A 56,586-nucleotide genomic window follows, 5' to 3' on the forward strand; every position below is an offset into this window, starting at 1 on the left:
CATCACCGCCGACGAAGGCCTGCGGGGCGGCAAGCGCACGGCGCTCAAGGCCAACGTCGACCTGGCGCTGACCAATCCCGAAACCAGCAGCGTGCAGAAGATCATCGTGTGCAAGCGCACCGGCGGCGACATTGCCTGGCATCAGCACCGCGACATCTGGTACGAAGACCTGATGAAGGTCGCCTCCAGCCACTGCGCCCCGAAGGAAATGGGGGCTGAAGAAGCGCTGTTCATCCTCTACACCTCCGGCTCCACCGGCAAGCCCAAGGGCGTGCAGCACACCACGGGCGGTTACCTGGTGTATGCCGCACTGACCCATGAGCGAGTGTTCGACTACCGCCCGGGCGAGGTCTACTGGTGCACCGCCGACGTCGGCTGGGTCACCGGCCACAGCTACATCGTCTATGGCCCGCTGGCCAACGGCGCCACCACCGTGTTGTTCGAAGGTGTGCCGAACTATCCGGACATCACTCGCCTGTCGAAGATCATCGACAAGCACAAGGTCAACATTCTCTACACCGCGCCGACCGCCATCCGCGCCATGATGGCCGAAGGCCAGGCTGCTGTTGAAGGAGCCGATGGCTCGAGTCTGCGCCTGCTGGGCTCGGTCGGCGAGCCGATCAACCCGGAAGCCTGGAACTGGTACTACAAAACGGTCGGCAAAGAGCGCTGCCCGATCGTTGACACCTGGTGGCAGACCGAGACCGGTGGCGTGCTGATCAGCCCGCTGCCTGGCGCAACGGCCCTCAAGCCTGGCTCTGCAACCCGTCCGTTCTTTGGCGTGGTGCCGGCGCTGGTGGACAATCTGGGCAACCTGATCGAAGGCGCCGCCGAGGGCAATCTGGTGATCCTCGATTCGTGGCCGGGCCAGGCGCGGACGTTGTACGGCGACCACGACCGTTTCGTTGACACCTACTTCAAGACCTTCCGTGGCATGTACTTCACCGGTGACGGTGCGCGTCGCGACGAAGACGGCTACTACTGGATCACCGGACGGGTCGATGACGTGCTCAACGTGTCCGGCCACCGCATGGGCACGGCCGAAATCGAAAGCGCCATGGTCGCGCACCCCAAGGTCGCCGAAGCGGCGGTGGTGGGCGTGCCGCACGACATCAAGGGGCAGGGCATTTATGTCTACGTCACCCTCAATGGCGGCGAGGAGACCAACGAGGCCTTGCGTATCGAGCTGAAAAACTGGGTGCGCAAGGAGATCGGCCCGATCGCTTCGCCAGACGTGATTCAGTGGGCACCCGGCTTGCCGAAAACCCGTTCGGGGAAAATCATGCGGCGTATCCTGCGCAAGATCGCCACCGGTGAGTACGACGCCCTCGGTGATATTTCCACCCTGGCCGACCCGAGCGTGGTCCAGCACCTGATTGACACGCACAAAACCATGAAAGTCGCCTGATTCGGCGGCAGGTCAGACAAAACCCCGCCCGGCAGCTCGCCGGGCGGGGTTTTTTCGTTTGGGCTCAATGGTTTGCAAGGCCGGGACAAATCGGGATTGAATCGTTGCCGAGCGCTGTTACCCAGGAAGCATCGCGTAACGGTTTTTGTAACTCCTTTGCCCTCAACCGGGGCAAACCGAAACGCGCAGGTGCTAAAACGGTGCTATTTTAGCGCCCGCCAAAAAAGGCAGGTCGCCAAACTTGCCGTATTTCAAGGCTTTGCCAATAATAGGCGCGGTATTTGCTTTATCTACAGGTTTACCTGTCTTTTGCTTTTGCATAATCCGCGAAAGCTGTCAATGTCCTTGGCCGCTATTTCCAGCGCTTCTGTAACTAGTTGTCGCATTGAAGAAATATCGACTTTCAGGCTGTCGTTAGAATGCCGACCACTGGCCAGAGCTTTTCCGATGCCTGTATCCGGTGGCGACGGCATTGCATTCTCCGTTGTAACTCATTCGCATATTGGGCACGTTGCTCACTCTGCCTTGTATCGCCCTTTACCGATGGAGTCCTTCAATGAAAAAACTCGTGCTGCTAGGCGCTCTCGCACTGTCCATGTTTTCGCTGACGTCGATCGCCGATGAGAAGCCGCTGAAAATTGGCATCGAGGCGGCGTACCCTCCGTTCGCCTCCAAGGCACCGGACGGCAATATCGTCGGTTTCGACTACGACATCGGCAACGCCCTGTGTGAAGAAATGAAGGTCAAGTGCACTTGGGTCGAGCAAGAGTTCGACGGCCTGATCCCGGCACTGAAAGTGCGCAAGATCGACGCGATCCTGTCGTCGATGTCGATCACCGAAGATCGCAAGAAGTCGGTCGACTTCACCAACCGCTACTACCTGACCCCGGCGCGCCTGGTGATGAAGGAAGGCATCCAGGTCAGCGAAGGTCTGACTGAGCTTAAAGGCAAGAAGATCGGTGTGCAGCGCGGTTCGATCCATGATCGCTTTGCCAAGGAAGTGCTGGCCCCCAAAGGCGCCACCATCGTCCCTTACGGTACGCAAAACGAAATCTACCTGGACGTGCAGGCAGGCCGTCTGGATGGCACCGTGGCCGATGCTACGCTGTTGGAAGACGGTTTCCTGAAAACTGACGCAGGCAAGGGTTACGCCTTTACCGGCCCGTCGTTCACCGATCCGAAATACTTTGGTGACGGCGTCGGCATTGCCGTGCGCAAGGGCGACAAGGAAAACCTGGATCGCATCAACGCGGCAATCGCGGCGATCCGTGCCAACGGCAAGTACAAGACCATCCAGGACAAGTACTTCAACTTCGACATCTACGGCCAGTAAGTCGTCGAAGCAACACCTGTGTAATGGTGCAAGCAGCAGGAAGCCTGAGGTTTGCACCATTTTTCATTCCTAAGGTCGAGGACCTCATCATGTTGAAAGGCTACGGGGCAGTCATCCTCGATGGAGCATGGCTGACGCTACAGCTCGCCTTGTCGTCCATGGCCCTGGCCATCGTTCTCGGCTTGATCGGCGTGGCACTGCGTTTGTCGCCCGTGCGCTGGCTGGCGGCACTGGGCGATTTGTACGCCACGGTCATTCGCGGCATTCCCGATCTGGTACTGATCCTGCTGATCTTCTATGGCGGCCAGGACTTGCTCAACCGTGTGGCGCCGTTGCTGGGTTTCAATGACTACATCGACCTGAACCCATTGATGGCGGGTATCGGTACACTGGGTTTCATCTTCGGCGCTTACCTGTCGGAAACCTTTCGCGGCGCCTTCATGGCCATCCCCAAGGGCCAGGCCGAAGCCGGCATGGCGTATGGCATGAGCAACCTGCAGATTTTCTTTCGGGTGCTGGTGCCGCAAATGGTGCGCCTGGCGATTCCGGGCTTCACCAACAACTGGCTGGTACTGACCAAGGCCACCGCGCTGATTTCCGTGGTCGGTCTGCAAGACATGATGTTCAAGGCCAAGCAGGCGGCCGACGCCACCCGCGAGCCGTTCACCTTTTTCCTGGCAGTGGCGGCGATGTACCTGGTCATCACCAGTGTTTCGCTGATCGCCCTGCGGCACCTCGAGAAGCGCTACTCGGTAGGCGTAAAGGCGGCTGACCTATGATCTTCGATTACAACGTCATCTTCGACAGCCTGCCGCTGTACTTCAGTGGCCTGTTGACCACGCTGAAGCTGTTGGTCCTGTCGCTGCTGTTCGGCCTGTTGGCGGCGGTGCCGCTGGGCCTGATGCGGGTGTCCAGGCGGCCGCTGGTGAACATGAGCGCCTGGCTCTACACCTACGTGATTCGCGGCACGCCCATGCTGGTCCAGCTGTTTCTGATCTACTACGGCCTGGCGCAATTTGAAGCCGTGCGTGAAAGCTTCCTCTGGCCCTGGCTGTCGAGCGCGACCTTCTGTGCGTGCCTGGCGTTTGCCATCAACACCAGCGCCTACACCGCCGAAATCATTGCCGGTAGCCTCAAGGCCACCCCGCACGGCGAGATCGAAGCGGCCAAGGCTGTGGGCATGTCGCGCGTCAAGATGTACCGCCGCATCCTGCTGCCATCGGCCCTGCGCCGGGCGCTACCGCAGTACAGCAACGAAGTGATCATGATGCTGCAAACCACCAGCCTGGCATCGATCGTGACCCTGATCGACATCACCGGTGCGGCGCGCACCGTCAACGCCCAGTATTACCTGCCGTTCGAAGCCTACATCACCGCTGGCGCGTTCTACCTGTGCATGACCTTCATCCTGGTACGCCTGTTCAAGATGGCCGAGCGCCGCTGGCTGGGCTACCTGGCGCCACGCAAGGGTTGATGCAGATGCAACGTATCGATCATCGGCTGCCCTGGAGCACCCTGGGCAGCGAACGGACCTTGAGCGTGTTCCGCTTTGGCAGTGGCGAGCGCAAGGCCTATATCCAGGCCAGCTTGCACGCCGACGAATTGCCAGGCATGCGCACCGCCTGGGAGCTGAAAAAACGCTTGCTGGCGCTGGAAGCCGAGGGTGCGCTCAAGGGCGTCATCGAGCTGGTGCCGGTGGCCAACCCGCTGGGCCTCGGGCAGTTGCTGCAAGGCGCCCATCAGGGACGTTTCGAGTTTGCCAGCGGCAAGAACTTCAACCGTGACTTTGTCGAGCTGAGCGCGCCGGTCGCCGAGCGCCTGCAAGGCCGGCTGGGTGATGATCCGCACGGCAATATTCTGGCGATTCGCGAGGCGATGGCCGAGGTGCTGGCGCAGTTGCCGGCGCCGGCCAGCCAGCTGCAAGGCTTGCAGCGTGCACTGCTCAGCCACGCCTGTGATGCGGACGTGGTGCTCGACCTGCACTGTGATTGCGACGCGGCGCTGCACATGTATGCGCTGCCGCAACACTGGCCCCACTGGCGTTCGCTGGCGGCGCATCTGGGCATGCGAGTGGGTTTGCTGGCCGAAGATTCAGGTGGCAGTTCATTCGATGAAGCCTGTTCGCTGCCGTGGCTGCGCCTGGCACAGCAGTTTCCTGATGCGTCGATTCCGCTGGCCTGCCTGGCGACCACGCTGGAACTGGGCGGGCAGGCCGATACCGGCAAGCCTGAAGCCGAGGCCCACGCCGAGGCTATCCTGGCCTTCCTTGCAGAGCAGGGCCTGATCGCCGGCCAATGGCCGCCAGCCCGGCACGAGCCGTGCGAGGGCATGCCCTTTGAAGGCACCGAATTGCTGTTTGCGCCGCACCCGGGTGTGGTGACCTTTCTGCGCCCCGCCGGGGCCTGGGTCGAGAAGGGTGAGGCGCTGTTTGAAGTGATCGACCCCTTGTCTGATCAAGTCAGCACAATCTGTGCCGGCACCTCAGGGGTGCTGTTTGCCCTTGAACGACTACGCTACGCCCAACCCGGCTTCTGGCTGGCGAAAGTGGCGGGGCGTGAACCGCTGCGCCGCGGGCGCTTGCTCAATGACTGACTGCTTTTTGCGAGAACCGATAGCATGTACAAACTAGAAGTCCAAGACCTGCATAAACGCTACGGCAGTCACGAAGTGCTCAAGGGTGTGTCGCTGGCCGCCAAGGCCGGCGACGTGATCAGCATCATCGGCTCCAGCGGCTCGGGCAAAAGTACTTTCCTGCGTTGCATCAACCTGCTCGAGCAGCCGCACGCTGGCAGGATTCTGCTCAACAACGAAGAGTTGAAACTGGTGGCGAACAAGGACGGTGCCTTGAAGGCGGCCGATCCCAAGCAGTTGCAGCGCATGCGTTCGCGCCTGTCGATGGTGTTTCAGCACTTCAACCTGTGGTCGCACATGACGGCGCTGGAAAACATTATCGAAGCGCCGGTGCATGTGCTCGGCATGTCGAAAAAAGAGGCGCTGGAGAAGGCCGAGCATTACCTGGCCAAGGTCGGCGTCTCGCACCGCAAGGACGCGTATCCCGGGCACATGTCCGGTGGTGAGCAGCAGCGCGTGGCCATTGCTCGGGCGCTGGCGATGGAGCCGGAAGTGATGCTCTTCGATGAGCCTACCTCGGCCCTCGACCCGGAGCTGGTGGGTGATGTGCTCAAGGTCATGCAGTCGCTGGCCCAGGAAGGCCGGACCATGGTCGTGGTCACCCACGAAATGGGCTTTGCCCGTGAAGTCTCGAACCAGCTGGTGTTCCTTCACAAGGGTCTAGTGGAAGAGGCCGGCAACCCGCGTGAAGTGCTGGTCAACCCACAGTCAGAGCGGTTGCAGCAGTTCCTCTCGGGCAGTTTGAAGTAAAGTATCACCCTTGATGCACCAAAACAGGTCATGCTGTGCCGCTGGCAGCAGCCTGACCAGGCTTACTTGCCGCAGCTGTCTGCTGCGGCCTTTTTAAAGGTTTCGGACCGCACGTCATGACAGCCCAACGAATCGGATTTCTCATCTGGCCCAGCACCAAAGCCCTGACCCTGGCGCTGGCGGAAGAGGCGTTGCGTGTTGCCCAAAAGGTCCATCCCGAAGTTGTCTATGACCTTCAGTTCCTGCAGGCTGAGCCGCCGCTGGAAGGTGCCTGGCGTTTGCCGGGCGAGCCGTGGAACGGCCGTCTGGAAGGGTGCCAGAAGCTGTTTCTGCTGGCCGACGAGCCGCCGTTGGTGGTCAACCCGGCGCTGGGCAGTGCGCTCAAGCACCTGGTGCGTGCCGGCTGCGTGATTGGCGGCCTGTCGGCCGGTGTCTATCCGCTGGCGCAACTGGGTCTGCTCGATGGATACCGTGCCGCGGTGCACTGGCGCTGGCAAGATGACTTTACCGAGCGTTTTCCGAAAGTCATCGCCACCAGCCATCTGTTCGACTGGGATCGTGATCGCCTGACCGCCTGTGGCGGCATGGCGGTGATGGACCTGCTGCTGGCAGTGCTGGCTCGTGACCATGGTGCCGAATTGGCCGGGGCGGTGTCGGAAGAGCTGGTGGTCGAGCGCATCCGTGAGGGGGGCGAGCGTCAGCGTATTCCACTGCAAAACCGCCTGGGTTCCAGCCATCCGAAGCTGACCCAGGCCGTGTTGTTGATGGAGGCCAATATTGAAGAGCCGCTGACCACTGATGAAATCGCCCAGCATGTCTGCGTGTCTCGCCGTCAGCTGGAGCGAATTTTCAAGCAGTACCTCAATCGCGTGCCGAGCCAGTATTACCTGGAACTGCGCCTGAACAAGGCCCGGCAGATGCTGATGCAAACCAGCAAGTCGATCATTCAGATCGGCCTGTCATGCGGCTTCTCTTCTGGCCCGCATTTCTCCAGCGCCTACCGCAACTTCTTCGGCGCCACCCCGCGCGAAGACCGCAATCAGCGCCGCAGCAGCAATCCTTTCGAGCTTTCGTCCGTTCCTGCCGAGCGCGGCTGAACCCACCCTGTGGGAGCGGATTTACCGAACCGCCGGACCGCCGCGAATAATTTCACCTCGGTCTGTCAGGCGAGCTGCGGTGCAGCTATTCGCGGCGGTCCGGCGATCCGGTAAATCCGCTCCCACAAGGGTTTGACGGTTACCAGCAGGGTTCTGTGCGGTGTTCGAACCGCCGGTAATCTCCCAGTCCCCTAAACACCCGCCACCGTTTAAACTGCGCCTTTGCGACCCTATTTGTCGCATTGCCGAAAGCCTTGGAAAAACAGGGTTTGGCGCTATAAGAAGTTGTCGCTTGGCGGCAAGGCCGGGCGCGAATCTGTCCTTACAATCCCCCCATCGCTCGCCAGTTCCAGGCGAGCGTTCCTCTTCAGGAGACTCCGATGTCCGTTGAGCAAGATCAGGTCCAACGTGCCGATTTCGACCAGGTAATGGTCCCCAACTATGCGCCTGCAGGCTTTATTCCTGTGCGCGGCGCAGGTTCCCGAGTCTGGGATCAGACGGGTCGAGAGCTGATCGATTTTGCCGGCGGCATTGCCGTTAACGTGCTCGGTCATGCCCACCCGGCGCTGGTCGGTGCGCTGACCGAGCAAGCCAACAAGCTCTGGCATGTCTCCAACGTGTTCACCAACGAGCCGGCCCTGCGCCTGGCCAAGAAACTGGTCGACGCCACCTTTGCCGAGCGCGTGTTTTTCTGCAACTCCGGCGCCGAAGCCAACGAGGCCAGCTTCAAGCTGGCCCGTCGGGTCGCCCACGACCGTTTCGGCCCCGAGAAGTATGAAATCATCGCGACATTGAACAGCTTCCACGGTCGTACCCTGTTCACCGTCAACGTCGGTGGCCAGTCGAAGTACTCCGATGGTTTCGGTCCGAAAATCAGCGGCATTACCCATGTCCCTTATAACGATCTGGAAGCGCTGAAAGCGGCGATCTCGGACAAGACCTGTGCCGTGGTCATCGAGCCGATCCAGGGCGAAGGCGGCGTGCTGCCGGCCGAGCTGGCTTACCTGCAAGGTGCCCGCGAGCTGTGCGACGCCCACAATGCCCTGCTGGTTTTCGACGAAGTGCAAACCGGCATGGGCCGCAGCGGCGAGCTGTTCGCCTACATGCACTACGGCGTTGTCCCGGACATCCTCTCCAGCGCCAAGAGCCTGGGCGGCGGCTTCCCGATCGGCGCCATGCTGACCACCGAAGCCCTGGCCAAGCACCTGGTCGTCGGCACCCACGGCACCACCTACGGCGGTAACCCGCTGGCGTGCGCGGTGGGCGAGGCGGTCATCGACGTGATCAACACCCCCAAGGTGCTGGCCGGCGTCAAGGCCAAGCACGATCGCTTCAAGGCCCGCCTGGAACAAATCGGCCAGCAATATGGCCTGTATTCCGAAGTGCGTGGCCTGGGCCTGCTGATCGGTTGCGTGCTCAACGACAACTGGAAAGGCAAGGCCAAGGACATCTTCAACGCCGCCGAGCAAGAAGGCCTGATGATTCTGCAAGCCGGTCCCGACGTGGTGCGCTTCGCGCCAAGCCTGGTGATCGAGGATGCCGATATCGACGCTGGCCTTGACCGCTTCGAGCGCGCTGTCGCCAAGCTGGCCCAAGCCTGACCCGTCGGCGGCCGGCTCCCCGGCCGCCGAACCCTGTTCCTGTGACGAGCGCGTTTTTTCGCGCCCGTCACCCCTTTCCTCCGTGTCGGCGGATGCCGACCTGATAATCCGAAAAGGAGTGACACCATGCTGGTGATGCGCCCCGCGCAAATGGCCGATCTGGGTGAAGTACAGCGGTTGGCCGCAGACAGCCCCATCGGTGTAACGTCCCTGCCGGATGATGCTGGTCGTCTGAGTGACAAGATTGCGGCTTCCGAGGCGTCCTTTGCCGCCGAAGTCAGTTTCAATGGCGAGGAAAGCTACTTTTTCGTGCTCGAAGACAGCCAGACCGCGAAGTTGGTCGGTTGCTCGGCCATCGTGGCGTCGGCCGGTTACTCCGAGCCGTTCTACAGCTTTCGCAACGAGACCTTCGTGCATGCGTCCCGCGAGCTGAAGATCCACAACAAGATTCATGTGCTGTCCCAGTGCCATGACCTGACCGGCAACAGCCTGCTGACCAGCTTCTATGTGTTGCCGGAACTGGTGAATAGCGCCTGGGCCGAGCTCAACTCCCGTGGCCGCCTGATGTTCATGGCCAACCACCCGGAGCGTTTTGCCGATTCGGTGGTGACCGAGATCGTCGGCTACAGCGACGAAAACGGCGATTCACCCTTCTGGGATGCCATCGGGCGCAACTTCTTCGACCTCAACTATGCCGAGGCCGAGCGTCTATGCGGCCTCAAGAGCCGGACCTTCCTGGCCGAGCTGATGCCGCATTATCCGATCTACGTGCCGCTGCTGCCGGATGCCGCCCAAGAGGCAATGGGCCAGGTGCACCCGCGTGCGCAGATCACCTTCGACATCCTCATGCGCGAAGGTTTCGAGACTGACCATTACATCGACATCTTCGACGGTGGCCCGACGCTGCATGCGCGGGTGTCGGGGATCCGCTCGATCGCCCAGAGCCGGGTCGTGCCGGTGAAGCTCGACGACAACCCGATCAAGGGCGGGCGCCAGTACCTGGTCGCCAATGGCCAGTTGCAAGACTACCGCGCCGTGCTGCTGGAGCTGGACTGGGTACCGGGCAAGCCGGTCAACCTGAGTCTGGAAGCGGCCGAGGCACTGGGTGTCGGCGAGGGCGCCAGCGTGCGCCTGGTCGCGGTTTGATTGGCGGCAATTACCGGTTGAGTTGCGCAGGTGTCCAGCGACGCTTGCCTTAGGAGATAGCATGATCGTTCGTCCCGTACGCAGCAGCGATTTACCCGCGCTGATCGAGTTGGCGCGCAGCACTGGCGCCGGCCTGACCACCTTGCCGGCCAACGAAAAGCGCCTGGCGCATCGGGTGGGCTGGGCCGAGAAGACCTTCCGAGGCGAAGCCGAACGCGGCGACGCAGACTACCTGTTCGTCCTTGAAAACGACGCGGGCGAAGTGGTCGGCATTTCCGCCATCGCCGGTGCCGTCGGCTTGCGCGAGCCTTGGTACAACTATCGCGTTGGCCTGACTGTCAGCGCCTCGCAAGAACTGAACATCTATCGGGAAATCCCGACCCTGTTCCTGGCCAATGACCTGACCGGCAACTCCGAGCTGTGCTCGCTGTTCCTGCGCGCCGACTACCGCACTGGCCTCAACGGCCGTTTGCTGGCCAAGGCGCGTTTGCTGTTTATCGCCGAGTTCTCGCAGCTGTTCGGCAACAAGATCATCGCCGAGATGCGCGGCATGTCCGATGAAGCCGGCCGCTCGCCGTTCTGGGAAAGCCTGGGGCGGCATTTCTTCAAGATGGAATTCAGCCAGGCCGATTACCTGACCGGTGTGGGCAACAAGGCGTTTATCGCCGAGCTGATGCCCAAGTTCCCGCTCTACACCTGCTTCCTGTCCGAGGCGGCGCGCAGCGTCATTGGTCGCGTGCACACCGCCACAGAACCTGCCTTGAGCATGCTCAAGAGCGAAGGCTTCAGCTATCAGGGCTATGTCGACATCTTCGACGCGGGCCCGGCCGTGGAGTGCGAGACGGCCAAGATTCGCGCCGTGCACGATAGCCAGGCGCTGGTGCTGGCCGTGGGCACGCCGGGCGATGACGCCACACCGTTCATCATTCACAACCGCAAGCGCGAGGAGTGCCGCATCACCGCAGCGCCTGCGCGGTTGGCAGCCGGCACCCTGGTGGTCGACCCGCAGACCGCCAAGCGCCTGCGCCTGAGCGCCGGAGATCAGGTTCGCGCGGTTCCCTTGTCTGCCTCTCGGGAGAGCAAGTAATGACCACGTTGTATATCGCCGGCAACTGGCAAGCAGGCCAGGGCGAGCCGCTGCAATCGCTGAACCCGGTGACCCAGGCCGTTATCTGGAGCGGGCAGGGCGCCACGGCGGAACAAGTCGACGCCGCCGTCAGCGCAGCTCGCGCAGCCTTCCCGGCCTGGGCCCGTCGCCCGCTGGAAGAGCGCATTACCGTCCTTGAAGCCTTTGCCGCCACCCTCAAGGCCCAGGCCGACGCATTGGCCCGTTGCATCGGTGAAGAAACCGGCAAGCCCCTGTGGGAAGCCAGCACCGAAGTCACCAGCATGGTCAACAAGGTCGCCATCTCGGTGCAGAGCTACCGCGAGCGCACCGGCGAGAAAAGCGGTCCGCTGGCCGATGCCACTGCCGTGCTGCGGCACAAGCCCCACGGTGTGGTGGCGGTGTTCGGGCCGTACAACTTCCCGGGCCACCTGCCGAACGGGCATATCGTTCCGGCACTGCTGGCCGGTAACGCCGTGGTGTTCAAGCCCAGTGAGCTGACCCCCAAGGTCGCCGAGCTGACGGTCAAATGCTGGATTGAGGCGGGCTTGCCTGCCGGCGTTCTGAACCTGGTGCAAGGCGCCCGTGAAACCGGTATTGCCCTGGCCGCGCACAGCGGTATCGATGGCCTGTTCTTCACCGGCTCCAGCCGCACCGGCAACCTGCTGCACAAGCAGTTCTCCGGCCGCCCGGACAAGATCCTGGCGCTGGAAATGGGTGGCAACAACCCCTTGGTGGTCGATGAGGTCGCTGACCTCGATGCCGCCGTCTACACCATCATTCAATCGGCATTCATCTCCGCTGGCCAGCGCTGCACCTGTGCCCGGCGCCTGCTGGTGCCGCAAGGTGCCTGGGGGGACCGCCTGCTGGCGCGCCTGGTGGAGGTCAGCAAGACCCTCAGCGTTGGCGCGTTCGATCAGCAGCCTGCGCCGTTCATGGGGTCGGTGGTGTCCCTTGCGGCTGCCAAGGCCTTGATGGATGCCCAGGCCCAGTTGATTCGTGGTGGCGCCACGGCACTGCTGGAAATGACCCAGCCGCAGGCCAACGCCGCGCTGTTGACCCCGGGCATTGTTGATGTGACGACCGTGGATGGTCGCCCGGACGAAGAGCTGTTCGGGCCCCTGCTGCAGGTGATTCGCTACGCCGATTTCGACGGCGCGATCGCCGAGGCCAACAACACCCAGTACGGCCTGGCCGCGGGTTTATTGTCAGATTCGCAGGCGCGTTACGAGCAGTTCTGGCTGGAAAGTCGGGCCGGTATCGTCAACTGGAACAAGCAACTGACCGGTGCGGCCAGCAGTGCACCGTTCGGCGGTGTCGGTGCCAGCGGCAACCATCGCGCCAGCGCCTATTACGCTGCCGATTACTGCGCCTACCCGGTCGCTTCGCTGGAAGCGGCCAGTGTCAGCCTGCCAGCCACCCTGACCCCGGGCGTAAGGCTTTGAGCCTTCTTATAACAACAGGTCCACGGAGCCGTGCCGATGAAATCGTATGAAGTGAATTTTGATGGGCTGGTAGGCCCGACGCACAACTACGGCGGTTTGTCGTATGGCAACGTCGCCTCCCAGAGCAATAGCCAGCAGACTTCGAACCCGCGTGAAGCGGCGCGCCAGGGCCTGGCGAAAATGAAAGCGCTGATGGAAATGGGCTTTGTCCAGGGCGTGCTGGCACCGCAGGAGCGCCCGGATGTGGCGGCCTTGCGTCGGCTCGGCTTCGCCGGCAGCGATGCGCAAGTCATCGAGCAGGCCGCCAGACAGGCGATGCCTTTGCTGGTTGCCAGCTGCTCGGCGTCCAGCATGTGGGTGGCCAACGCCGCTACCATCAGCCCCAGCGCCGACACCGCCGATGGCCGCGTGCACTTCACCGCCGCCAACCTGAACTGCAAGTACCACCGCAGCATCGAGCACCCGACCACCAGCCGCGTGCTGGGCGCCATGTTCGCCGACGACAAGCACTTCGCTCACCACGCCGCGCTGCCGGCCGTGGCGCAATTCGGGGATGAAGGCGCCGCCAACCACACGCGCTTTTGCCGTGAGTATGGCGAGGCGGGTGTGGAGTTCTTTGTGTACGGTCGCAGTGCCTTTGACAACCGCTACCCGGCGCCGCAAAAGTACCCGGCGCGCCAGACCCTGGAGGCTTCCCAGGCGGTTGCCCGCCTGCACGGGCTGAGCGAGGAGGGCGTGGTCTATGCTCAGCAGAACCCGGCGGTAATCGATCAGGGCGTTTTCCACAACGATGTGATCGCAGTCGGCAACGGCGAGTTGCTGTTCTATCACGAGGACGCCTTTCTCGACACCGACGCGATGCTGGCGCAGCTGCAGGCGAAGTTGGCCCGGCGTGGCGGCAACTTCCAGTCGATCTGCGTGCCGCGTGCCGAGGTCGGGGTCGAAGACGCCGTGCGTTCGTACCTGTTCAACAGCCAGCTGCTGTCGCGTGCGGACGGTTCCATGCTGCTGGTGGTGCCGGAAGAATGCCGGGCCAACCAGCGGGTCTGGAGCTACCTGCAAGGCCTGACCGCCCAGGGCGGCCCGATTGCCGAGGTCAAGGTGTTCGACCTCAAGCAGAGCATGCAGAACGGTGGTGGCCCGGCGTGTCTGCGCTTGCGCGTGGCGCTGAACGAAACGGAGCTGGCGGCGGTGAATCCAGGGGTTATCATGACGGCGCCGTTGTACGACACCCTGACCCAGTGGGTGGACAAGCACTATCGCGATCGCCTGGGCGAAAGCGACCTGGCGGATCCACAGTTGCTGGTCGAGTGCCGTGCGGCATTGGATGAACTGACCCAAATCCTTAAACTGGGGTCGGTTTATCCGTTCCAACTTCAACCTTGATAGAGAATTCGACCATGTCCGACGCCCTGCAGCTGATCCTTGAAGACACCGATGGCACTCAGCTGGAAACCTCCTGCACGCGCTTTGCCGTGGTCTGGCAAGGCAAGGAAGTGTGGATCCAGCAAGACGGCCGTGGCCAGTTGCTGATTGGCGTCGACGTCGAAGAAGACGACGCCGAGTATGCCAACCTGCTGCTGCGACCATTGGCGACTAATCTGGTAAGTCTACAACTCGAGATGGAGCCGGCCGACCCGGGTGACGACGACGAACACGTCCATGGTCCCGACTGCGGTCATCATCATTAAGCATTAAGGAAGCACGCCCATGCTCGCCCTCGGCAAACTGCTCGAACTCACCCTCGCCGACAAAGAACCGGCAGAGAAGACGCAGATGACGGTCAAGGGCGTGCGTTTGCGCTGGCTTGATAAGGGCGCCCTGGAAGTGCGCCCGCCGGAGGCCACTGACAATGGCCTGGACCTGCTGCTGTCAGCGGGGATCCATGGCAACGAAACGGCCCCGATAGAGCTGCTGGATGAGCTTTTGCATGGCATTGCGCGCGGCGAGATCATCCCGCGTGCACGCATTCTGTTTCTGTTCGGCAACCCCGATGCGATCCGTCGCGGTGAGCGTTACATCGAGCAGGACGTCAATCGGCTGTTCAATGGTCGGCATGAGCTGACCAGCGGTTCGGAAGCCCTGCGTGCCAATGAGCTTGAGCGGCTGGCCACCAGTTTCTTCAGCAAGCCTGCGCGCAAGCGCCTGCACTACGATCTGCACACCGCTATCCGCGGCTCGAAAATCGAGCAGTTCGCCCTCTACCCCTATAAAGAAGGCCGCCAGCATTCGCGCGCCGAACTGGCTCGCCTGCGTGCGGCGGGGATGGAAGCGGTGCTGTTGCAGAGCAAGGCGTCGATTACCTTCACCGCCTTTACCTACGAAACCCTTGATGCCGAGGCGTTTACTCTGGAGCTGGGCAAGGCTCGACCGTTCGGGCAGAACCAGGACATCAAGTTGAATCGTCTGGAAGCCCGGCTCAAGCAAATCATCGAAGGCAATGAGCCCGAAGACGACATCAATAATCTCGATGGTCTTCAGCTGTTCAGCGTTGCGCGGGAAATCATCAAGCACAGCGAATCGTTCCACCTGCACTTGCCGGCGGATATCGAAAACTTCTCTGAATTGTCCAAGGGTTATCTGCTGGCCGAAGATCTGGCCGAAACCCGCTGGATTGTGGAGGAGGAGGGTGCTCGGATCATCTTCCCGAACCCGAAGGTCAAGAACGGCTTGCGGGCGGGGATTTTGATCGTGCCGACGACGCCGGAGCAGCTGGCGTAGTGGGAGCAGGGCTTGCCCGCGATGAACGATGACGCGTAAACCCTGAAAATCCGCGGCACCTCATCGCAGGCAAGCCTTGCTCCTACAGGGGATCAGCTGGCGAGCTTGCGGGCGGTGTCCAGGTGGCGCAAGGCGTGCACCTTCTTCAGTGTATCCGCGCAAGTGCGCGCTGCTTCCTGGCCCTTGTGCACGAAGTGATCAAAGAAGAACTTCTGGTGCTCTTCGCCTGCATGGAAGTGATGCGGGGTCAGGACCACCGAGAATACCGGCACCTGGGTTTCCAGCTGAACCTGCATCAGGCCGCTGATCACCGATTGAGCGACGAACTCGTGGCGGTAGATCCCGCCGTCTACTACAAGGCCAGCGGCAACGATGCCGGCATAACGGCCGCTTTGGGCGAGCAGTTTGGCGTGCAGGGGGATTTCGAAGGCGCCGCCGACTTCAAAGAAATCGATATCGCTTTGCTGATAGCCCAGCTTGATCATTTCATCGACAAAACCCTGGCGGCTTTGGTCAACAATATCCTTGTGCCAGCACGCTTGAACAAAGGCGATGCGGCCATGAGGCTGGTGTTTGCTATCGATTGCGGTGGGTTGCATCTTGAATTGACTCCTGTTTGGTTAAAAACAGGGCATTCGGATCGAATGGGATTCAAGGGTACGGCCTGGTCTGCGCCAACCTTGGCGCGGTCCAGGGCTCGGCCCTTGGGCGTTATCCCGCTCTCTCTTCATCCGGACTTTAACCGTCGGCCCCGGAATCACACCGGGTCTGCTGACCTCCTGCGGCAGGCCGCTGGAGCGCTCGCGGGCTATGCGCATTGGCGCGCAATTACCGCCGGTGGGGAATCGCACCCCGCCCTGAGAACGTCGCCACCCTTGCAGGTGGCGAACAGTTTGTAACATACCTTTTGCACCGGTGCATAGGTGGCTTGCTATCGAAATGACCCGATCATGGCAATTTCATCGGACAATCCCTTCACGATCGTATAAACACACTGTACCCAGGCCGCAGGCCCGATATAATGCGGCCCTTTGCCGTCGCAACGTCGATTGACGTCATGCACATGCCTCAGGCCGCAGTCTCCGTGGAAGAACCTATGAAAAGCGCAGAAATCCGTGAAGCCTTCCTTCGCTTCTTCGAAGAGCAAGGCCACACCCGTGTCGCCTCCAGCTCTTTGATTCCGGGCAACGACCCGACCCTGCTGTTCACCAACGCCGGTATGAACCAGTTCAAGGACTGCTTCCTCGGCCAGGAAAAGCGCGCCTACACCCGCGCCGTCAGCAGCCAGAAATGCGTGCGTGCCGGTGGCAAGCACAACGACCTGGAAAACGTCGGCTACACGGCGCGCCATCACACCTTCTTCGAAATGCTGGGCAACTTCAGCTTCGGCGACTATTTCAAGCGTGATGCGATCATCTTCGCCTGGACCTTCCTGACCTCCGACCAGTGGCTGAACCTGCCCAAGGAAAAGCTCTGGGTCACGGTCTACGCCACCGATGACGAAGCCTACGACATCTGGACCAAGGAAGTCGGCGTGCCGGCCGAGCGCATGGTTCGGATCGGCGACAACAAAGGCGCCCCGTACGCCTCCGACAACTTCTGGACCATGGGCGACACCGGCCCGTGCGGCCCCTGCACCGAGATCTTCTACGACCACGGCGCCGACATCTGGGGTGGCCCGCCCGGCTCGCCAGAAGAAGACGGCGACCGCTACATCGAGATCTGGAACAACGTATTCATGCAGTTCAACCGCACCGCCGATGGCGTGCTGCACCCGCTGCCTGCGCCGTCGGTAGACACCGGCATGGGCCTGGAGCGGATCAGCGCGGTGCTGCAGCACGTGCATTCGAACTATGAAATCGACTTGTTCCAATGCCTGCTCGAGTCGTCGGCCAAGGCCATCGGTTGCACCAACGATGCCCAGCCATCGCTCAAAGTGGTTGCCGACCACATCCGTTCCTGCGGCTTCCTGATCGCCGACGGCGTGCTGCCGTCCAACGAAGGTCGTGGCTATGTGCTGCGTCGCATCATTCGTCGCGCCTGCCGTCACGGCAACAAGCTGGGCGCCAAGGGCAGCTTCTTCTACCAGATCGTCGCCGCGCTGGCGGCCGAGATGGGCGAAGCCTTCCCTGAGCTGAAAACCCAGCAGGCGCATATCGAACGCGTCCTCAAGGCCGAAGAAGAGCAATTCGCCAAGACCCTGGAGCAGGGCCTGAAAATCCTCGAGCAGGACCTGGCTTCGCTGCAAGGCAGCGTGGTGCCGGGTGACGTGGTGTTCAAACTCTATGACACCTATGGCTTCCCGATGGACCTCACCGGTGATATCGCTCGTGAGCGCAGCCTGACCCTGGATGAAGCCGGCTTCGAGCGCGAGATGGAAGCCCAGCGCGAGCGCGCCCGCTCCGCCAGCGCTTTCGGCCTGGACTACAACAGCCTGGTCAAGGTTGACGAGCCGACCCGCTTCACCGGTTATGAAGCTACCCACGGCAGCGCCAAGGTCATTGCCCTTTATAAGGACGGCCAGGCCGTCGAGCAGTTGGGCGAAGGCGAGGAGGGCATGGTGATTCTTGACCAGACGCCGTTCTACGCTGAATCCGGTGGCCAGATTGGCGACAGCGGTTACCTGCAGGTCGGCGCTGTACGTTTCGACGTGCGTGACACCACCAAGACGGGCGGTGCGTTCCTGCACCACGGCGTGGTGGCCAGCGGCAGCCTGACCGTGGGTGCCCAGGTCGAGGCTCGAGTCGATGCCGACGTCCAGCAAGCCACCTCCTTGAACCACTCCGCGACGCATTTGCTGCACGCCGCCCTGCGCCAGGTGCTGGGCGATCACGTTCAGCAGAAAGGCTCGCTGGTTGACAGCCAACGCCTGCGTTTCGACTTCAGCCACTTCGAAGCGATCAAGCCGGAGCAACTGCGCCAACTGGAAGACATCGTCAACGCCCAGGTTCGTCAGAACTCCGAGGTCGAGACGGAAGAAACCGATATCGAAACCGCCAAGCAGAAAGGCGCCACGGCGCTGTTCGGCGAGAAGTACGGCGACAGCGTGCGCGTGCTGAGCATGGGCGGCGACTTCTCGGTTGAGCTGTGCGGCGGTATTCACGCCAGGCGCACCGGCGACATCGGCCTGCTCAAGATTGTCAGCGAAGGCGGCGTTGCCTCCGGCGTGCGCCGAATCGAAGCGGTCACCGGTGCGGCAGCACTGGATTACCTGAACGCAGCTGAAGAGCAGCTCAAGGAAGCCGCGCAGTTGGTCAAGGGCAGCCGCGACAACCTGATCGACAAGCTCTCGGCCGTGCTTGAGCGCAACCGCCAGCTGGAGAAACAGCTGGAGCAGCTGCAGGCCAAGGCCGCCAGCGCGGCCGGCGATGACCTGTCGTCCCAGGCGGTCGACATCAACGGTGTGAAAGTGCTTGCCGCCCGCCTTGACGGTGTCGATGGCAAAGGCTTGCTGGCACTCGTCGACCAACTGAAAAACAAGCTGGGGCAGGGCGTTATCCTGCTGGGCGGCGTACATGAAGAGAAGGTTGTGCTGGTAGCCGGTGTGACCAAGGATCTGAGCGCCAGGTTCAAGGCTGGCGATCTGATGAAGCAGGCAGCTGCGGCTGTCGGCGGTAAAGGCGGCGGTCGTCCGGACATGGCTCAGGGTGGGGGCGTCGACGCCTCGGCACTGGATGCTGCGCTGGCGCTGGCCGTACCGTTCGTCGAACAAGGTAACTGATTCACCCGCGCCTTGGCCTGTGGTCTAGTAACAGGCTTTGGCGCGGTAGCGTTTGATTGTTTAATGGGCGCCCTTCCCGGGCTGAGGCGGCATTGAAATGGCTTTGATCGTACAGAAATTTGGAGGTACCTCAGTCGGCACTGTCGAGCGAATCGAGCAGGTAGCCGACAAGGTAAAAAAATTCCGCGAAGCCGGCGACGACCTGGTGGTTGTGCTGTCTGCCATGAGTGGCGAAACCAACCGCCTGATTGATCTGGCCAAGCAGATCACCGGTCAGCCGGAGCCTCGCGAACTCGATGTGATCGTGTCCACCGGCGAGCAGGTGACAATTGCCCTGCTGGCCATGGCGCTGATCAAGCGTGGCGTGCCCGCGGTGTCGTACACCGGCAACCAGGTCCGTATCCTCACCGACAGCGCGCACAACAAGGCGCGCATCCTGCAGATCGACGATCAGAAGATCCGTGGTGATCTGAAGGCCGGTCGTGTGGTGGTCGTGGCCGGTTTCCAGGGGGTCGACGAGCAGGGCAACATCACCACGCTGGGTCGCGGCGGTTCCGACACCACGGGTGTAGCCTTGGCCGCAGCGCTCAAGGCCGATGAGTGCCAGATCTACACCGACGTCGATGGTGTCTACACCACTGACCCGCGCGTGGTGTCCCAGGCGCAGCGCCTGGACAAGATCACCTTCGAGGAGATGCTGGAAATGGCCAGCCTCGGTTCCAAGGTGCTGCAGATCCGCGCAGTCGAATTCGCCGGTAAATACAACGTCCCGCTGCGCGTACTGCACAGCTTCAAGGAGGGTCCGGGCACCCTCATTACTATTGATGAAGAGGAAACCATGGAACAGCCGATCATTTCCGGCATCGCTTTCAATCGCGATGAAGCCAAGCTGACCATCCGTGGCGTGCCAGACACCCCTGGCGTTGCCTTCAAGATTCTCGGGCCTATCAGTGGCGCGAACATTGAAGTCGACATGATCGTGCAGAACGTTTCGCACGATAACACCACCGACTTCACCTTCACCGTGCACCGCAACGACTACGTCAAGGCCGAACAGGTCCTGAAGAACACCGCCAAAGAGATCGGTGCCCGTGAAGTGATCGGCGACACCAAGATCGCCAAGGTCTCCATCGTCGGTGTTGGCATGCGTTCCCACGCAGGCGTTGCCAGCCGCATGTTTGAAGCCCTGGCCAAGGAGAGCATCAATATCCAGATGATCTCCACCTCCGAGATCAAGGTATCGGTCGTGATCGAAGAGAAGTACCTGGAACTGGCAGTGCGTGCACTGCACACCGCTTTCGAGCTGGACGCAGCTGCCCCTCAGGGCGAGTAATGCGTTGATCCCAAGGGCGCGGTCTGACCGCGCCCTTCGTTTTTTTGGGCAGTGTGTGCTTTTGCGTACCCTGGTCAATACTTAGGCGTAGGCCTATTGCCATCGCGGCTGTAGGTCTAAGCCCTTTTTTTGCAGACTGTTTATCCCTGAACTCATTCCGGAAGGAGATAGGTAATGCTGATACTGACTCGTCGGTGCGCAGAAAGCCTGATCATTGGTGATGGAGAAATCACCGTGACCGTGCTCGGCGTCAAAGGCAATCAAGTGCGAATTGGTGTGAACGCCCCCAAAGAAGTGGCCGTGCACCGTGAGGAAATCTACCTGCGCATCAAGAAAGAGAAGGACCAGGAGCCAAGTAACTAATTTTTCTCGAATTATTTTCAAATTTTAGTTTGCAAACGGGGAAAAGGCTGGTTATTATACGCCCCGTGTTGCGGAGAGGTGGCCGAGTGGCCGAAGGCGCTCCCCTGCTAAGGGAGTATACCTCACAAGGGTATCGGGGGTTCGAATCCCCCCTTCTCCGCCATTATTCATGTAGGGCGTTGTTTGAATCGCTGGTTCGCTAAGTTGTTGAAACTAAACGAAAAAGTGGTTGTAAAACAAAAACAACGAACTATAATGCGCGGCAACAAATGCACTCGTAGCTCAGCTGGATAGAGTACTCGGCTACGAACCGAGCGGTCACAGGTTCGAATCCTGTCGAGTGCACCATATAAGAGGTTGTTTTCTACTGGAAAATAACCTCCGCTTCAACCAGGGTAAGCTGGTTTATCAAATACCACCTTGCACTCGTAGCTCAGCTGGATAGAGTACTCGGCTACGAACCGAGCGGTCACAGGTTCGAATCCTGTCGAGTGCACCATTCAAGAGATTGTTTTCTTCTGGAATATAATCTCTGCTTCAACCAGAGGTAAGCTGGTTTATCAAGTACCACCTTGCACTCGTAGCTCAGCTGGATAGAGTACTCGGCTACGAACCGAGCGGTCACAGGTTCGAATCCTGTCGAGTGCACCATATAGTAAGAAGCCCGCCTAATAGGCGGGCTTTTTGCTTTCTGCGATTTATATTTCCCGCCTCCCGTGTCATCGCCATGAAAAAACTGTCATAGAGCTAACTGCCTTCGGCTGTAGGCTTTACGGGAAAGGTCGACCTGTAATTTTTTGAAATCTGTGTTTTTTGCCTGGCGGCGTGCGTCGCACAGCTGCACTCGGACAACGATGAGCTTTGTGTCGCAAGCGATTGTTCTTGCCAAGATTTTAAGCGCCCAAAGCGGTCAAGCGGTGTATCATTGCGCCCGTCAGCCCCGCCGGGGCTTGTGGAATACCTCCATGGACTTACCCAGTAGTTACTCAATAGCTTGTTTCAACAATCACGAATCGACTGATTGATCCTCCCGGCGTGCTCCGCTGCTGGGAGTGGAGTTCGCCTATGACTGAAATCGAAGTAAAAAAATCTCAAGACAGCCTGCAGGATCGTCTTGCGCAGGTCGTTGAGCTGTTGCAGCGCCAACGTGTTGTCGAAGACCTGACCCATCGTCAGGAAGGTCATCACCAAGACCTGGTCGAAAACCTGGTTCACCGCCAGAACCTCGTCGAGCTGCAGCGCAAGCTCGATGATCTGCACTCCGCCGACGTTGCCTATATTCTCGAAGCCCTTCCGCTGGAAGACCGCCTGACGGTCTGGCAGCTGGTCAAGGCCGAGCGTGATGGTGACATCCTGCTCGAAGTGTCCGACTCCGTACGAGAAACCCTGATCGCCGACATGGACGATCACGAAATTCTCGCTGCCGCCAAGGAAATGGACGCCGACGAACTGGCCGACCTTGCGCCAGAGCTGCCGCGCGATGTCGTCCACGAGTTGATGGAAACCCTCGACGCCCAGCAACGCGAACGCGTGCGCTCGGCCTTGAGCTACGACGAAGACCAGGTCGGCGCGCTGATGGACTTCGAGATGGTCACCATCCGCGAAGACGTCAGCCTCGAGGTGGTCCTGCGTTACCTGCGCCGCCTCAAGGAGCTGCCGGGGCATACCGACAAGCTGTTCGTGGTCGACTACGACGGTATCCTCAAGGGCGTGCTGCCGATCAAGCGCTTGCTGGTCAACGATCCTGAAAAGCAAGTGGCTGAAGTCATGGCCAGCGACCCGGTCAGTTTTCATCCGGAGGAAGACGCCTACGATGCCGCTCAGGCCTTCGAGCGTTACGACTTGATCTCGGCCCCCGTGGTCGACAAGAACGACCGCCTGATAGGTCGTCTGACCATCGACGAAATGGTCGACCTGATCCGTGAAGAGAGCGAAAGCGAAGTGCTGAGCATGGCCGGTCTGCGCGAGGAAGAAGACATCTTCGCCTCGGTCTGGCGTTCGCTGCGCAACCGTTGGGCATGGCTTGCGGTCAACCTGATCACCGCCTTTGTGGCGTCGCGGGTCATTGGCCTCTTTGAAGGTTCGATCGAAAAGCTGGTGGCGCTGGCAGCCCTGATGCCAATCGTGGCGGGTATCGGCGGCAACTCCGGTAACCAGACCATTACCATGATTGTGCGCGCGATGGCGCTCGATCAGGTCAGCCCTGGCAATACGTCAAGGCTGATGCGCAAGGAGCTGGGTGTCGGCCTGGTGAACGGCCTGATATGGGGTGGGGTGATTGGCGTTGTTGCCTACCTGTTGTATGACAGCTGGTCATTGGGTGTAGTGATGACCGCAGCCATGACCCTGAACCTGTTGCTCGCCGCCTTGATGGGGGTGTTGATCCCCATGACCCTGGTGCGCCTGGGGCGCGACCCGGCAATGGGTTCCAGTGTGATGATCACGGCGGTCACCGACAGTGGTGGGTTCTTTATTTTCCTCGGCCTTGCGACCGTCTTTCTTCTGTAGTCGGGCTTGGCGCGGAACTTGTAGGAGCGGACCTGGCCGCGATGGGCTGCGAAGCGGCCCCGGCGATTCTGAAATCTATTGCATCTGAATGCTGCACCGCAGATTTCACAGGCATCTGGGGCCGCTGCGCGCCCCATCGCGGCCAGGTCCGCTCCTACAGGGTGACGAAAAAAAGCCAGCGATAAGCTGGCTTTTTTGCACTTGGCTGACAGCTCAGGAAGCGTCTGCAGCCATTTCCGCGTCATGGGCGATCAATGAGACGAGGGCATTCTGCTGGCGGTGTGAGAGTTGGCGGAAGCGTTGCAGCAACTCACGTTCATGGAGTGACAGCTCCGGGCTGTCCAGGCGCATGCTCAACTCTTCGCCGAGTGCGCCTTCCTGGATGAGGCTCTGCTCCAGGCGGGCAATGATCTCGGAGTTCATGCTGCGATGATGGTTACGGGCGACCTCTGCAATGCGCTCACGCATTCCATCGGGTAGGCGCACGACGAATTTGTCAGCCGTACGGCTGGAGTAAATAGCCTGTTTCATTGGGCGCATATAATTGACCGGTTTGGTTCAGGGGAAGCGGTTCTCGAATCGGCCGCAAGACGTGGTTACGACCACCCTGGTGGCTAAATGTTCAACCTGAATTGTGAAAGAGGCTGCATCATGCCTCAATGTCGCCGGTTCATTGGCGTCAATTCTGTGACAAATATTGAGCCGAATAAAGGCTACTGGCCAGTACTGATTATCGGAAATGTGGACTGGTTTGAAAAGTTTCCTCTCGGCGGCTGATCAAAAAAGTCACTTCGGCTGATTCGAGAGGTGCCCTGGCCCGTAGGAGTGCTGTCATACGCACAGACACGCGCGAGCTACCCTAGGTACTGAGCATAGTGGTTCGCAAGCCCGCCGCAAGTAGCGAGGTGCCATTACCGATGGTAGGCAGACTAATTTACCTGATGGGCCCTTCGGGCTCTGGCAAGGACAGCCTTATAAATGCCGCGCGGTCAGACCTGCAGTGCCGGCAGGTGCGTGTTGTCCAGCGGGTCATTACCCGTTCGGCCGAGGCAGTGGGAGAAGACGCCATCGGCGTTACCCCGGCGATGTTCGAGCAACTTCGACAGGCCGGTACTTTTGCCATGCACTGGCTAGCCAATGGGTTGTGCTACGGCATTCCTGCGCAGATCGATGAATGGCTGGCGAATGGCGAGGATGTAGTAGTCAACGGCTCGCGAGGCTATCTGGAAGAAGCGCTGCGGCGCTACCCGGACCTGCTGCCGGTATTGGTTCATGTGCAAAGCGAGGTGCTGAGGCAACGGCTGGTCAGTCGCGGCCGCGAGAGCCTGGAAGAGATCGAACGGCGGCTGGCGCGCAATGATCAGTTCGATAGCGGTTCCCAATCCCGGGGTGGGGTTGTGATTGCACGGCTGGACAACTCGACGTCCCTTGAGGACGCCGTGCAGCGCCTGTTGCAGCTGTTTGTGCGAGTCGAGGTCTGATTCAGCGCAACATCGGGTCGAACCTGATCTTGCGGCCTCGCATCAGTGCCAGCACCAACAGGACTAAAAACAATGCGCTGCTGCAACCGAGCAACGCACTCGTATCCGCCGATTCGGGTGGCAACGCCATGGCCGCCAGAAAACTGACGAGGCTCATCAGTAGAAAAATCTTTGCAGTTTTGGACATGCGTCGGTCCCATTCAAAAAACGAATCGCTGGGTTTGAGCCGAAGAGTGCGTTGGCGCTGGCAACACTTCGGCTGCTTGCTGAGGACGTTGAGCTTGCGTTGCATGAATCACAGCGAGTTGCGGTCTCATCGACGTGGCGGGAACGACAACGCTCGCTGTGGGGTCTGAACTTTCAGAAGAGTAGTAATGAAAGGACACCAGTGCAACGAGGGCAAGGGCGTTAAGCAGGCAAAGGGCGCTGTTCATGAGTCTTCTCCGCGTTGATGACGCACAGCTGTGATTCACAAGCTCTGTGCAGCAGACCTTATGCCAACCGGATTTCCTATAAAAAATCCTTTTAATTCAAATAGTTAAAATATTTCCATGCAGGCTTTTCCTTGCAATCTGCATGGCAGCCTTTTTGCGCCATTGCAAAATGCACGGTCTCAATCAAAGGCCTGTGGTAGAGGGGCGGGGGCTGTGTCGGCTGTTTTGGGGCTGTGGCGCCGACGGCTACACTTAAAAAGCCAGCGGATGACATGACAAACGCTGGCATGCTGGTTAACATGCTCACCGTCCATCGCCGCGCACGTTCGTCGCACGGCATCAATGTCTCAGTAGCTCAATTGGATAGAGCATCCCCCTCCTAAGGGGAAGGTTGGCAGTTCGAACCTGCCCTGGGACACCATACAAATCAAACGGTTATCACTCTAATCTTTTTTCCTTGTATGGCTGGCTATCACTGGCTAGCGAAACCTTCTACATCGCTAACCTCAGCTACCAGTGATTTTGCCAGGTTCTTCGCTCATCGATGCCTCATGCCACCCAGCCTGCCCCATTACTTGGGTTGGTTAATGTGTGGTATACCGAGCGACAGTCTCCCAGACGCCGATCACGTTAATCGCTCCTCGTCCACCAGCGCAGGGTTGGAAAGCGCACGCGAGATTCGAGATTTTCAGTCAGCGAAAAACACAATTCCCTTAAGCAGGTTTTTCTTTCTATTTAGTGGGGATAGCCTCCCCACTACCGAATACACATATAAGTCTAAAAAAGGTAGATGCCATGCAACACGGTGATCAAGCCGCGCCCCGCTCTCAATCCAAGATCCTCTGGAGAGTGGCAGCAATCGCTACGATGGGGTCTCTCGGTTTCGGATATGACACAGGTGTCATCTCGGGGGCACTACCCTTCATGACCCTGGATCCCTCTCAGGGTGGCTTAGCTTTAACTCCTGTGACTGAAGGTGCTGTCGCGTCTTCGCTTATCTTTGGTGGTGCTTTCGGCGCCTTCTTCGTTGGCCAGCTCTCGGATCGTTACGGCCGCCTGGTCATGCTCAAGGTGCTTGCGCTGCTTTTCGCGCTCGGTGCCATTGGCAGTGCCTTGGCTCCAAACCTTTGGGCGATGATTCTGATCCGCTTTGCCCTGGGGTTCGCCGTTGGGGGCGCTTCGTCCATCGTTCCGGTATTCATTGCTGAACTTGCTGGGCCCAAACATCGGGGCCGGCTGGTATGCCAAAGCGAATTAATGATCGTCTCTGGACAGTGTCTGGCTTACGTTTCAAGTGCCACGCTTGCGCACCTCTTCGAAAACCCGGTGATATGGCGTTATATGCTGGCCATTGCTCTGATTCCTGCTGCATTGCTCTACATCGGGGTGAATTTCGTTCCAACCTCACCGCGTTGGCTCGTGGCGAAAGGCCGTATAGATGAAGCCCGGAAAATTCTGGTGAACCTTCGTGACACCAAAGCTGAGGCTGAACAAGAAGTTCGTGAGATCGTAGAGCAATGTACCTATGAAAAAACGCACGGCGGTATGTTCAGCAAGCTCAATGAGCCGTGGTTAGTAAAATTGCTTCTGGTGGGCATCGGGCTTGGATTCATGATTCAAGCTACGGGTGTCAACGCTTTCATGTACTACACCCCGATCATCTTGAAGTCCACGGGTATGGGGACAAATGCGGCCCTGGTCGCAACCATGGGAAATGGCATCATCTCTGTCATTGCCTGCCTTATCGGGATGTGGGCTATCAATCGGATGGGTCGCCGCCCGATGTTGCTGATGGGACTGGTGATGGTGGTAGTGGCTCAAGTTTTCCTGGGTGCGGTTCTGAACTTCATGCCCAGCTCGTTGCTGCAAAGCTATCTGGCGCTGTCCGGTATACTGGTTTTCCTCTTTTTCATGCAAATGTGCATCGGCCCGGTGTATTGGGTACTGATGTCTGAAATTTTCCCGACTCACTCTCGTGGATTGATGAATGGGATCTCAGTAGGGCTTTTCTGGGTATTCAATGCGATTGTGGCGTTTGCATTCCCGATCACGCTCAGCATTTTCGGCGGGATGACATTCTTCTTGTTCGCAGTGCTAAATATTGGCTCCATCATCTTCTGTGCTCGTTGCATTCCCGAGACGAAGGGGCTGTCACTTGAGGAAATTGAAAAGCTGATGGAGCGCCGTTTCAGCAAAAATACCAGCAGTGATAGCGAGTCGCTTGGGAAGAAGCTGGCGACCAGCACAAATTGGTCTTAGCGGTACCTGCCTAGTCAAGCAGTCACTCGCGGGCTATAAGAAGTCCCTGGCCCGCGAGATGTTTAGTTCAATCGAATCAGATAGTTTCCCTCCTTTTCGGAAAGTGCCCATTATGGATTGTTAGTCCTTAGTGCGAGGGCGCTTGTCTGAATCTCGGTGAAAAACAAAAAAAATAGGAGAATTAGATGCTTGGCGTGAATCACGTGCGCGCGGTAAATCCTCGCCTGCTTTTTGGGATGACACTTCTTGGTTTGGTCGGCACTCTTTCCGGCCAAGTATTGGCGGGTGATTTTGACTCATCTCGGTATGCCTTGGGGGATTGGGGTGGCGTTCGGTCGGAGCTGTATGACAAAGGCTATGATTTCACAATCGAATATACTAATGAGGTCGCCAGCAATCTTCAGGGTGGCTATAACGATGATCGTACTGCACGCGATGCAGACCAAGTTGCGCTGGGTCTACATATCGACCTGGCAAAAGCTTGGGGCTGGTACGGTGCACAGTTCCAACTCATGATTACTGAACGAAGTGGTCGCAATTTAGCGCTGGATCGCATCGGTGATCCTCGTGCGGGTATGCTGAGTTCGACTCAGGAAATTTATGGCCGTGGTCAGACTTGGCGCCTCACACAGATGTGGCTCAGCCAAGCGTTTCTTGACGGCGACCTGGATGTCAAGTTTGGCCGGTTTGGGGAAGGCGAAGATTTCAACTCTTTCCCCTGCGACTTTCAGAACAATGCGTTTTGTGGGGCTCAAGTTGCTAACTGGGCAGGGTCAGTATGGTTCAACTGGCCGGTCAGCCAGTGGGCGCTTCGGGTGAAGTACAACCTTGCACCTGAGCTCTACGCTCAAATAGGCGCCTTTGAAGTCAATCCTTCAAATCTAGAGGTCGGCAATGGCTTCAAGCTCAGTGGTAGCGGAACCGAGGGCGCATTAATTCCAGTCGAACTGGTCTGGTCTCCCAGGGTAAATGATCTGCCGGGAGAATATCGCTTGGGCTATTACTACAGCACGGCTAACGCTGATGACGTTTATGAAGGCGCTGATGGCCAGCCTCAACCTGTGACTGGAGGCGAATTCAAAAGTCATAGCAGTAAGCACGGCGCCTGGATTGTGGCCCAGCAGCAGTTGACGAGCCGAGCAGGTAGTCCAAAACGCGGTTTGGGTGTGTTCTTCAACGCCACAGTGCATGACAAGGAGACCAATCTTGTCGATAACTTCCTGCAAGTGGGGGTGACGTATAAAGGGCCGTTTGATGCTCGACCCAACGATGATTTTGGCATCGGGGTGGCTCGCATCCATGTCAATGAAGACGTCGCCAGGCATGCACGACTTAGCAATCAAATAGCGGGTATCGCCGACTATGAAAACCCAGCCTTCATGCCGATTCGTGATACTGAATACGACGCTGAGATCTATTATGGATTTGCGGTCACACCGTGGCTAATGGTACGTCCAAACTTGCAATACATTCGTCAGGCGGGCGGGGTAAAGGAAGTCGACGAAGCACTCGTCGCAGGCCTTAAGATTCAGACTCGTTTCTGACATTGATCCAGATATGTGTCCTGACGTTCTCGGCAGGGCACAACCTAGCCACTTGCACCCTGAGTTTTCTCGTTACTTAAACATCTCTCTCGACCCCAGGATTGCACCAAGTTGAATTGTTCGATCTACCACTCAAGGCGATAGTGGCGTCCACTCTCATCTCCCTGCCAGTCAGAGATCTAGATTTTGCGTAGAGCGTGATTTTCGCGCCGATTTTGATTTCTGCATCTGCACGAAAGTGTTTTTACACAGCCTCGGCCAGAAGCAGCCATTCACGTTTCGTCGGAAAAGTGTCTCTGAGCCAAATTCGGGGGGGACAATCGAGAGCGATCTTCACATCTCGATCATGTATGCCCTTAGGGCGTGGTCAGGAGGAAACCATGAGCAAACGCGACAAGCGTGGCAATCCTGTTTCCTATGGCTCGCAGGAGGCAATCGATGCTCTGGATAGAGCTTGCGACTTGCTGCATGCCTACCAGGCCGATCCTCTGGCTGCGGCTGACAAAATTATCGCGGAGCACCCGGATTTTGCGCTGGCCTACGCCTTTCGTGCTGGCGCGATTGCGACTGCGACCGACAAAGCGTTTGACTCAGAGCTGTTCAAGAGCCTGGACGCGGCAGAGCGGTTGGCACCGAAAGCGAATGATCGCGAGCGGCAGCATATCCATGCACTACGCGCTTGGTTCGACGGCGATTGGGAGCGGGCAATCGAAATCTGGGGGCGTGTTTCGATCGAGCACCCCCGCGATCTGCTGGCACTGCAATACGCCCATTTGGGCGACTTCTATCTAGGTTACTCGCACATGCTACGTGATCGCGTGGCTCGTGTGATGCCGCGCTGGGATAACGAAGTTCCTGGCTTTGGCTTTGTGAAAGGGATGTATGCCTTTGGCCTGGAAGAGGCAGGGGATTACCGGCAGGCCGAAGAGCAGGGTCGCGAGGCTGTTGCCTTGAACCCGCAGGATGGTTGGGCAGTGCATGCCGTCACTCATGTCATGGAAATGCAGGGCCGTAGCGAAGAGGGGGCTAATTACCTTTCATCCAGCGCCAATGCTTGGGCTCCCAATAGCATGTTTGCCTTCCATTTGTGGTGGCACAACGCGCTATTCCTCCTTGAGGCTAATGACGTGGCTGGCGCGCTTCGTCTCTTTGATGAGGACATTTCAGCGGGTGGATTTGGTCAAGCGCTTGAGCTACTTGATGGATCAGCGCTGCTCTGGAGACTCTCCCTGCTCGGTCATGACGTTGGAGATCGGTGGAAAGGACTGGCCAAAAAATGGGAGTCCCGTTGTGAAGACGGCTTCTACGCTTTTAACGACGTGAACGCGATGATGTCATTCGTGGGTTCTGGAAACAGTCGCGCACAAGCTCAGCAGTTGGATGCCCTGAAGCGGGCCGCTGCTGGCAGTGGTACCAATGCCATGATGAGTAGAGAGATTGGTGTGCCAGCGTGCGAAGGGTTGGTGGCGTTTGGTCGTGGGGATTACGCCCAGGCTATAGCGTCGTTGATGCCGCTACGCGCCAAAGCTAACCGCTTCGGCGGTAGTCACGCGCAGCGTGATGTCTTCTCATGGACGCTGACCGAAGCAGCTATTCGCCTTGGCAACCGCGCACTTGCCGAGGCACTGGTTGCCGAGCGCCTTGCATTAAAGCCTGAGAGCCCGATCAACCGCGCCTGGAAAATGCGCGCTGGTCAATTACAGTCGCCGCATGCGGGATAGCAGGAAGTCAATCAGCCGCGCACTGCGAAGGCGCGTTCGATCTCGATTGCTGCCCTTATCAACAGGCAGTAATCGGCTAGAAGCGGACCATGGACACAGTGCGCGTGACTCCGTAATGTGTTCTGGTTCAATATGTCAAGCTGATATCATTCAAGAATTTACACGCCGAGTGGGAAACATGAATCGTCGTAAAAAAATAAAGCAGCTATTAAAGGCTCACGAAAAAAAGGCCAGTGCCAAATTGGCCCCCAAAAACAAGCCTAAATACATTAGTAAAGCTGACCGATTGAAACCAGCTTCTGAACCCAGTCAAGATTCCACCATTTCTTCTGAGAGCTGATCTATTTATCTTAATCAAAACAGATTGCACCGCTTCTCATCGAATGCCCGCTATGGGTCAATTCTGTTGAAAAAGTCGGACACGGTTTCCACGGCAGAAAAGTACGCGTCTGAGATTGAATTCTTTACTTTGGGCAGAGAGCACAATTTCCAATGGCTGAAAGGGTACATCCTTCGTCTTTCGCATGCGCAAGATTTTTCGCCGGACATCGACGTGATCCCGTGCCTTCCGACAGTCGAAGGAATTAACGATTGTGAGAGCTCCATCAAAGTCTGAGCCAGACTGCCCGGACTTTGGTAGGTGGGGTATTTAACTCAGATAGTCGACCTGATAGCGATGGGTGCGCAGGTTGCCCAATGCATCGCGAACCCTAAGGTGTGCAGGGTGACTTGCGTATTCTTTCAGAGCGCTAATGGACTCAAATTCCGAATACAAAACAACATCACAGGCATAGTCAATCTGGCTTATATCGACACCAATTTCCAACACTTTAAGCCCTGGAATTTCATTGCGAATGGATTCGAATTCCAGCTTGACCTTTTGGATGTTAGCGCTGCGCTCTTGCTCGCTTTCACCACGCAAGTTCCACATGACGATGTGTTTGACGGGCTGCATTGTAGACTCCGAGTGGAGAGAGTTGTATGCATCGGTGGCCTCGAACGGCCACGGATGAAGTCGGGGTTTAGTGCGGGTCAGCGGCTTCGTGGATTAAGAATGAAATCAAAATCCAGGGTGAAGTACGGCCCGTCAATCGGTTGTCCATAGGGGTCGATACCGGGTTCATGCTGCACCCAATCAGCAATCAATGACGACCGAACACCAAATACAGCATCAGAGTCGAGATACTCGCCATTTTCCCGGAACACGTGGGTGACCAAGCGCTCGTGATCGGGTGAGGTAATCATGAAATGTAGGTGAGCAGGACGCCATGGATGACGATCAAGCGCCTTTAACATGTTGCCGACTGGGCCATCGTGCGGAATTGGGTAGCATTCTGGAGTGATGGTTTTGAAATGGTATCGTCCTTCCCCATCAGCTTGCAGTACGGCTCGGCCCTGATAATCGCCCTGGCCAAGCTCCGGTTTCTGTACATCGTAGAAACCCGCGTCATCTGCCTGCCAGACCTCCAATATTGCGTTGGGTACCGGGTTGCCATCGATATCTCGTACTTGGCCGCGAACAAACCATGGGGTGCCTGGCAACCCCTCACTCACATCAGCTCCCAGATCGTACTGAGGCGCGCCTTGGACGTGAAAGGGCCCAAAGACGGTTGCTTCGGTGCAACCCTCTGGCTTCTTGTGATTCTGAGCTGTGACCAGCGTGGAAAGCCCCAGCGTATCCGACAGCAAGATGAACTCTTGGCGCGTTGGGGTGCAGATATGCCCCACAGCGGTGAGAAACTCAATGCCCTTTTCCCACTCTTCTTCCGTCAGGCGAGTCTCGCGCGCGAACGCGTGCAAGTGCTGAACCAGGCTTGTCATGATTTCACGAAGACGTGCGTCCTCGGTATTAGCATTACGAGTCAGAACAGCCTGTGTGATGGTGTGTTCGTCCAGATTTCTCATAGGTGGCCCTTGGTACATTTTTGTTGTGTTCAGCGAATGGCTCGCGTGCACATGCCATTTCCCGATCAGGTACATCTAAGCTAAAGTGCCAGGCGGCGGAATAAAACACTGGCGGTGAAATTCTTTATTTCACCGGTGAAAAAATAAGGTGTGATTGTGGATCGGTTCCTTGAGCTAGAACTATTTGTTCATACGGCAGAGCTTGGCACATTGAGTAAGGCTGCTGAGCATCTGGATATTTCGAACGCTGCTGCCAGTCGGCTCTTGGCCGCACTTGAAAAGCGATTAAAGGTGCGCCTGATCGAAAGAAACACCCGGCGGCTTTCGCTTACGAACGCAGGCCATGACTTCTACACACGGTGCAAGAGTTTGTTAGCCGAGATGGCCGAAGCCGAGGCTTCCGTGAACGCGGCATTGGTAGAGCCAACCGGGACACTCACCGTTACGGCCACTATCTCTTTCTCCATGCTGCACCTGGCTCCATTGGTGCCCGAATTTCAGCGACTGTATCCTGGGATCAAAATCAAAATCATCGGAGCGAATCGTTACTACGACATCATGGATAGCGAGATCGATCTGGCTATCCGGACGCGGGAATTTGAAGCAGATTCGAGCATCACAATTCGGCGATTGGCCGAGACGCGGCGGGTATTGGCTGCCTCTCCTGCATACCTGGCCAAGAAGGGTTCTCCGAAAACGGTTGAGCAATTGCGTGACCACGATGTACTGATCTACAGCCATGCCAACCATCCGAATGTGATGGAATTCAGCAAGGGGGAGGAGAAGGTCAGCATCAAGGTTCAGCCAACGATGGAGACCAATGATGGACAGATTGTGAGAGCCGCAGCCCTGGCTGGGGCGGGGATTCTGGTGCAGCCGAAATACATCATCTATGACGATCTTGTCGCAGGTCGACTGCTGCCAGTGTTGGATGACTGGCACCTTCCTCGCTTGACCATCAACCTGGCGTTCCAGGATCGGCGCTACATGCCCGCAAAGACAAGATTGTTCATCGATTTTCTGCTGGAGCACTTTAAGCGAAACGAATACGAGCGGTATTGGACGCGCTAAAAAGACCCCGACTCGCACGCCTGACGCGTTGGGCAGGTCGGGGTAAAGCTCATGCATCAAGAGGGGCGGTTGCCCTCATAGGCGTTTTGCAGCAATTCGCGGATAGCTTCGCGCTCAATGGGGCGAGGATTCCAATACGGATTCGCCAGTGCGATGTCTGTGGCTCGATCCAGATCCGCCTCGGTAACGCCTAACGATTTCAACGTCAGCGGCGCCCCCAGCGATTTCGCCAGGTCATACAGTGCACCTCCGGCTGAATCTGCTTTCCCGCCCAGGGCTCGGACAATTCGTTCTGCAGCTTCGGGAGCGGCCTTTGCGTTGTACGCTATGGCATGTGGTAGAACGATCGTATGGGTCGGCGCATGTGGCAAATTAAAACTGCCGCCGAGCGTGTGGCAGAGCTTGTGATGAAGGGCCATGCCTACATTGCCAAGAACGGTGCTGCACAGCCAGGCTCCATATAGGCAGTCGGCCCTGGCATCCAGGTCCTTTGGTGCCTTGGTTATAGAATGCAGCCCTTCAGCCATTGCGCGAATGCCTTCCTCGGCAATCAACGACATCACGGGATTGCCATCTTGGGCATACAGACCTTCAGCTGCATGCGCGATGGCATTCATGCCGCTGGTCACGGACATATCGACGGGCAATGTGGCCGACAGCTCAGGATCATAAATCACGGTCTTTGGCAGGACGCGGATGTCCTTGCCGGTTTTCTTGATGCCATTTTCAGTAAGACCGTACACCGGGGTCATTTCCGACCCAGCGTAAGTGGTAGGGATAGCGAGAATGGGCAGGCCTGAATCCAGAGCGATTGCCTTGCCAAGACCAGTGGTTGATCCCCCGCCAATAGCGATTGCGCAATCGGCACCGAGGCGCTGTGCTACCTCGCGAGCTTCACGTGCTGTTTCAATCGGCACATGCATGACGGCCTTGTCAAAAATGCCAGCAGCGCGAGAGCCGAGAATATCAGCGATGTGCTCAGCCTGGTGGCGTTGCTCGGGGGTCGACAATACCAAGGCGCGGCGGGAGCCTAAATGATCGATTTCCGCCTCGAGCTGCTGCAGTGAGCCTTTACCAAAAATGACTCGCGCAGGGAGACCGGTATAAGTGAAATTAGAAATGGCCACGGATCAGTTCCTGTTTTTGTTGGTAGTGCCCATGGCCTGGCTGAGGTTGCGCAAAACGGAAGTATCCGGTCATTTCTAATCATTGCTTTGAATCAATGATCGTCGAGGGAGACGCGTGTCTCTTCTCCAATGCACATGGGCTGCCTCATTTCCCGGTGTGTTGCTTTTCCGAGTCATGATCGCAGCCTATCGTTACGCTAAAAGGTGAAAAATGCTTTTTATGAAAATCTTTGTTCCTCTGGTGAAATAATGGGTCAGCGAGTCCAAAGCCGCTCGTAATTATTTTCCCGGAACCGCTTCACCAGCGCTTCGATGAATAACCTGACTTTTGAAGGCATGTGGCGCCGCGTCTGGAAAGCGATATTCATCGTCAGGAGGGGGAGATCCCAATCATCCAGGACCGCCACAAGCTCGCCCCGCTGTAAATGGTCATGGACGATGTATTTGGGCTGAACGAGGATGCCCAAATTATCCAGCGCTGCTCGCACAACAAACTGGCCGTCGTTCGCCGAGATGAATGAACGCACGTTGACCGTCATCGACTCTGATCGACCTTTAAAAGGTAATTCTGTCGGATTGATCGCGTAGTCATAAAGGATCATTTTGTGCCGGAGCAAATCCATGGGGTTTTCAGGCACCCCGTGCTCTTCAAGATAGGCCGGCGACGCCGCCAGGATACGGCGCGTTTGCGCGAGTTTTCGAATGGTCAGATTGTTGTCGGCTTCGAATTGGCGGTTACGAATCGCTATATCGACATTGTTTTCCATCACATCGAGGTACCGATTGGCGGCTATCACGTCGACGCTGATCTCAGGATAGAGGCGTGTAAATTCTGGTAGCAGGGGCTCAATGTGCAAGAGGCAAAAGGAGAGCGAGGCTGTTACTCGCAAGACGCCGCTGGGTTTGACCACTGCATCACGAGCCACGGTCTCTGCTTCGCGCAGGTCGGCAAGGACTGAGCGACTTCGCCTATAAAATTCGGCTCCCACCTCAGTTAGCGATAGCTGCCTTGTGGTGCGCTGCACCAAGCGCACTCCCAGGCGTGTTTCCAGCGCGATGAGATATCGACTGGCAGCAGATATGGACAAGTCGAGCTTCTCGGCGGCCTTGCTGATACTGCCTGCTTCGGCGACATGAATGAAGAGCTCTATTTCTTTGAAAGGATCCATGGGGATTTTCCCGATTTTTGGGAAGCTGTATCCCGATCATACGGGTTTTTTCATTGGGTGGGAGAAATTAGACTCGGCGCAACAGGTGATAAAAACAAGAAGTGGTTCCCATCATGAAATTCAGTTTTCAACTCATGTGCCCATGTCCCGCCTTTCGTACAGGCTTACTGGCGCGCAGTCAGGGCATGCACTTCTTGTCCCGCCTCCAACGAGCCGCTGTAACAGCGATGCTCAGGTGCTTCAGTGCCCGCACACCCTTTACTGTCTGAGTGACTATCGTCATGCCAAAAACTCAAGTCGAACTTATCGCCTCCTATTGGACTATCGCGGGTGACACCCATCCTGGTGCTGCCAGTGAGATCAGTCCCTTTACCTTACAGGAGCGTGCTGAAGCCGCCTCTAAAGCGGGCTGGCGGGGAATGGGCCTTGTTCACGCCGATATCCTGCATTCCATTGAGCGCCTGGGATTGCCGACAGTCCGCAACATCTTTCAGGACAACGGCATGAAGCATCTTGAGGTCGAGTTTCTCATCGACTGGCACTTGGCTTGCGAACGTCGCACTGCCTCGGATCGTATGTGCGAAGAGCTGCTGGAAATCGCGGCGCAGGTGGGTGCTCGAAAACTCAAGTGCGCTGCCGGTCTTTTCGAGGAGGGGCTTGATGTCGGCCTCATGCGCGAGAGTTTTGCGATCCTCTGCGACAAGGCAATGCAATACAACGTTGACGTGGCGATCGAGTTCCTGCCGTTTTCAAGCGTGAACACGATCGATAAAGCGTTGGCAGTCGCTACCGATATTCGGCCCAATGGTGGATTGATGGTCGACAGCTGGCATATCGCCCGTGGCGGCATGGGCTTCGAGGAAATCAGCAAGATTCCAGTGGAGCTGATCAAAGGTGTCGAAGTGGATGACGCCGATCTTAATCTCGTAGGGGATGTTTTCAACGATTCCACCCACCACCGTAAATGCTGTGGCGAAGGTGAGTTGGAGATTCCGGTATTCGTCCAGGCCATTTTGGATACTGGCTATCGCGGCCCCTGGGGTGTGGAGCTGATTTCTGCCGAACTGCGCAAATTGCCGCTCGATGTGATAGCAAAACGAGCTTTCGAAACCACCATGGCTCAGTTCGAGAACGCTCGTTTCTGATCGCCAAATCAACATCTCTATCCATTGAATCCAAGAATAAAGAGGAAACTATCATGGTCGGTATTGCTGTTCTGGGCGCCGGGCGCATCGGCAAAATTCACGCGGCTAACGTTGCGGCTAACCCATTGGCACGTTTGATCGCTGTCGCAGATCCCTATGCCTCAGCTGCGCAGGATTTGGCGGGAGCGCTGGGCGCTGATGCCATGACGGATTGCGAAGCTGCAATCGACCGAAACGATGTAGATGCGGTGGTTATCGGTACTCCTACCCATACACACATTCAGCTCATGATGCGCGCCGTTCGCCAAGGCAAAGCAGTGCTCTGCGAGAAACCGATCGATTTGGATCTGCTGAAAAGCCAAGCAGCTGTAGAGGAAATTGAAGGCCTGAAGGGACGCGTGATGCTGGCCTTTAACCGTCGTTTCGAAACGACCTTCGCCGCTATGCGTGCGGCGATCGACGCTGGCGAAATTGGCGAAGTTCGCCAGGTGATCATCTCCAGCCGAGACCCAGGCCTCGCTCCAGAAGACTATATCCGCCACAGTGGCGGCATCTTCCGCGACATGACTATCCATGACCTCGATATTGGCCGCTGGTTGCTGGGTGAGGAGCCGGTGGAACTGACGGCTATGGGCAGTCGTCTGGTAGATCCAGCCCTGATGGAGAAATACGACGACTATGACACCGCCATGGTGCATATGAAGACGGCGTCTGGAAAGCAGTGCCATATCAATAACTGCCGTCAGGCGGTTTATGGCTACGATCAGCGTATTGAGGTTTTTGGCTCTAAAGGGATGCTGCTGCAGGACAACCTGCGTCCAACTACCCTTCGCCGTTGGACTCAAAACTCCACCGATTCGCGCGAGCCGCTGCTGAATTTCTTCCTTGAGCGTTACCAACAGGCTTATAAGTCGGAGCTGGATGCCTTCGTCAGCGCTTTGGTCGAGGGTAAACCGCTGCCGGTCACTCCGCATGACGGCTTGCAGGCGCTGCGGTTGGCGGACTGTGCCGTCGAGTCAGTTCGTACCGGTCGAGCTGTGCAGCTTTAATTGATGGTGGATGCCTCCGGGCATCCAGTCCAAGCAATAGGAGTACACCATGTCCAATAGCATTAATGCCAAACCGCTGGGCGTCGCTTGCCTCGGAATTACACATCCCCATACGTCGGGGCGGGTAAAGGCATTTCAACGAATGGCAGATGTCCGTTTTCTTGGTGCCTACGACGATAGCCCGCTATTAGAACCGTTTGTAGATGCACTGGGACTTCAAGCGCGCACGAAAGAAGAGATTCTGGCCGACCCTGACGTTCATGTAGTGCTGGTGCATCCAAAGAGCTACCTGATGGCCGATTGGGCAATTGAGGCCCTTGAAGCAGGTAAGGCCGTTCTTTGTGAAAAGCCTGCTGGCCGTGGAACGAAGGATACCCAGCGCATCGTGGAGGCGGTGGAGCGGACTGGCGGACTGTTTCAGGTAGGTTACTGCTGGCGATTCGCTCCTTCTGTAGAAAAAATGCAGCAGGTTCTGGAAAGTGGTGAGATCGGCAAGGTTCTTCAAGTTCGTGCCCATGCCGGCTGCTCTCATGATGAAGCGGACACCAATCACATGAAGCAACCCGGAGATCTGGGTGGCGCTTTCTACGTCATTGGTTGCCACACGATCGATCGCATCCTTCTGCATTTCGGAATGCCCAGGTCGGTCAATGCCCGGATCAGCAAATTCCAGGGTCAGATGAGCGACAGTGCTCGTGAAGATGCGGCAGCTGCGGTGCTCAACTACGACGATAAAATGGTGACCATCGACTTTATGTCGTGGGATCCGATGCCCTGGACTGAAACCTGGGACATCACGGCGTATGGAACCCATGGCGTGATGCACTCAACGCCGATGCCTGCTTCCTACAAGCTTTACCATGATGGCAAGAATGGCTATCAGCAGGGTTGGACGCACTGGAACGAAACCAGCTTCCCGGAAATCTGGGCGGTACGTAAAACGGTCTATTCGCCGGAAATTGCCGAGATCGGCAACCCTGTTTATTTTGATCGCGAGGCGTCGGCGTTCGTTCAGGCGTTGCGAAATGATACACCCTCCCAAGTGCCAGCAACCCAAGCTCACAACATCAACATTCTGCTAGAAGCACTCTTCGAATCGTCAGCTCACGCGGGACGGGAGATTCACGTCGGTTAATCCGACGGCTATCCCTCGCTGCTGTCCGCCCCTGCAAAAGGGGCGGATTAATAAAGTCGTACAACAAGAATAAACCTACGATTACAGGTGACAACATGCGCACGTGGATTAAGTTGGCTGCCACCGTCATAGTGGCCGCAGCAGTCGTCGGCTGCTCGAAAGAAGATGAGACAAGCAAAGGTGTTATCGGCATATCACTGCCTTCGAAAATGGAAGCGCGTTGGGTTTCTGATGGCGATAGCATGGTTGAAAAACTACACGAGCTTGGCTACAAAACGGATATTCAATACGCGCAATATGAAATTCCTACTCAGCTTTCTCAACTCGAGAACCTGCTGGTCAAGGGCGTTAAAGGCTTGATTATTGCGCCCATTGACGGCACCACGATGGCGGATGTTTTAAAGCAGGCAAAGGAAAAAGGCATTACGATTATTTCGTATGATCGATTGATACGAAATTCGAAAAATTTCGACTATTACGCGACGTTCGATAATTACAAGGTCGGTGTTCTACAAGGTGAATCTATCGTTAAGGCGTTGAGTCTTGACCAAGGCCAGGGCCCCTTCAATTTCGAAATTTTCGCTGGCTCCACTGACGACAATAATGCGCATGTTGTCTATGCCGGTGTCATGTCCGTCCTCAAGCCTTACCTTGATAGCGGTAAGCTGGTTATCCGTAGCGGTCAGGTCAAGCTCGAACAGGTTGCCACACCCAATTGGGATGGGTCTCAGGCCCAATCGCGAATGGATAACTTGCTGAGCGCCTTCTATGGTAAAGCTCACCTGGATGCTGTCCTGGCGATGAATGACCAGATTGCAATCGGTGTGGTCTCCTCTCTGCGCGGTGTGGGCTACGGTAACGGTGGCTCACCGATGCCAGTGGTGACGGGTCAGGACGCGGAAATTCCAAGCGTTAAGGCAATTGTCCGTGGCGATCAACATTCGACAGTATTTAAAGACACGCGTGCATTGGCTGAAGCTGCTTCATTGATGATGGATGGAGCGTTACAGGGCAAACCCGTTGCGGTGAATGACACCACCTCCTACGACAACGGCATGATGATCGTTCCGACTCAGTTGCTGGCCCCAGTGTTGGTGGAAGCCGATAACTGGAAAAAAGTTCTGGTGGATACCGGCTTTTACAGCGAAGACCGTCTGCGTTAAGCATTTACATGGCGCGTTCCTGATCATTTAGCGGCGCGCCTTATCGGAGATGGGATATGTCAGATTATCTTCTCGATATGCGCGGCATACAGAAGTGCTTTGGTGCTGTTAAAGCCTTGAGCAGTGTGAATCTTCAAGTCGGTCGTGGAGACATACATGCGATTTGTGGAGAGAACGGCGCTGGCAAATCAACACTGATGAAAATACTCAGTGGCGTCTATCCTGCAGGCACCTATGAAGGCACTATCCATTTCGATGGGGAGGAGCGCAGGTTCCTGGACTTGCGTGATAGTGAAGCAATGGGCATCTGTATCATCCATCAGGAGCTGGCGCTGATACCCATGTTGTCGATCACTGAAAACCTGTTCCTGGGTCACGAGATTGCGCACCGTGGCGTCATTGATTGGTCGTTGGCCCACCGACGAGCAAAGGAATTGTTAAATAAGGTCGGGTTGTCCGTATCACCACAGACGCCCGTCAATCAACTGGGTATCGGTCAACAACAATTGGTGGAGATTGCCAAGGCACTTGGCCGGGATGTACGTCTGCTGCTCTTGGACGAACCGACTGCCAGCCTCAATGAAAAGGACAGTGACCGTTTATTGGAGTTGATGCTGGAGCTTAAAAGCCGAGGCATCACCTCAATCATTATTTCCCATAAGCTCAACGAAATCGCTCGCGTTGCTGACGCCGTCACGGTCATCCGCGATGGCACGACAGTCGATGTGATCGATTGCCGCGCGACACCTTTGAGTGAGGATCGCGTCGTACAGGCAATGGTGGGGCGAGAACTGGCTGATCGATATCCTCCACGCGAATCTCAACTTGGCGAAACATTGTTTGAGGTAAAGGATTGGTCGCTTGAGCATCCCGAAAGGCCAGGGCATGACTTCATACGGCGAGTCAGCTTCTACGCGCGGCGTGGTGAAGTGATCGGGATTGCCGGCTTGATGGGGTCTGGACGGACTGAGTTGGCGATGAGCCTTTTCGGACGAGCTTTTGGACGCAACATACGCGGTAGCGTCCGACTCAATGGTAAGGACGTCGACCTCAGTTCGGTACGCAAGGCAATTGATATCGGCGTGGCCTATGCCACTGAGGATCGAAAGGGTGCCGGGCTCCTGCTCGGGGATGGAATTGGCCGCAATGTCAGCCTGGCAAATCTCAAGGCGTTATCTCGTCGCTGGGTCATCAACGAAAGTGAAGAAATGAAGGTTGGCGATGGCTATCGCCGAGCGCTACGAATTCGTAGTCCGGATCTGCGGCAACCTGTCGAACGACTTTCTGGAGGGAACCAGCAAAAGGTCGTTCTAGCCAAGTGGCTGTTTTCCAACCCCGAGGTACTGATCCTGGATGAGCCTACCCGAGGCATCGATGTAGGGGCCAAGTACGAAATTTATGGAGTGGTCAATGAGGTGGTCTCGCAGGGCAAATGCGTGGTGATGATTTCCTCGGAGATGCCCGAATTGCTCGGTACGTGCGACCGGATCTACGTAATGAATGAGGGCCGTTTTGTCGGTGAGTTTCCCATTGCCGAGGCCTCTCAAGAACGCATCATGCATGCAATCATGAAAAATGAGGTGATCCAGTGAGTGACGTAATTGCCCCTGTGGCGCCTAAAAACAGCGTACTGCCGGCGCTCAAGCGCGGCGCACGGGAATACGCCTTGCTCAGCTCATTGCTGGTCATCATGGTGTTCTTTCAGATCGCAACAAACGGCGCGTTGTTGCAGCCTTTGAACTTGACCAACCTGGTGCTTCAGAACAGCTACATCGTTGTCATGGCGCTCGGCATGTTGATGGTCATCGTCTGCGGGCATATTGACCTGTCGGTGGGGTCAATCGTAGGCGTCATTGGAGCGATTGCTGCGGTACTGATGGTTCAGTACCGGCTGGATTTTGTCACGGTATCGCTATTATGTTTGCTTGTGGGTGGACTTATTGGGGCCGCTCAAGGCTATTGGGTTGCGTTCTGGGGCATGCCGTCGTTCATCGTGACATTGGGCGGGATGCTGATTTTCAGAGGAGCAACCATTGCGATTTCCGAGGGAAAATCGATCGGTCCATTTCCTGAGGGCTTCGTTTCCTTGAGCGCCGGGTTCCTGCCTGATCCATTCGATGGGCAGACGCTACGGATCACCTCAATTATCTTGGGCCTGTTGGTAGTCGCCTGCTTCGTGATCGTCGAATGGCGGGCTCGCAGACGTGTTCTCAAGGCAGGGGCAGTGCCGGTTTCGGTACCGGTGTTCTTGCTCAAGAACGGAACACTGGGTGCCCTGATCGTTGCGTTCTGCTACCTACTTGCTACCTATCGAGGGTTGCCCTCGGTTTTGATCATCATGAGTCTGTTGATCGGTATCTATACGTTCATCATGAATCGTACCGTCATCGGTCGCTGGATTTATGCTGTCGGGGGGAATCTGAAAGCCGCGAAGCTATCGGGTATCAATACAGCCCGCGTCACGTTCTTCACCTTCGTGAACATGGGTGTACTGGCTGCAGTGGCAGGTCTGATTTTCGCTGCGCGTCTAAACAGTGCGACTCCCCGCGCGGGCAGCGGGTTTGAACTTGATGTCATCGCTGCGGTTTTCATTGGCGGTGCATCGGCGTCTGGTGGTGTAGGCAAAGTGGTGGGAGTGGTCATCGGCGCTTTCATCATGGGTGTGCTCAACAATGGAATGTCAATCATGGGAATCGGAGTGGATTACCAGCAAATGATCAAAGGAGCGGTTCTGCTCGCTGCCGTATTCGTGGATGTTTATCAGAAGAACAAGGCCTGAATCGGCATTCGTTTCTTCCAGCAGACACACCGCTGGCATGGTGCCCCAGGCGCCATGCCATTGGATTCAAGGCCCCGAAAAGGGATGTACTCGAGATGCTGCTTACCGATGGAGCTCACTGTAAGCGCGGGTTAGCGGGCCAGGCAAGCTGCGCCAGTCGCTGACGCCCGGCGCAACTGCGACATGACGCTCCCCGCTGTAACCGCCACGGCAGGCGACATTGGGCAACTGCTCGCGGCCAGCGCCTCTGCGACCCAGGTATTGCAGGTATAGAACAGCGAATAGCTGCCCTCGGCCTGGTAGAACCGGCTTTCGCCATACAGGCCAGGCCCGAGCGCCGCCAAGGTGCCCGCCGCTGAGCGGGTGAAGGTTCCGACCACGAACGCGAGCAGTCGCCGGTAGCCGTCCTCTGTCACCCGCACCTCGATGACCTCGCTTGCGGCGAAACTCCGCCTGGGGTCCCCGACAATCTTGACCACATGCAGTACGGTTGCCGTCGACCCGAACAAAGCCCGCAGGGCGAGGCTCAAGGTGGCCTGTGGGGCCCGGTAAAAGTGCTCGTCACCCCAGCCGAACTCGACGAAGTCGCCGTCGCCGAACGCTTCGGCCAGTGCGGGAAGCGCCTGAAGCAGATCAGGGCGCGCCGCAATCACTAACCCGGTATGCAGGCCATGATTCACGACATAGAAGGACCGCCAACCGCCGTCCTCACCCCTCGGCGGGACCGACGCGGCAGCGCAACCGAACAGCGTCAGGACCAGGGCCAGCACTACAATGCGCATACACAAGGGCTTGGAGGCTCGCTAACGAAACGTGGGAAAACCCCGGCAGGGGGCGCTCTATACAAGCATAGAAGCTTGCTCGCGCCGAAACATCCAGCCCGACTTTCCCCCTCAAGCAATCTCCCCATCGGCCGCTGACCTCCTCAACACCGTTGTTTTTTCCAATCAGCACCTGAGGATTTGCGCGATGAATGCGAGCATTCGGCTGGCGTGTCTGGTAATGGGTTTGAGCGGATCAACCGCTGTCATGGCGACACAGAACAATGTGATTCGATTCGAGGGCAGTATCGTGGAGCCTCCCTGTCCGGTCGGCGTTGAGCAAGTGACATCCAGTGGCGCAGGGCCGGGAGTGAGGGTCAATCTCAGTGGTTGCGCCCTCCGTCCAACCCCATTCGCCAGCGACCCGCAAAGCCATCTGGTTCATCCGGTCGTGAGCACGAAGTCGTCGGAGTTTTTCATTCCGGCCGACGGTGCCTCGCTGCTGCGGATTACCCTCAGCTATCCCTGAGGGTGGGAACGGCAGGCGACGACGTACCTCAAATGTGGGAGTTGGGCTTGCCCCAATGCCGGTCAGTTAAGGAATCGAACGCCGCAACATGTAGGAGCGGACCTGGCCGCGATGGGCTGCGAAGCGGCCCCGGCAATTCCGAAACCGCACGCAATCCCAGGGCTTGTCGTAGATATCACCGGCCTCGGGGGCTGCTGCGCAGCCCATCGCGGCCAGGTCCGCTCCTACATTAGGTGTTGCGTCGTTCTATTCCTTAACTGCCCAGCTCCTACTGAAGCCATCAGGTTTCAGCTAGATATGCAGCGCATGCCCCAACGCCCGCAGCGCCGCTTCCTGCACCGCTTCACCCAAGGTCGGATGGGCATGAATGGTCCCGGCCACATCTTCAAGTCGGGCACCCATCTCCAGTGACTGGGCAAAGGCCGTCGACAACTCCGATACACCTACGCCCACCGCCTGCCAGCCAAGGATCAGGTGGTTGTCGCGCCGCGCCACGACACGGACGAAACCACTTTTCGATTCCAGCGTCATGGCCCGGCCATTGGCGGCGAACGGGAACTGCGCCACCAGGCAGTCCAGGCCTTCTTGCTGGGCCATCTCCGGCGTTTTGCCGGCCACCACCACTTCCGGGTCGGTAAAGCACACGGCCGCAATGGCCATCGGGTTGAACTGCCGGTGTTTGCCGGCAATCAGCTCCGCGACCATTTCACCTTGGGCCATGGCCCGGTGGGCGAGCATCGGTTCGCCCGCCAGGTCGCCGATTGCCCAGACGTTGCGCATGCTGGTCTGGCAGCGGTCGTCGATGGCGATCGCCGAGCCGTTCATTTTCAGCGCCAGGGAGTCCAGATTGAAGCCAGCGGTGCGTGGGCGGCGGCCGACAGCAATCAGTACGCGGTCGCATTCAAGCTCGATCTCGCCGCCGTCCGCGTCCTTGGCTTTCAAGTGCTGGCTGGTGGCGTCGTAAGCCTCGACGCTGTGCTTGAGGTACAGCTTGATCCCCAACGCTTTCAACGATTCGGCCACTGGCTGCGTCAGCTCGGCGTCGTAGGTCGGCAGGATCCGCTCGCGTGCTTCGACCACGCTGACCGCCACGCCCAGTTTGCGGTAGGCGATGCCCAACTCCAGGCCGATGTAACCGGCGCCGACTACCACCAGATGTTTGGGTAGCGACGTCGGGGCGAGAGCTTCGGTGGAGGAGATGATCGGCCCACCCAGCGGCAGGATCGGCAGTTCGACGCTCTGGGAACCGGTGGCCAGCAGCAGGTGCTCGCACTGGATACGCACACCGGCGCTTTCGACCTCGACGGTCTTGCCGTCGACGATGTTCGCCCAGCCTTGAATGACCTTCACGTTGTTCTTTTTCAGCAGCGTCGCCACGCCGGTGGTCAGGCGATCGACGATACCGTCCTTCCAGCTCACGCTCTGGCCGATGTCCAGACGCGGTGCCGAGACGTGGATGCCCAGGTTCGAGTGTTCACTGTGGCGCTGGGTCTGATGAAACTGTTCGGCCACGTGGATCAGTGCCTTGGAGGGGATGCAGCCGATGTTCAGGCAGGTGCCGCCCAGGGCCTGGCCTTCGACCAGCACGGTGGGGATGCCCAGTTGGCCCGCGCGAATGGCCGCGACGTAACCGCCGGGGCCGCCGCCGATGATCAGCAAGGTAGTGCTCAGAGTCTGCATGGTCACTCCACAAACAGGCTGGCGGGTTGTTCGAGCAGGCCACGAATGGCCTGGATAAAGAGCGCAGCGTCCATGCCATCCACCACCCGGTGATCGAAGGAGCTTGAGAGGTTCATCATCTTGCGAATCACGATCTGGCCCTTGATGACCATCGGGCGTTCAACGATTTTGTTGACGCCGACGATCGCCACTTCCGGCAGGTTCAGCACAGGCGTACTGACGATACCGCCCAACGCGCCGAGGCTGGTCAGGGTAATGCTCGAGCCAGAGAGCTCGTCGCGGCTGGCTTTGCCGGTGCGCGCGGCAGTCGCCAGGCGGGCGATTTCTGCGGCGCTGTCCCACAGGCTGCGGGCTTCAGCGTGACGGACCACCGGTACCATCAAGCCGCTGTCGGCTTGCGTGGCGATGCCGACATGCACCGCGCCGAGGCGGGTGATGACCTGGGCTTCGTCATCGTAGCGAGCGTTGATCTGCGGAAAATCGCGCAGGGCGACGACCAGCGCGCGGACCAGGAACGGTAGCAACGTCAGCTTGCCGCGGCTCGCACCGTGTTTTTCGTTCAGGTGGGCGCGCAGTTCTTCCACGGCGGTGACATCGATTTCTTCGACATAGCTGAAGTGAGCCGCACGCTGAGTCGCCTCCTGCATGCGCTGGGCAATCTTGCGACGCAGGCCGATCACCGGAATCTGTTGTTCGTCGGTGCGCTTGCCGTAAGCCGCCGCTGGCGTGCTGCTGGCCACGCTCGGTTGTTCGAGAAAGGCGTCCAGGTCTTCGTGCAGGATGCGCCCGGCCGGGCCGCTGCCGTGCACATAACGCAATTCGATGCCGGCATCCAGGGCGCGCTTGCGCACAGCCGGTGATGCCAGTGGGCGCTCATGGGCTTCACGCGGGACCGGTGCTGAGGGCTGTCGCGGTGCAGCGGCGCTGGCCTGTGGGGCGGGCGCAGGCGCTTGCACTTCAGGTGCCTTGGGCGCTGCAGCAGGCGCAGCGGCTGGCACAGCCTTGGGCTTGTCTTCCTGATGGTTGCCGGTGCCTTCGACTTCAATGCTGATCAGGATGCTGCCAACCGCCATGACTTCGCCTGGCTCGCCCCCCAGGGCAATGACTTTGCCATTGACCGGCGAAGGGATGTCGACCATCGCCTTGTCGGTCATCACATCGGCCAGTACCTGATCTTCGACGACCATGTCGCCGACCTTGACGTGCCAGGCCGACAGCTCAACTTCTGCGATGCCTTCGCCAATGTCCGGCATCTTGATGACGTGCGTACCCATTTAAACCTCCATGACCCGTTTCAATGCCGCGCCCACTCGGGACGGGCCTGGGAAATACGCCCACTCCTGGGCATGCGGGTAGGGCGTATCCCAACCGGTCACACGCTCGATCGGGGCTTCCAGGTAATGGAAGCAATGCTCCTGGACCAGAGACACCAGTTCGGCGCCGAAACCGCAGGTGCGGGTGGCTTCGTGCACGACCACGCAGCGTCCGGTTTTTTTCACCGAAGCGACGATGGTTTCCAGGTCCAGCGGCCAGAGGCTGCGCAGGTCGATGACCTCGGCGTCGATGCCGGTTTCTTCCGCGGCGACCTGGGACACATACACGGTGGTGCCATAGGTCAGGACGGTCACGGCGTTGCCTGGCCGGGTGATCGCGGCGCTGTCCAGCGGCACGGTGTAGTAGCCGTCCGGCACGGCGCTGGCCGGGTGTTTCGACCAGGGTGTTACCGGGCGGTCGTGGTGGCCATCGAACGGGCCGTTGTACAGGCGTTTGGGCTCCAGGAAAATCACCGGGTCATCGTTCTCGATGCTGGCGATCAACAGGCCCTTGGCGTCATAGGGGTTGGACGGCATCACGGTGCGCAGGCCGCAGACCTGAGTGAATACCGCCTCGATGCTCTGGCTGTGGGTCTGGCCACCATAGATGCCGCCGCCGCAGGGCATGCGCATGGTCATGGGCGCGGTGAAGTCACCGGCCGAGCGATAGCGCAGGCGCGCGGCTTCCGAGACGATCTGGTCGGTAGCCGGGTAGACATAGTCGGCGAACTGGATTTCAACCACCGGCCGCAGGCCATAGGCGCCCATGCCCACGGCCGTACCGACGATCCCGCTTTCGGAGATCGGTGCGTCGAACACCCGCGACTTGCCATACTTGGCCTGCAGGCCTTCGGTGCAGCGGAACACGCCGCCGAAGTAGCCGACGTCCTGGCCGTAGATCACCACGTTGTCGTCACGTTCGAGCATGACGTCCATGGCGGAGCGCAGGGCCTGAATCATGGTCATGGTGGTGGTAGCCATGGCGTTTTCCACCTGAATTTTGTTGTTGTGGTCGTTCATGTCAGATCCCTAGCTCCTGGCGCTGGCGCCGCAAGTGGTCGGGCATTTCCTTGTAGACATCCTCGAACATGGTCGCGGCGCTGGGGATCTGGCCGCCGGCGAGGGTGCCGTAGCGTTCGGCTTCTTTCTGGGCTTTGATGATCTGCGCTTCGAGCTCGGCCGTGGTCGCCTGATGCTCTTCTTCGGACCATTGGCCGATGGCGATCAGGTGCTGCTTCAGACGCGCAATCGGATCGCCGAGCGGGAAGTGGCTCCAGTCATCGGCGGGGCGGTATTTGGACGGATCGTCGGAAGTCGAGTGCGGGCCGGCGCGGTAGGTGACCCACTCGATCAGCGTCGGGCCGAGGTTGCGCCGGGCCCGTTCGGCGGCCCAGCGGGAGGCGGCGTAAACGGCCATGAAGTCGTTGCCGTCGACCCGCAGTGAAGCGATCCCGCAACCGACGCCGCGGCCGGCAAAGGTACTGGCTTCGCCACCGGCAATGGCCTGGAAGGTGGAGATGGCCCACTGGTTGTTGACCACGTTGAGGATGACCGGGGCGCGATAGACATGGGCGAAGGTGAGGGCGGTGTGGAAGTCCGATTCGGCGGTGGCGCCGTCACCGATCCAGGCCGAGGCAATCTTGGTATCGCCCTTGATGGCCGAGGCCATGGCCCAGCCCACGGCTTGCACGAACTGGGTCGCGAGGTTACCGGAGATGGTGAAGAAACCGGCTTCCTTCACCGAGTACATGATCGGCAACTGGCGGCCCTTGAGCGGGTCGCGCTCGTTGGACAGCAACTGGCAGATCATGTCGACCAGCGACACCTCGCGGGCCATCAGGATGCTTTGCTGGCGGTAGGTCGGGAAGCACATGTCGGTGACATTCAACGCCAGCGCCTGGGCGCTGCCGATGGCTTCTTCGCCCAGGCTCTGCATATAGAACGACATCTTTTTCTGGCGCTGGGCGGTGACCATGCGGCTGTCGAACAGGCGGGTCTTGAGCATGGCGCGCATGCCCTTGCGCAGAATCTCCAGCGGAATGCCTTCGGCCCACGGGCCCAGCGCATTGCCGTGCTCGTCGAGCACGCGGATGAGGTTATGGGCAAGGTCGGCGGTATCGGCCGGGTCAACGTCGATCGGCGGCTTGCGGACCTGGCCCGCATCGCTCAGGTGCAGATAGGAAAAGTCGGTCTTGCAGCCAGGGCGGCCGGTCGGTTCGGGAACATGCAGACGCAGGGGTTCGTATTCGTTCATTGCTGTCTCTACGCTCGCTCTTGTCATGTGTTTTTGTTGGGCGTGGTTGAGCGGTGAAGCGGTTGGCTACAAGTCTGGCTCAGGGTTCAAGCCCTTGCTGACTTGCCAGTCACTGGTAGTAGCCATGCCTCATCATATTCCCGGGCACAGAGAATATTTCTCTCAAGTTCGTTGCCTTTGGCGTGACTTGGGGATAAATATTCTTTTTCGACTCGGTAATGAGGTTAAATTTTCTTATGCGCAAATTGGATAGAACCGACATCGGCATTCTCAACAGCCTTCAGGACAACGCGCGCATTACCAATGCCGAGCTGGCCCGCTCGGTGAACTTGTCGCCCACCCCGTGTTTCAACCGGGTCAAGGCGATGGAGGAGTTGGGCGTGATTCGCCAGCAAGTCACTCTGCTTGCGCCCGAGGTGCTGGGGCTGGATGTGAACGTGTTTATTCACGTGAGCCTGGAGAAGCAGGTGGAGCAATCGCTGCACCGCTTCGAAGAAGAAATCGCCGAGCGGCCCGAGGTGATGGAGTGCTATTTGATGACTGGCGACCCGGACTATTTGTTGCGGGTATTGCTGCCCAGCATTCAGGCGCTGGAGCGGTTTCTCGATTACCTGACGCGCCTGCCGGGGGTGGCCAATATCCGATCGAGTTTTGCGCTCAAGCAGGTGCGCTACAAGACGGCGTTGCCGTTGCCGGCCAATGGGTTGACGTTGCGTGGCTGAGGGCCCTATTCGCGGATAAATCCGCTCCCACATTCCCCGCTCACTATCTGTGTGGCGGGCTTTTATGTGGGAGCGGATTTATCCGCAAAGCTTTTACCTCCAACCTCGCTATCGGGCTTGAAATTGCCCACGGCCGGTGCGCATTCTGTACATATCACCCTCATCGGTTTGGTACACGACAAGGACCCTGTCATGAGCACCCTCGGCCACCGCTCACTCGCGGAACGCCTCAAAGGCATCGCGGAAGTCGAATGCGTCACCCCGGATCTCAACGGTGTGCCGCGCGGCAAGGTCATGACTGCCGCGGGGTTTCTGGAAGGCCGGCGCTTGCAGATGGCCCGTGGGGTGTTGCTGCAGTGCATCATGGGCGGTTATCCACCGGCGCGCTTTTATGGCAGCGATGACGGCGACCTGGTACTCAAGCCCGACACTGCGCAGGTTCACCGCCTGCCCTGGAGCGAGCCGACTCGGGCCCTGGCGATCTGCGATGCGGTCGAACTCAGCGGTGCGCCTTCAGCCTTGTCCACCCGCGGCCAGCTCAAGGCCGTGATCGCCCTCTATGCCGAGCGTGGCCTGGTGCCGGTGGTGGCCACCGAGCTTGAATTCTTCGTCTTCGCCCCCAACCCCGATCCGCAGCAACCGTTCCTGCCACCGGTGGGTGCCGATGGTCGTCGCGAAGACGGCAGCGCGGCGTTTTCCATCAGCTCCAACAATGGGCTGCGGCCGTTCTTTACCGAGGTGTATGCCGCCATGGCGGCGCTGGGCTTGCCGCGTGACACCTTCATGCACGAGATGGGCGTCAGCCAGTTCGAGATCAACCTGCTGCACGGCGACCCATTGCGCATCGCCGACCAGACCTTCCTGTTCAAGCTCCTGCTCAAGGAAATCGCACTCAAGCACGGCCTGATCGTGGTGTGCATGGCCAAGCCGCTGCGGCACACGGCAGGCAGTTCCATGCACCTGCACCAGAGTGTGCTCGAGCAGGACAGCGGCAACCCGCTGTTCAGTGACGCCGAGGGCCAGCCGACCCCGGCCTTCTACCATTTCATCGGCGGCCAGCAGGCGGCCATGGCTGAATTCACCGCGCTGTTCGCGCCGAACGTGAATTCCTATCAGCGCCTCAACCACCCGTTCGCCTCGCCGAACAATGCCTGTTGGTCCCTGGATAACCGTGCCGCCGGCCTGCGCATTCCGGCCAGTGCGCCGGTCTCGCGGCGGGTCGAGAACCGCCTGCCCGGAGCCGATGCCAATCCTTATCTGGTGGTCGCCGCCAGCCTTGCCGCGGGGTTGCACGGCATCGAGCACGAGCTGGAGCCGTCGCCACCGATTCAGGGTGAATTCCAGGTGCCGGAACATTTGTCCTTGCCCTGTACCTTGCATGCGGCGCTCGAGCGTCTGAATCGCAGCGAGTTGGCGAGGGAATTGTTTGGCCGTGAATTCGTCGAAGGATACATCGCCAGCAAGACCCTGGAACTGGCCAGCTTCGCAGACGAAATCTCACCTTGGGAGCGTCGCGTTCTGGGGATGCAGGTCTAGGCGATTTTTTTCGTCGACGCCCCAGCGCTGTCGGCAATATCACATATCCTTATCCACAGTTTTCACCCTATTCAAGGAGCCGCACGGGACGCTGATGCGAACGATCTGGAAGTCTTTTCGAGCGCTTTACTTCGCTGCGCTGATGATGTTGATCGGCTCGGGTCTGCTGAGTACCTACCTCGCGTTGCGGCTGGCAGCCGATCAGGTTGACGGCCTGTGGGTCGGTGCCTTGATGGCCGCCAACTATTTCGGCCTGGCGCTGGGTGGCAAGATTGGCCACCGCCTGATTGCCCGGGTCGGGCATATCCGTGCCTATGCGGCGTGTGCCGGGATCGTCGGTGCGGCGGTGCTGGGCCATGGCCTGGTGGATTGGCTGCCGGCCTGGTTGATGCTGCGGGTGATCGTTGGCCTGGGCATGATGTGCCAATACATGGTGATCGAGAGCTGGCTGAACGAGCAGGCCGATGCCAAGCAGCGCGGGGCCGTGTTCAGCGGCTACATGATCGCGTCCTATCTGGGCCTGGTGTTGGGGCAGCTGATTCTGGTGGTGCATCCACAGCTTGGGCTTGAGTTGCTGATGCTGGTCGCCGCCTGCTTTGCCCTGTGCCTGGTGCCGGTGGCATTGACCCGGCGAATTCACCCGTCCGCCTTGCACCCGGCGCCGATGGAACCGCGGTTTTTCATCAAGCGGGTGCCGCAGTCGTTGAGTACGGTGCTGGGCGCGGGCCTGATCGTCGGTTCCTTTTACGGTCTGGCACCGTTGTATGCGTCACACCAGGGGCTGACCACCGAGCAGGTCGGTCTGTTCATGGGCAGTTGTATTTTTGCCGGGCTGCTGGTGCAGTGGCCGCTGGGCTGGTTGTCCGACCGCTACGACCGGGCGGTGTTGATTCGCAGCGCGGCCGGTGGCGTGGCGATTGCCGCCTTGCCGCTGGCGCTGCTGCCGCAGGCACCGCTGGAGGTGTTGTTCGCTGCCGGCTTTATCGTTTCGCTGTTGCAGTTCTGCCTGTATCCGCTGGCCGTGGCGTTTTCCAACGACCACGTGGAAAGCGAGCGGCGGGTGTCGTTGACGGCCATGCTGCTGGTCACCTATGGCGTCGGTGCCAGCATCGGGCCGCTGGTGGCGGGGGTGGTGATGAAGCTGTTCGGCAACCAGATGCTCTATGCATTCTTCAGCTTCTTCGCGCTGGTGCTGGTGTGGCGCATCCGGCCAAAAGCGGTGACCAACCTGCACCAGGTCGACGATGCACCGCTGCACCACGTTGCCATGCCGGCCGTGGGTTCGCCCTTGGCGGCAGCGCTGGACCCACGGGTTGACGAGCAGGTGGTGCACGACCAGATGTACACCGCTCCTGAGGCAGCAGCGGATGTTGAGCCTGCGCACGACGTACCTGTCGACAAGGCAGTTGAACCGTCAGAACCGCTGAATGATGAGCAGTCTTCGCCCGATGACGGGCTGCAGCCCAAGGCGAACTTGTAGGAGCAGGGCTTGCCCGCGATAAACGATGACGCGATTCTCCTGAAAAACCGCAGCGCCTTCATCGCGGGCAAGCCCGGCTCCTACAGGTTTCACAGGTCTATCAGTAGTCGTCCTGGTCGAAACGACGGGCTTCACGCTGAAGCTGATAGACAAAGCGTTCGACCTGACGCTGCACCAGGCCGCTCATGTTGTGAAAGCGCAGGCCGGTGAAGGTGGTGTTGAGGCGCTCTTCATAATGCAGGTAACGCAACTCGACCGGCGTGCTCATCTTGCCGAACGGCAGGGCGGCTTCGAATTTCTCGTACACCTGGCCCAGTTGCAGGCGCTCAGCGATATCACCTGCAAAGCGCAGCTTGCAGCCGGTGGCGGAAATATCCAGCAGCTTGCCGGTGATGGCGCCCTTGCCCTTGAGCTTGTCACCGTCGAGGGTCACGTCCACCAGCTGCGAGAGCTTCAAGGCGGCGCGGAAGGCGTTGCGGCGCTGGTGGTAAATCACCTCTTCGGGCAGCGCGCCCCGATAGCAGCGGCCATCGCTGGCGTCGTCGATGGTCAACGGCTCGGAAGACTCCCAGGCAATCCGCACGCCGTCATGAAAGCCTTCGATGCGAAAGGGCTCGCCCGCTTGCAAAAAGCGCTCACCGTCGCGGGGGATCATTTCGTCCAGTGTGATCCGGCCGCCTTCGCGGTCCACTTCCACCAAAAAGCTCTGGAAGCGCTGGCTGCGCTCATGGAAGGTAATGATCAACGGATCATTGGCTTCTTGCAGTGCACGCAGGTTGGCGGCGATTTCCAGGGGGGTGGTGAGGACCTTGGGAGGCTGCGGCGCATCATCCGCGTTTGAGGCATTGAACACGGTTTATCAATCTCCAGGCAATAACGGCTACACGCGTGGCACTATTTTGCCAGCATGTTCGACGCCTTCATAAAGTGAGTCAAGCCTGACTGAGGGCGCGAGGCTTGGCGAGCAGCGAGGTCGAGCCTCGGCTGTCATAAAGGGAAGGGGATTCACCGCCCATCAGGATACGCAACTGGTTGGCGGTCGAGGCCTGCTGAAGCTGGATCGAGCGACCGTTGCGCTCGTTCACGGCCTGGCAGTCGGCGAGCAGTCTGGACAGCATGTCGGTCCGCTCCCGCAGCAGCGCGCCCCGAGGGGAGGCGGCGGCAAGCGCTTCCAGCCCCTGTTGGTCGGGGCTCAGGTTGGCGCTGGCGAGCAGTTCGCTGCGGCGACGGCCATGCTGGTCGAGCAGCACGATCAACGACTGCTTGCGCGCCAGAATATTCTCAAGCAACGGCATGTCCCGGCCGTGCAATGCCACCGCTTCGGCCTCGAGCAGCTCAAGCAGTTGTTGCGCTGGAGCAAGGTCTTCTTCGATCAGTTGCAGCAAAGCGGTGTCGTGCATGGCGGGCTCTGTGTCTCAAGCGTCCTGAAAACGGTGCAGGCGAGGAATCAGCGCTGCGATTCGAAGCCGAGCAGTTTGCTGGCAACGCGGTTGCTGTCGACCTGATAGCTGCCGTCGGCGATGGCCTGTTTCAGGGCCTCCACACGGGATTTGTCGACAACCGGTTGGTCGCGCAGCGAATCGGTGACCTTCTGCAGCTGCTGGGCCTCAGGGCTCAGGTGCACGGCTTCGCCGCTCTGCGTTACGCCAGCCGAGGTAGCGGAAGCTTGGGCCGCTTGCCCGTTGCCGGCGGTTTCCTGCGGGGCGCCGGCGCGGTTGCCGGTCGTCACGGAGGGAGGAGAATTCACACGACTGAAGTCGATGACCATGATGGTAAAACCTCTGGGTTTCTGGACGCTTGCCTTGTTGTCGACCGTTTGCGGGAAAACTTTAGGCGCATTTCAATCATGCGCACCAAGGCCACGGACCCTTGTGGGACAGAGTTTAGGAAAACCGGTTCCCGACTGCCACTGTTCAATCGGGTTTGATCACATGGCCACTTCGACCTGGCCCGGCCCGGTCACCCGCGCCTTGACCACCCGTTTGGAATTGAGGTTGCGCACCCGGATCTGCTCGCTCAGGCCGCCCTTGCTCAGGGCCTCGCCGGGCATGCGCACACTCAGTGAACCGCTGCGGGCGACGATCACCACATGATCGCCCTTGCGTACCACCTCGGCCTGTTGCAGATGCACCGGCGTCAGGATCTGATCGATAACCGTTGGTCGGACAAGTTTTTGCCCGATCGCCTCATCCACCGAGGTCAAGTAGCCCTGGTTGAGCAACCCGACATCGCGCTCGCGCAAGGCCACGTCCTGCTCGCCAATGATAGCTTCGCGCTTGAGCGGGCGCGTGACGCTGACAACGTTGCGAAACAGCCGCACTTGAGCGGGCACAAACACCGTCCACGGGCCGCTGCCATCGCAGCGCACCCGCACGGTGACACGGCCCAGCGGCTGCGCCGGGCTTTCCAGGGTGGCTGTCAAATCCTTGTCGCACAGCGGCATGCGCAGGCGCGGGTCGAGTGGGTTGACCTGAACCTCGAAACGCCCTTCAGTCTGGGTGGTTGCCAAATAATCTTCGACGCTGAACTCAAGAAACCCTTGAGTGACACCGATAAGCTGTTCGGGCAAGGTAACGGCGTCCGCCACGGCGCGATGGCTCAGGGCTATCATGCAGAGCACGGGCAGGGCACAGAGCAAGGGGCGTGTCAGGCGTCGAAATACTGTCGTTTTTGCGTTCATGTCATAAAAAAAGCAAGGGCCGTGCCGATTGACTGGATACGGTCCACGGGTTCGATCAAGGAGTCTGACATGGCGGGTGTAATGGATTCGGTCAACCAGCGCACTCAGCTGGTGGGGCAGAATCGGCTTGAGTTGTTGTTGTTCAGGCTCAACGGCAAACAGCTGTACGGGATCAACGTGTTCAAGGTGCGCGAGGTGCTGCAGTGCCCGAAACTCACCTTGCTGCCCAAATCCAGCCCGGTGGTGCGCGGCGTGGCGAACATTCGCGGTGCGACCCTTCCGATCCTCGATCTGGCGATGGCGACGGGCCTGCCGGCCATCAGCGATGTACAGAACACCTTTGTCATCATCACCGAATACAACACCAAGATTCAGGGCTTTCTGGTGCACTCGGTGGAGCGCATCGTCAACATGAACTGGGAAGAGATCCATCCGCCACCCAAGGGCACTGGCCGCGATCACTATCTGACGGCCGTGACCCGGGTCG

Annotated in this window: 53 protein-coding genes, 5 tRNA genes and 1 riboswitch (1 of these 59 only partly in view); of the genes, 40 read left to right on the top strand and 18 right to left on the bottom strand. The window is 58.6% G+C overall.

Translation table 11 applies throughout. From position 1 onward, the window contains the following. Positions 1 to 1,408 (top strand): acetate--CoA ligase (acs, locus tag GUY40_RS12150; RefSeq protein WP_166569193.1); only part of this gene is annotated, 1,408 nt, incomplete at its 5' end. 290 nt (positions 1,409 to 1,698) lie between these two features. Here acs and GUY40_RS12155 read toward each other — a convergent pair. Continuing rightward, positions 1,699 to 1,881: a hypothetical protein gene (locus GUY40_RS12155; RefSeq protein ID WP_166569194.1), complete on the bottom strand. Its 183-nt coding sequence runs from the start codon at positions 1,879 to 1,881 to the stop codon at positions 1,699 to 1,701. A gap of 83 nt (positions 1,882 to 1,964) precedes the next feature. On the opposite strand from GUY40_RS12155, the gene GUY40_RS12160 reads away from it, so the two are divergent. From GUY40_RS12160 to astE, 13 genes are all read left to right on the top strand, one after another. After that, positions 1,965 to 2,741, top strand: coding sequence for an ABC transporter substrate-binding protein (locus tag GUY40_RS12160; RefSeq protein WP_166569195.1), 777 nt, complete (start codon positions 1,965 to 1,967; stop codon positions 2,739 to 2,741). 89 nt (positions 2,742 to 2,830) lie between these two features. Beyond that, a complete protein-coding gene (locus GUY40_RS12165; protein WP_166569196.1) occupies positions 2,831 to 3,520 on the top strand; it encodes an ABC transporter permease in 690 nt (229 codons plus the stop codon). Next, positions 3,517 to 4,215: an ABC transporter permease gene (locus GUY40_RS12170; RefSeq protein ID WP_166569197.1), complete on the top strand. Its 699-nt coding sequence runs from the start codon at positions 3,517 to 3,519 to the stop codon at positions 4,213 to 4,215. Before GUY40_RS12165 ends, GUY40_RS12170 begins: the two co-directional genes overlap by 4 nt. A 5-nt stretch (positions 4,216 to 4,220) precedes the next feature. Next, positions 4,221 to 5,333: a succinylglutamate desuccinylase/aspartoacylase family protein gene (locus GUY40_RS12175; protein WP_166569198.1), complete on the top strand. Its 1,113-nt coding sequence runs from the start codon at positions 4,221 to 4,223 to the stop codon at positions 5,331 to 5,333. Positions 5,334 to 5,357: 24 nt separating this feature from the next. Continuing rightward, the gene (locus tag GUY40_RS12180) at positions 5,358 to 6,122 is read left to right on the top strand and encodes an ABC transporter ATP-binding protein (RefSeq protein WP_166569199.1); all 765 of its coding nucleotides are present in this window, start codon (positions 5,358 to 5,360) and stop codon (positions 6,120 to 6,122) included. Positions 6,123 to 6,238: 116 nt separating this feature from the next. Further along, positions 6,239 to 7,219 carry a transcriptional regulator ArgR gene (gene argR / locus GUY40_RS12185; RefSeq protein WP_166569200.1) on the top strand — a complete coding sequence of 327 codons (981 nt, stop codon included), beginning with the start codon at positions 6,239 to 6,241 and terminating at the stop codon, positions 7,217 to 7,219. Positions 7,220 to 7,599: 380 nt separating this feature from the next. Beyond that, positions 7,600 to 8,820 carry an aspartate aminotransferase family protein gene (locus GUY40_RS12190; protein WP_166569201.1) on the top strand — a complete coding sequence of 407 codons (1,221 nt, stop codon included), beginning with the start codon at positions 7,600 to 7,602 and terminating at the stop codon, positions 8,818 to 8,820. Between the two features lie 126 nt (positions 8,821 to 8,946). Then, positions 8,947 to 9,966, top strand: a complete 1,020-nt coding sequence (gene aruF / locus GUY40_RS12195) for an arginine/ornithine succinyltransferase subunit alpha (RefSeq protein WP_166569202.1) — start codon at positions 8,947 to 8,949, stop codon at positions 9,964 to 9,966. Positions 9,967 to 10,027: 61 nt separating this feature from the next. Then, complete coding sequence (gene astA, locus GUY40_RS12200) at positions 10,028 to 11,053, top strand: arginine N-succinyltransferase (protein WP_166569203.1); 1,026 nt, start codon at positions 10,028 to 10,030, stop codon at positions 11,051 to 11,053. Continuing rightward, positions 11,053 to 12,516 carry a succinylglutamate-semialdehyde dehydrogenase gene (astD, locus tag GUY40_RS12205; protein WP_166569204.1) on the top strand — a complete coding sequence of 488 codons (1,464 nt, stop codon included), beginning with the start codon at positions 11,053 to 11,055 and terminating at the stop codon, positions 12,514 to 12,516. The genes astA and astD overlap by 1 nt, the downstream gene beginning before the upstream one ends. A gap of 36 nt (positions 12,517 to 12,552) precedes the next feature. Continuing rightward, positions 12,553 to 13,902, top strand: a complete 1,350-nt coding sequence (gene astB / locus GUY40_RS12210) for an N-succinylarginine dihydrolase (protein ID WP_166569205.1) — start codon at positions 12,553 to 12,555, stop codon at positions 13,900 to 13,902. Between the two features lie 14 nt (positions 13,903 to 13,916). Continuing rightward, entirely contained in the window at positions 13,917 to 14,207 is a 291-nt protein-coding gene (locus GUY40_RS12215) for a topoisomerase II (protein ID WP_166569206.1), read from the top strand. 19 nt (positions 14,208 to 14,226) lie between these two features. Further along, positions 14,227 to 15,237: a succinylglutamate desuccinylase gene (gene astE, locus GUY40_RS12220; RefSeq protein ID WP_166569207.1), complete on the top strand. Its 1,011-nt coding sequence runs from the start codon at positions 14,227 to 14,229 to the stop codon at positions 15,235 to 15,237. Between the two features lie 92 nt (positions 15,238 to 15,329). Here astE and GUY40_RS12225 read toward each other — a convergent pair whose 3' ends face one another. Then, positions 15,330 to 15,836: a 6,7-dimethyl-8-ribityllumazine synthase gene (locus GUY40_RS12225; protein WP_166569208.1), complete on the bottom strand. Its 507-nt coding sequence runs from the start codon at positions 15,834 to 15,836 to the stop codon at positions 15,330 to 15,332. A 115-nt stretch (positions 15,837 to 15,951) separates the two neighbouring features. Continuing rightward, positions 15,952 to 16,106: riboswitch (FMN riboswitch) on the bottom strand. 227 nt (positions 16,107 to 16,333) lie between these two features. On the opposite strand from GUY40_RS12225, the gene alaS reads away from it, so the two are divergent. From alaS to mgtE, 8 genes are all read left to right on the top strand, one after another. Then, entirely contained in the window at positions 16,334 to 18,958 is a 2,625-nt protein-coding gene (alaS, locus tag GUY40_RS12230) for an alanine--tRNA ligase (RefSeq protein WP_166569209.1), read from the top strand. A 97-nt stretch (positions 18,959 to 19,055) separates the two neighbouring features. After that, the gene (locus GUY40_RS12235) at positions 19,056 to 20,291 is read left to right on the top strand and encodes an aspartate kinase (RefSeq protein WP_166569210.1); all 1,236 of its coding nucleotides are present in this window, start codon (positions 19,056 to 19,058) and stop codon (positions 20,289 to 20,291) included. Between the two features lie 174 nt (positions 20,292 to 20,465). Continuing rightward, complete coding sequence (gene csrA, locus GUY40_RS12240; RefSeq protein WP_166359754.1) at positions 20,466 to 20,654, top strand: carbon storage regulator CsrA; 189 nt, start codon at positions 20,466 to 20,468, stop codon at positions 20,652 to 20,654. A 72-nt stretch (positions 20,655 to 20,726) separates the two neighbouring features. Continuing rightward, positions 20,727 to 20,817 (top strand) — tRNA-Ser (locus GUY40_RS12245). A 108-nt stretch (positions 20,818 to 20,925) separates the two neighbouring features. Further along, a tRNA-Arg gene (locus GUY40_RS12250) sits at positions 20,926 to 21,002 on the top strand. A gap of 74 nt (positions 21,003 to 21,076) precedes the next feature. After that, a tRNA-Arg gene (locus GUY40_RS12255) sits at positions 21,077 to 21,153 on the top strand. A gap of 75 nt (positions 21,154 to 21,228) precedes the next feature. After that, positions 21,229 to 21,305 (top strand) — tRNA-Arg (locus GUY40_RS12260). A 414-nt stretch (positions 21,306 to 21,719) separates the two neighbouring features. After that, the gene (gene mgtE / locus GUY40_RS12265; RefSeq protein ID WP_166569211.1) at positions 21,720 to 23,162 is read left to right on the top strand and encodes a magnesium transporter; all 1,443 of its coding nucleotides are present in this window, start codon (positions 21,720 to 21,722) and stop codon (positions 23,160 to 23,162) included. Positions 23,163 to 23,375: 213 nt separating this feature from the next. On the opposite strand, the gene GUY40_RS12270 is transcribed toward mgtE, so the two are convergent. Beyond that, positions 23,376 to 23,702, bottom strand: a complete 327-nt coding sequence (locus GUY40_RS12270) for an Arc family DNA-binding protein (RefSeq protein ID WP_010226671.1) — start codon at positions 23,700 to 23,702, stop codon at positions 23,376 to 23,378. Between the two features lie 377 nt (positions 23,703 to 24,079). Between GUY40_RS12270 and phnN the strand changes: the two genes are divergently transcribed. Continuing rightward, complete coding sequence (gene phnN / locus GUY40_RS12275) at positions 24,080 to 24,643, top strand: phosphonate metabolism protein/1,5-bisphosphokinase (PRPP-forming) PhnN (RefSeq protein ID WP_166569212.1); 564 nt, start codon at positions 24,080 to 24,082, stop codon at positions 24,641 to 24,643. A gap of 1 nt (position 24,644) precedes the next feature. Here phnN and GUY40_RS28295 read toward each other — a convergent pair whose 3' ends face one another. After that, positions 24,645 to 24,935 (bottom strand): PA3371 family protein, encoded by a 291-nt coding sequence (locus GUY40_RS28295; RefSeq protein ID WP_256675720.1) that lies wholly within the window; start codon positions 24,933 to 24,935, stop codon positions 24,645 to 24,647. Positions 24,936 to 25,168: 233 nt separating this feature from the next. Next, positions 25,169 to 25,378 (bottom strand): hypothetical protein, encoded by a 210-nt coding sequence (locus GUY40_RS12285; RefSeq protein ID WP_166569213.1) that lies wholly within the window; start codon positions 25,376 to 25,378, stop codon positions 25,169 to 25,171. Between the two features lie 43 nt (positions 25,379 to 25,421). On the opposite strand from GUY40_RS12285, the gene GUY40_RS12290 reads away from it, so the two are divergent. The 5 genes from GUY40_RS12290 to GUY40_RS12310 all read left to right on the top strand — a co-directional run bounded on the left by GUY40_RS12290 (position 25,422) and on the right by GUY40_RS12310 (position 30,941). After that, positions 25,422 to 25,498 (top strand) — tRNA-Arg (locus GUY40_RS12290). Positions 25,499 to 25,872: 374 nt separating this feature from the next. Then, entirely contained in the window at positions 25,873 to 27,336 is a 1,464-nt protein-coding gene (locus GUY40_RS12295) for a sugar porter family MFS transporter (RefSeq protein WP_166569214.1), read from the top strand. A 185-nt stretch (positions 27,337 to 27,521) separates the two neighbouring features. Beyond that, a complete protein-coding gene (locus GUY40_RS12300) occupies positions 27,522 to 28,880 on the top strand; it encodes a carbohydrate porin (protein WP_166569215.1) in 1,359 nt (452 codons plus the stop codon). Between the two features lie 380 nt (positions 28,881 to 29,260). Continuing rightward, a complete protein-coding gene (locus GUY40_RS12305; RefSeq protein ID WP_166569216.1) occupies positions 29,261 to 30,601 on the top strand; it encodes a tetratricopeptide repeat protein in 1,341 nt (446 codons plus the stop codon). 178 nt (positions 30,602 to 30,779) lie between these two features. Further along, positions 30,780 to 30,941 carry a DUF2986 domain-containing protein gene (locus GUY40_RS12310; protein ID WP_166569217.1) on the top strand — a complete coding sequence of 54 codons (162 nt, stop codon included), beginning with the start codon at positions 30,780 to 30,782 and terminating at the stop codon, positions 30,939 to 30,941. 309 nt (positions 30,942 to 31,250) lie between these two features. On the opposite strand, the gene GUY40_RS12315 is transcribed toward GUY40_RS12310, so the two are convergent. Together GUY40_RS12315 and GUY40_RS12320 are read right to left on the bottom strand one after the other, a co-directional pair. Further along, a complete protein-coding gene (locus GUY40_RS12315; protein WP_166569218.1) occupies positions 31,251 to 31,556 on the bottom strand; it encodes a Dabb family protein in 306 nt (101 codons plus the stop codon). 77 nt (positions 31,557 to 31,633) lie between these two features. Next, positions 31,634 to 32,506, bottom strand: a complete 873-nt coding sequence (locus tag GUY40_RS12320) for an intradiol ring-cleavage dioxygenase (protein WP_166569219.1) — start codon at positions 32,504 to 32,506, stop codon at positions 31,634 to 31,636. A gap of 156 nt (positions 32,507 to 32,662) precedes the next feature. Here GUY40_RS12320 and GUY40_RS12325 point away from each other — a divergent pair, with 156 nt between their 5' ends. Then, positions 32,663 to 33,577, top strand: a complete 915-nt coding sequence (locus GUY40_RS12325) for a LysR family transcriptional regulator (protein WP_166569220.1) — start codon at positions 32,663 to 32,665, stop codon at positions 33,575 to 33,577. Positions 33,578 to 33,633: 56 nt separating this feature from the next. On the opposite strand, the gene GUY40_RS12330 is transcribed toward GUY40_RS12325, so the two are convergent. Both GUY40_RS12330 and GUY40_RS12335 read right to left on the bottom strand, forming a co-directional pair. Next, positions 33,634 to 34,698 carry a maleylacetate reductase gene (locus GUY40_RS12330; RefSeq protein WP_371924797.1) on the bottom strand — a complete coding sequence of 355 codons (1,065 nt, stop codon included), beginning with the start codon at positions 34,696 to 34,698 and terminating at the stop codon, positions 33,634 to 33,636. Positions 34,699 to 34,958: 260 nt separating this feature from the next. Then, positions 34,959 to 35,873, bottom strand: a complete 915-nt coding sequence (locus GUY40_RS12335; protein ID WP_166569222.1) for a LysR family transcriptional regulator — start codon at positions 35,871 to 35,873, stop codon at positions 34,959 to 34,961. 281 nt (positions 35,874 to 36,154) lie between these two features. Between GUY40_RS12335 and GUY40_RS12340 the strand changes: the two genes are divergently transcribed. From GUY40_RS12340 to mmsB, 6 genes are all read left to right on the top strand, one after another. Next, entirely contained in the window at positions 36,155 to 37,018 is an 864-nt protein-coding gene (locus tag GUY40_RS12340; protein WP_166569223.1) for a sugar phosphate isomerase/epimerase, read from the top strand. A gap of 53 nt (positions 37,019 to 37,071) precedes the next feature. Beyond that, a complete protein-coding gene (gene iolG / locus GUY40_RS12345; RefSeq protein ID WP_166569224.1) occupies positions 37,072 to 38,067 on the top strand; it encodes an inositol 2-dehydrogenase in 996 nt (331 codons plus the stop codon). Between the two features lie 49 nt (positions 38,068 to 38,116). After that, positions 38,117 to 39,202, top strand: coding sequence for a Gfo/Idh/MocA family protein (locus tag GUY40_RS12350; RefSeq protein WP_166569225.1), 1,086 nt, complete (start codon positions 38,117 to 38,119; stop codon positions 39,200 to 39,202). A 95-nt stretch (positions 39,203 to 39,297) separates the two neighbouring features. Continuing rightward, positions 39,298 to 40,365, top strand: a complete 1,068-nt coding sequence (gene chvE / locus GUY40_RS12355; RefSeq protein WP_166569226.1) for a multiple monosaccharide ABC transporter substrate-binding protein — start codon at positions 39,298 to 39,300, stop codon at positions 40,363 to 40,365. A gap of 56 nt (positions 40,366 to 40,421) precedes the next feature. Then, complete coding sequence (gene mmsA / locus GUY40_RS12360; protein ID WP_166569227.1) at positions 40,422 to 41,957, top strand: multiple monosaccharide ABC transporter ATP-binding protein; 1,536 nt, start codon at positions 40,422 to 40,424, stop codon at positions 41,955 to 41,957. Further along, a complete protein-coding gene (gene mmsB / locus GUY40_RS12365; protein ID WP_166569228.1) occupies positions 41,954 to 43,144 on the top strand; it encodes a multiple monosaccharide ABC transporter permease in 1,191 nt (396 codons plus the stop codon). The genes mmsA and mmsB overlap by 4 nt, the downstream gene beginning before the upstream one ends. 131 nt (positions 43,145 to 43,275) lie before the next feature. On the opposite strand, the gene GUY40_RS12370 is transcribed toward mmsB, so the two are convergent. Continuing rightward, positions 43,276 to 43,926: a DUF2459 domain-containing protein gene (locus tag GUY40_RS12370; RefSeq protein ID WP_166569229.1), complete on the bottom strand. Its 651-nt coding sequence runs from the start codon at positions 43,924 to 43,926 to the stop codon at positions 43,276 to 43,278. Positions 43,927 to 44,113: 187 nt separating this feature from the next. Here GUY40_RS12370 and GUY40_RS12375 point away from each other — a divergent pair, with 187 nt between their 5' ends. Further along, positions 44,114 to 44,434: a hypothetical protein gene (locus GUY40_RS12375; protein WP_166569230.1), complete on the top strand. Its 321-nt coding sequence runs from the start codon at positions 44,114 to 44,116 to the stop codon at positions 44,432 to 44,434. Positions 44,435 to 44,725: 291 nt separating this feature from the next. Here GUY40_RS12375 and lpdA read toward each other — a convergent pair whose 3' ends face one another. Genes lpdA through GUY40_RS12395 form a run of 4 tightly spaced genes read right to left on the bottom strand, consistent with a single transcriptional unit; the run spans position 44,726 to position 49,681 of the window. Then, positions 44,726 to 46,114 (bottom strand): dihydrolipoyl dehydrogenase, encoded by a 1,389-nt coding sequence (gene lpdA / locus GUY40_RS12380; RefSeq protein ID WP_166569231.1) that lies wholly within the window; start codon positions 46,112 to 46,114, stop codon positions 44,726 to 44,728. Positions 46,115 to 46,116: 2 nt separating this feature from the next. After that, on the bottom strand, positions 46,117 to 47,388 hold the full coding sequence (locus GUY40_RS12385; protein ID WP_166569232.1) for a dihydrolipoamide acetyltransferase family protein: 1,272 nt from the start codon (positions 47,386 to 47,388) through the stop codon (positions 46,117 to 46,119). Beyond that, on the bottom strand, positions 47,389 to 48,447 hold the full coding sequence (locus GUY40_RS12390) for an alpha-ketoacid dehydrogenase subunit beta (protein ID WP_166569233.1): 1,059 nt from the start codon (positions 48,445 to 48,447) through the stop codon (positions 47,389 to 47,391). It lies immediately after the preceding gene. Between the two features lies 1 nt (position 48,448). Then, positions 48,449 to 49,681 carry a 3-methyl-2-oxobutanoate dehydrogenase (2-methylpropanoyl-transferring) subunit alpha gene (locus GUY40_RS12395; RefSeq protein WP_166569234.1) on the bottom strand — a complete coding sequence of 411 codons (1,233 nt, stop codon included), beginning with the start codon at positions 49,679 to 49,681 and terminating at the stop codon, positions 48,449 to 48,451. A 236-nt stretch (positions 49,682 to 49,917) separates the two neighbouring features. On the opposite strand from GUY40_RS12395, the gene bkdR reads away from it, so the two are divergent. The 3 genes from bkdR (at position 49,918) to GUY40_RS12410 (ending at position 53,419) form a co-directional block, all read left to right on the top strand. Then, entirely contained in the window at positions 49,918 to 50,403 is a 486-nt protein-coding gene (bkdR, locus tag GUY40_RS12400) for a Bkd operon transcriptional regulator BkdR (RefSeq protein ID WP_166569235.1), read from the top strand. 192 nt (positions 50,404 to 50,595) lie between these two features. After that, a complete protein-coding gene (locus GUY40_RS12405; protein WP_166569236.1) occupies positions 50,596 to 51,939 on the top strand; it encodes a glutamine synthetase family protein in 1,344 nt (447 codons plus the stop codon). 94 nt (positions 51,940 to 52,033) lie between these two features. After that, positions 52,034 to 53,419: an MFS transporter gene (locus GUY40_RS12410; RefSeq protein WP_256675721.1), complete on the top strand. Its 1,386-nt coding sequence runs from the start codon at positions 52,034 to 52,036 to the stop codon at positions 53,417 to 53,419. 100 nt (positions 53,420 to 53,519) lie between these two features. On the opposite strand, the gene GUY40_RS12415 is transcribed toward GUY40_RS12410, so the two are convergent. The 4 genes from GUY40_RS12415 to flgA all read right to left on the bottom strand — a co-directional run bounded on the left by GUY40_RS12415 (position 53,520) and on the right by flgA (position 56,099). Then, entirely contained in the window at positions 53,520 to 54,272 is a 753-nt protein-coding gene (locus GUY40_RS12415) for a flagellar brake protein (RefSeq protein ID WP_166569237.1), read from the bottom strand. A 79-nt stretch (positions 54,273 to 54,351) separates the two neighbouring features. Further along, on the bottom strand, positions 54,352 to 54,819 hold the full coding sequence (locus GUY40_RS12420; RefSeq protein ID WP_166569238.1) for a flagella synthesis protein FlgN: 468 nt from the start codon (positions 54,817 to 54,819) through the stop codon (positions 54,352 to 54,354). A 47-nt stretch (positions 54,820 to 54,866) separates the two neighbouring features. Further along, positions 54,867 to 55,187, bottom strand: coding sequence for a flagellar biosynthesis anti-sigma factor FlgM (flgM, locus tag GUY40_RS12425; protein ID WP_166569239.1), 321 nt, complete (start codon positions 55,185 to 55,187; stop codon positions 54,867 to 54,869). A 159-nt stretch (positions 55,188 to 55,346) separates the two neighbouring features. Further along, positions 55,347 to 56,099 (bottom strand): flagellar basal body P-ring formation chaperone FlgA, encoded by a 753-nt coding sequence (gene flgA, locus GUY40_RS12430; protein WP_166569240.1) that lies wholly within the window; start codon positions 56,097 to 56,099, stop codon positions 55,347 to 55,349. 69 nt (positions 56,100 to 56,168) lie between these two features. Here flgA and GUY40_RS12435 point away from each other — a divergent pair, with 69 nt between their 5' ends. Continuing rightward, positions 56,169 to 56,586 carry the start of a chemotaxis protein CheV gene (locus tag GUY40_RS12435; protein WP_166569241.1) on the top strand. The gene runs 521 nt beyond the window's last position, so the window shows 418 of its 939 coding nt (coding positions 1-418); it begins with the start codon at positions 56,169 to 56,171; its stop codon lies off the right edge, out of view.

The sequence above is a fragment of the Pseudomonas sp. R5(2019) genome (assembly GCF_009905435.1).
Taxonomy (GTDB): domain Bacteria; phylum Pseudomonadota; class Gammaproteobacteria; order Pseudomonadales; family Pseudomonadaceae; genus Aquipseudomonas.

Bases quoted from the DNA above. Each gene is read 5' to 3' on its own strand.
- GUY40_RS12155 (WP_166569194.1), bottom strand. From the start codon at position 1,881: ATGCCGTCGCCACCGGATACAGGCATCGGAAAAGCTCTGGCCAGTGGT.
- GUY40_RS12160 (WP_166569195.1), top strand. From the start codon at position 1,965: ATGAAAAAACTCGTGCTGCTAGGCGCTCTCGCACTGTCCATGTTTTCG.
- GUY40_RS12165 (WP_166569196.1), top strand. From the start codon at position 2,831: ATGTTGAAAGGCTACGGGGCAGTCATCCTCGATGGAGCATGGCTGACG.
- GUY40_RS12170 (WP_166569197.1), top strand. From the start codon at position 3,517: ATGATCTTCGATTACAACGTCATCTTCGACAGCCTGCCGCTGTACTTC.
- GUY40_RS12175 (WP_166569198.1), top strand. From the start codon at position 4,221: ATGCAACGTATCGATCATCGGCTGCCCTGGAGCACCCTGGGCAGCGAA.
- GUY40_RS12180 (WP_166569199.1), top strand. From the start codon at position 5,358: ATGTACAAACTAGAAGTCCAAGACCTGCATAAACGCTACGGCAGTCAC.
- argR (WP_166569200.1), top strand. From the start codon at position 6,239: ATGACAGCCCAACGAATCGGATTTCTCATCTGGCCCAGCACCAAAGCC.
- GUY40_RS12190 (WP_166569201.1), top strand. From the start codon at position 7,600: ATGTCCGTTGAGCAAGATCAGGTCCAACGTGCCGATTTCGACCAGGTA.
- aruF (WP_166569202.1), top strand. From the start codon at position 8,947: ATGCTGGTGATGCGCCCCGCGCAAATGGCCGATCTGGGTGAAGTACAG.
- astA (WP_166569203.1), top strand. From the start codon at position 10,028: ATGATCGTTCGTCCCGTACGCAGCAGCGATTTACCCGCGCTGATCGAG.
- astD (WP_166569204.1), top strand. From the start codon at position 11,053: ATGACCACGTTGTATATCGCCGGCAACTGGCAAGCAGGCCAGGGCGAG.
- astB (WP_166569205.1), top strand. From the start codon at position 12,553: ATGAAATCGTATGAAGTGAATTTTGATGGGCTGGTAGGCCCGACGCAC.
- GUY40_RS12215 (WP_166569206.1), top strand. From the start codon at position 13,917: ATGTCCGACGCCCTGCAGCTGATCCTTGAAGACACCGATGGCACTCAG.
- astE (WP_166569207.1), top strand. From the start codon at position 14,227: ATGCTCGCCCTCGGCAAACTGCTCGAACTCACCCTCGCCGACAAAGAA.
- GUY40_RS12225 (WP_166569208.1), bottom strand. From the start codon at position 15,836: ATGCAACCCACCGCAATCGATAGCAAACACCAGCCTCATGGCCGCATC.
- alaS (WP_166569209.1), top strand. From the start codon at position 16,334: ATGAAAAGCGCAGAAATCCGTGAAGCCTTCCTTCGCTTCTTCGAAGAG.
- GUY40_RS12235 (WP_166569210.1), top strand. From the start codon at position 19,056: ATGGCTTTGATCGTACAGAAATTTGGAGGTACCTCAGTCGGCACTGTC.
- csrA (WP_166359754.1), top strand. From the start codon at position 20,466: ATGCTGATACTGACTCGTCGGTGCGCAGAAAGCCTGATCATTGGTGAT.
- mgtE (WP_166569211.1), top strand. From the start codon at position 21,720: ATGACTGAAATCGAAGTAAAAAAATCTCAAGACAGCCTGCAGGATCGT.
- GUY40_RS12270 (WP_010226671.1), bottom strand. From the start codon at position 23,702: ATGCGCCCAATGAAACAGGCTATTTACTCCAGCCGTACGGCTGACAAA.
- phnN (WP_166569212.1), top strand. From the start codon at position 24,080: ATGGTAGGCAGACTAATTTACCTGATGGGCCCTTCGGGCTCTGGCAAG.
- GUY40_RS28295 (WP_256675720.1), bottom strand. From the start codon at position 24,935: ATGCAACGCAAGCTCAACGTCCTCAGCAAGCAGCCGAAGTGTTGCCAG.
- GUY40_RS12285 (WP_166569213.1), bottom strand. From the start codon at position 25,378: ATGTTAACCAGCATGCCAGCGTTTGTCATGTCATCCGCTGGCTTTTTA.
- GUY40_RS12295 (WP_166569214.1), top strand. From the start codon at position 25,873: ATGCAACACGGTGATCAAGCCGCGCCCCGCTCTCAATCCAAGATCCTC.
- GUY40_RS12300 (WP_166569215.1), top strand. From the start codon at position 27,522: ATGCTTGGCGTGAATCACGTGCGCGCGGTAAATCCTCGCCTGCTTTTT.
- GUY40_RS12305 (WP_166569216.1), top strand. From the start codon at position 29,261: ATGAGCAAACGCGACAAGCGTGGCAATCCTGTTTCCTATGGCTCGCAG.
- GUY40_RS12310 (WP_166569217.1), top strand. From the start codon at position 30,780: ATGAATCGTCGTAAAAAAATAAAGCAGCTATTAAAGGCTCACGAAAAA.
- GUY40_RS12315 (WP_166569218.1), bottom strand. From the start codon at position 31,556: ATGCAGCCCGTCAAACACATCGTCATGTGGAACTTGCGTGGTGAAAGC.
- GUY40_RS12320 (WP_166569219.1), bottom strand. From the start codon at position 32,506: ATGAGAAATCTGGACGAACACACCATCACACAGGCTGTTCTGACTCGT.
- GUY40_RS12335 (WP_166569222.1), bottom strand. From the start codon at position 35,873: ATGGATCCTTTCAAAGAAATAGAGCTCTTCATTCATGTCGCCGAAGCA.
- GUY40_RS12340 (WP_166569223.1), top strand. From the start codon at position 36,155: ATGCCAAAAACTCAAGTCGAACTTATCGCCTCCTATTGGACTATCGCG.
- iolG (WP_166569224.1), top strand. From the start codon at position 37,072: ATGGTCGGTATTGCTGTTCTGGGCGCCGGGCGCATCGGCAAAATTCAC.
- GUY40_RS12350 (WP_166569225.1), top strand. From the start codon at position 38,117: ATGTCCAATAGCATTAATGCCAAACCGCTGGGCGTCGCTTGCCTCGGA.
- chvE (WP_166569226.1), top strand. From the start codon at position 39,298: ATGCGCACGTGGATTAAGTTGGCTGCCACCGTCATAGTGGCCGCAGCA.
- mmsA (WP_166569227.1), top strand. From the start codon at position 40,422: ATGTCAGATTATCTTCTCGATATGCGCGGCATACAGAAGTGCTTTGGT.
- GUY40_RS12370 (WP_166569229.1), bottom strand. From the start codon at position 43,926: ATGCGCATTGTAGTGCTGGCCCTGGTCCTGACGCTGTTCGGTTGCGCT.
- GUY40_RS12375 (WP_166569230.1), top strand. From the start codon at position 44,114: ATGAATGCGAGCATTCGGCTGGCGTGTCTGGTAATGGGTTTGAGCGGA.
- lpdA (WP_166569231.1), bottom strand. From the start codon at position 46,114: ATGCAGACTCTGAGCACTACCTTGCTGATCATCGGCGGCGGCCCCGGC.
- GUY40_RS12385 (WP_166569232.1), bottom strand. From the start codon at position 47,388: ATGGGTACGCACGTCATCAAGATGCCGGACATTGGCGAAGGCATCGCA.
- GUY40_RS12390 (WP_166569233.1), bottom strand. From the start codon at position 48,447: ATGAACGACCACAACAACAAAATTCAGGTGGAAAACGCCATGGCTACC.
- GUY40_RS12395 (WP_166569234.1), bottom strand. From the start codon at position 49,681: ATGAACGAATACGAACCCCTGCGTCTGCATGTTCCCGAACCGACCGGC.
- bkdR (WP_166569235.1), top strand. From the start codon at position 49,918: ATGCGCAAATTGGATAGAACCGACATCGGCATTCTCAACAGCCTTCAG.
- GUY40_RS12405 (WP_166569236.1), top strand. From the start codon at position 50,596: ATGAGCACCCTCGGCCACCGCTCACTCGCGGAACGCCTCAAAGGCATC.
- GUY40_RS12410 (WP_256675721.1), top strand. From the start codon at position 52,034: ATGCGAACGATCTGGAAGTCTTTTCGAGCGCTTTACTTCGCTGCGCTG.
- GUY40_RS12420 (WP_166569238.1), bottom strand. From the start codon at position 54,819: ATGCACGACACCGCTTTGCTGCAACTGATCGAAGAAGACCTTGCTCCA.
- flgM (WP_166569239.1), bottom strand. From the start codon at position 55,187: ATGGTCATCGACTTCAGTCGTGTGAATTCTCCTCCCTCCGTGACGACC.
- flgA (WP_166569240.1), bottom strand. From the start codon at position 56,099: ATGAACGCAAAAACGACAGTATTTCGACGCCTGACACGCCCCTTGCTC.